This window comes from Mesorhizobium sp. M0040 (genome assembly GCF_040323505.1).
In the GTDB taxonomy this organism is placed as follows: domain Bacteria; phylum Pseudomonadota; class Alphaproteobacteria; order Rhizobiales; family Rhizobiaceae; genus Mesorhizobium.
Map to the genome: position 1 here is coordinate 1 of NZ_JAMYVA010000040.1, position 52,716 is coordinate 52,716.

At 62.8% G+C, this 52,716-nt stretch carries 46 protein-coding genes, 1 tRNA gene, 1 pseudogene and 1 riboswitch; of the genes and pseudogenes, 25 read left to right on the forward strand and 23 right to left on the reverse strand.

Going from position 1 to position 52,716, the window contains the following annotated elements; all coding sequences use genetic code 11:
• Positions 1 to 122 precede the first annotated feature (122 nt).
• Positions 123 to 647 carry a GcrA family cell cycle regulator gene (locus NKJ91_RS25370; RefSeq protein ID WP_023677348.1) on the reverse strand — a complete coding sequence of 175 codons (525 nt, stop codon included), beginning with the start codon at positions 645 to 647 and terminating at the stop codon, positions 123 to 125.
• A 355-nt stretch (positions 648 to 1,002) separates the two neighbouring features.
• Between NKJ91_RS25370 and NKJ91_RS25375 the strand changes: the two genes are divergently transcribed.
• The 3 genes from NKJ91_RS25375 (at position 1,003) to NKJ91_RS25385 (ending at position 4,301) form a co-directional block, all read left to right on the forward strand.
• A complete protein-coding gene (locus NKJ91_RS25375; RefSeq protein ID WP_352457728.1) occupies positions 1,003 to 2,202 on the forward strand; it encodes an aspartate aminotransferase family protein in 1,200 nt (399 codons plus the stop codon).
• 14 nt (positions 2,203 to 2,216) lie between these two features.
• On the forward strand, positions 2,217 to 3,128 hold the full coding sequence (gene argF, locus NKJ91_RS25380; RefSeq protein WP_254816329.1) for an ornithine carbamoyltransferase: 912 nt from the start codon (positions 2,217 to 2,219) through the stop codon (positions 3,126 to 3,128).
• A gap of 162 nt (positions 3,129 to 3,290) precedes the next feature.
• Positions 3,291 to 4,301, forward strand: coding sequence for an Hsp33 family molecular chaperone (locus NKJ91_RS25385; RefSeq protein ID WP_352457729.1), 1,011 nt, complete (start codon positions 3,291 to 3,293; stop codon positions 4,299 to 4,301).
• A 6-nt stretch (positions 4,302 to 4,307) separates the two neighbouring features.
• Here NKJ91_RS25385 and apaG read toward each other — a convergent pair whose 3' ends face one another.
• Positions 4,308 to 4,700 (reverse strand): Co2+/Mg2+ efflux facilitator ApaG/CorD, encoded by a 393-nt coding sequence (gene apaG, locus NKJ91_RS25390; protein WP_352457752.1) that lies wholly within the window; start codon positions 4,698 to 4,700, stop codon positions 4,308 to 4,310.
• 227 nt (positions 4,701 to 4,927) lie between these two features.
• On the opposite strand from apaG, the gene NKJ91_RS25395 reads away from it, so the two are divergent.
• Positions 4,928 to 6,082 carry a glycosyltransferase gene (locus tag NKJ91_RS25395; protein ID WP_352457730.1) on the forward strand — a complete coding sequence of 385 codons (1,155 nt, stop codon included), beginning with the start codon at positions 4,928 to 4,930 and terminating at the stop codon, positions 6,080 to 6,082.
• Between the two features lie 36 nt (positions 6,083 to 6,118).
• Here the strand turns inward: NKJ91_RS25395 and NKJ91_RS25400 are convergent, their stop codons facing one another.
• Positions 6,119 to 7,309 (reverse strand): O-succinylhomoserine sulfhydrylase, encoded by a 1,191-nt coding sequence (locus NKJ91_RS25400; protein WP_352457731.1) that lies wholly within the window; start codon positions 7,307 to 7,309, stop codon positions 6,119 to 6,121.
• A gap of 70 nt (positions 7,310 to 7,379) precedes the next feature.
• A riboswitch (SAM riboswitch) is annotated at positions 7,380 to 7,457 on the reverse strand.
• A gap of 135 nt (positions 7,458 to 7,592) precedes the next feature.
• Between NKJ91_RS25400 and NKJ91_RS25405 the strand changes: the two genes are divergently transcribed.
• Positions 7,593 to 8,687 carry a 2'-deoxycytidine 5'-triphosphate deaminase gene (locus NKJ91_RS25405; RefSeq protein WP_352457732.1) on the forward strand — a complete coding sequence of 365 codons (1,095 nt, stop codon included), beginning with the start codon at positions 7,593 to 7,595 and terminating at the stop codon, positions 8,685 to 8,687.
• Positions 8,688 to 8,717: 30 nt separating this feature from the next.
• Here NKJ91_RS25405 and araD1 read toward each other — a convergent pair whose 3' ends face one another.
• The 4 genes from araD1 to chvE form a co-directional block, all read right to left on the reverse strand.
• Positions 8,718 to 9,710 (reverse strand): AraD1 family protein, encoded by a 993-nt coding sequence (gene araD1 / locus NKJ91_RS25410; RefSeq protein ID WP_352457733.1) that lies wholly within the window; start codon positions 9,708 to 9,710, stop codon positions 8,718 to 8,720.
• 189 nt (positions 9,711 to 9,899) lie between these two features.
• Positions 9,900 to 11,192, reverse strand: coding sequence for a multiple monosaccharide ABC transporter permease (mmsB, locus tag NKJ91_RS25415; RefSeq protein WP_292659525.1), 1,293 nt, complete (start codon positions 11,190 to 11,192; stop codon positions 9,900 to 9,902).
• On the reverse strand, positions 11,189 to 12,721 hold the full coding sequence (mmsA, locus tag NKJ91_RS25420) for a multiple monosaccharide ABC transporter ATP-binding protein (RefSeq protein ID WP_352457734.1): 1,533 nt from the start codon (positions 12,719 to 12,721) through the stop codon (positions 11,189 to 11,191). The genes mmsB and mmsA overlap by 4 nt, the downstream gene beginning before the upstream one ends.
• Positions 12,722 to 12,820: 99 nt before the next feature.
• The gene (gene chvE, locus NKJ91_RS25425) at positions 12,821 to 13,885 is read right to left on the reverse strand and encodes a multiple monosaccharide ABC transporter substrate-binding protein (RefSeq protein ID WP_254816339.1); all 1,065 of its coding nucleotides are present in this window, start codon (positions 13,883 to 13,885) and stop codon (positions 12,821 to 12,823) included.
• 317 nt (positions 13,886 to 14,202) lie between these two features.
• Between chvE and NKJ91_RS25430 the strand changes: the two genes are divergently transcribed.
• Positions 14,203 to 15,192, forward strand: coding sequence for a LysR family transcriptional regulator (locus NKJ91_RS25430; protein ID WP_352448650.1), 990 nt, complete (start codon positions 14,203 to 14,205; stop codon positions 15,190 to 15,192).
• A gap of 314 nt (positions 15,193 to 15,506) precedes the next feature.
• Here the strand turns inward: NKJ91_RS25430 and NKJ91_RS25435 are convergent.
• Positions 15,507 to 15,580, reverse strand: a tRNA-Gly gene (locus NKJ91_RS25435).
• A gap of 131 nt (positions 15,581 to 15,711) precedes the next feature.
• On the opposite strand from NKJ91_RS25435, the gene NKJ91_RS25440 reads away from it, so the two are divergent.
• On the forward strand, positions 15,712 to 15,975 hold the full coding sequence (locus NKJ91_RS25440; protein ID WP_023677362.1) for a DUF6460 domain-containing protein: 264 nt from the start codon (positions 15,712 to 15,714) through the stop codon (positions 15,973 to 15,975).
• Positions 15,976 to 15,979: 4 nt separating this feature from the next.
• Here NKJ91_RS25440 and NKJ91_RS25445 read toward each other — a convergent pair.
• Positions 15,980 to 16,881: pseudogene (locus tag NKJ91_RS25445) on the reverse strand (histone deacetylase family protein).
• 50 nt (positions 16,882 to 16,931) lie between these two features.
• On the opposite strand from NKJ91_RS25445, the gene NKJ91_RS25450 reads away from it, so the two are divergent.
• Complete coding sequence (locus NKJ91_RS25450) at positions 16,932 to 18,356, forward strand: MATE family efflux transporter (RefSeq protein WP_352457753.1); 1,425 nt, start codon at positions 16,932 to 16,934, stop codon at positions 18,354 to 18,356.
• A 3-nt stretch (positions 18,357 to 18,359) separates the two neighbouring features.
• Here NKJ91_RS25450 and NKJ91_RS25455 read toward each other — a convergent pair whose 3' ends face one another.
• Positions 18,360 to 19,436: a quinone-dependent dihydroorotate dehydrogenase gene (locus tag NKJ91_RS25455; RefSeq protein WP_352457735.1), complete on the reverse strand. Its 1,077-nt coding sequence runs from the start codon at positions 19,434 to 19,436 to the stop codon at positions 18,360 to 18,362.
• Positions 19,433 to 19,783 carry a DUF952 domain-containing protein gene (locus NKJ91_RS25460; RefSeq protein ID WP_023677366.1) on the reverse strand — a complete coding sequence of 117 codons (351 nt, stop codon included), beginning with the start codon at positions 19,781 to 19,783 and terminating at the stop codon, positions 19,433 to 19,435. Before NKJ91_RS25460 ends, NKJ91_RS25455 begins: the two co-directional genes overlap by 4 nt.
• Positions 19,784 to 19,909: 126 nt before the next feature.
• Here NKJ91_RS25460 and NKJ91_RS25465 point away from each other — a divergent pair, with 126 nt between their 5' ends.
• Together NKJ91_RS25465 and NKJ91_RS25470 are read left to right on the forward strand one after the other, a co-directional pair.
• Positions 19,910 to 20,341: a hypothetical protein gene (locus NKJ91_RS25465; RefSeq protein WP_352448652.1), complete on the forward strand. Its 432-nt coding sequence runs from the start codon at positions 19,910 to 19,912 to the stop codon at positions 20,339 to 20,341.
• 118 nt (positions 20,342 to 20,459) lie between these two features.
• Positions 20,460 to 21,122: a response regulator gene (locus NKJ91_RS25470; RefSeq protein WP_473556440.1), complete on the forward strand. Its 663-nt coding sequence runs from the start codon at positions 20,460 to 20,462 to the stop codon at positions 21,120 to 21,122.
• A gap of 3 nt (positions 21,123 to 21,125) precedes the next feature.
• On the opposite strand, the gene NKJ91_RS25475 is transcribed toward NKJ91_RS25470, so the two are convergent.
• The gene (locus tag NKJ91_RS25475; protein ID WP_352457736.1) at positions 21,126 to 24,614 is read right to left on the reverse strand and encodes a PAS domain-containing hybrid sensor histidine kinase/response regulator; all 3,489 of its coding nucleotides are present in this window, start codon (positions 24,612 to 24,614) and stop codon (positions 21,126 to 21,128) included.
• Between the two features lie 232 nt (positions 24,615 to 24,846).
• Between NKJ91_RS25475 and mscL the strand changes: the two genes are divergently transcribed.
• On the forward strand, positions 24,847 to 25,269 hold the full coding sequence (gene mscL, locus NKJ91_RS25480; RefSeq protein WP_352457754.1) for a large conductance mechanosensitive channel protein MscL: 423 nt from the start codon (positions 24,847 to 24,849) through the stop codon (positions 25,267 to 25,269).
• 111 nt (positions 25,270 to 25,380) lie between these two features.
• Positions 25,381 to 26,547: a pyridoxal phosphate-dependent aminotransferase gene (locus NKJ91_RS25485; protein WP_352457737.1), complete on the forward strand. Its 1,167-nt coding sequence runs from the start codon at positions 25,381 to 25,383 to the stop codon at positions 26,545 to 26,547.
• A gap of 150 nt (positions 26,548 to 26,697) precedes the next feature.
• Here NKJ91_RS25485 and hemA read toward each other — a convergent pair whose 3' ends face one another.
• Entirely contained in the window at positions 26,698 to 27,975 is a 1,278-nt protein-coding gene (gene hemA, locus NKJ91_RS25490; protein ID WP_352448656.1) for a 5-aminolevulinate synthase, read from the reverse strand.
• A 265-nt stretch (positions 27,976 to 28,240) separates the two neighbouring features.
• On the opposite strand from hemA, the gene galE reads away from it, so the two are divergent.
• Both galE and NKJ91_RS25500 read left to right on the forward strand, forming a co-directional pair.
• Positions 28,241 to 29,236: a UDP-glucose 4-epimerase GalE gene (galE, locus tag NKJ91_RS25495; protein WP_352448657.1), complete on the forward strand. Its 996-nt coding sequence runs from the start codon at positions 28,241 to 28,243 to the stop codon at positions 29,234 to 29,236.
• A 43-nt stretch (positions 29,237 to 29,279) separates the two neighbouring features.
• The gene (locus NKJ91_RS25500; RefSeq protein ID WP_352457738.1) at positions 29,280 to 30,530 is read left to right on the forward strand and encodes a D-amino acid dehydrogenase; all 1,251 of its coding nucleotides are present in this window, start codon (positions 29,280 to 29,282) and stop codon (positions 30,528 to 30,530) included.
• A gap of 36 nt (positions 30,531 to 30,566) precedes the next feature.
• On the opposite strand, the gene NKJ91_RS25505 is transcribed toward NKJ91_RS25500, so the two are convergent.
• From NKJ91_RS25505 to NKJ91_RS25535, 7 genes are all read right to left on the reverse strand, one after another.
• Positions 30,567 to 31,937, reverse strand: a complete 1,371-nt coding sequence (locus NKJ91_RS25505; RefSeq protein ID WP_352457739.1) for an FGGY-family carbohydrate kinase — start codon at positions 31,935 to 31,937, stop codon at positions 30,567 to 30,569.
• Positions 31,934 to 32,251, reverse strand: coding sequence for an L-rhamnose mutarotase (gene rhaM, locus NKJ91_RS25510; protein WP_352448660.1), 318 nt, complete (start codon positions 32,249 to 32,251; stop codon positions 31,934 to 31,936). The genes NKJ91_RS25505 and rhaM overlap by 4 nt, the downstream gene beginning before the upstream one ends.
• Complete coding sequence (locus NKJ91_RS25515; RefSeq protein ID WP_352457740.1) at positions 32,251 to 33,252, reverse strand: ABC transporter permease; 1,002 nt, start codon at positions 33,250 to 33,252, stop codon at positions 32,251 to 32,253. Before NKJ91_RS25515 ends, rhaM begins: the two co-directional genes overlap by 1 nt.
• Entirely contained in the window at positions 33,249 to 34,226 is a 978-nt protein-coding gene (locus NKJ91_RS25520) for an ABC transporter permease (RefSeq protein WP_352457741.1), read from the reverse strand. The genes NKJ91_RS25515 and NKJ91_RS25520 overlap by 4 nt, the downstream gene beginning before the upstream one ends.
• Positions 34,223 to 35,764: a sugar ABC transporter ATP-binding protein gene (locus tag NKJ91_RS25525; protein ID WP_352457742.1), complete on the reverse strand. Its 1,542-nt coding sequence runs from the start codon at positions 35,762 to 35,764 to the stop codon at positions 34,223 to 34,225. Before NKJ91_RS25525 ends, NKJ91_RS25520 begins: the two co-directional genes overlap by 4 nt.
• 83 nt (positions 35,765 to 35,847) lie before the next feature.
• Positions 35,848 to 36,843 (reverse strand): rhamnose ABC transporter substrate-binding protein, encoded by a 996-nt coding sequence (gene rhaS / locus NKJ91_RS25530; protein WP_352448664.1) that lies wholly within the window; start codon positions 36,841 to 36,843, stop codon positions 35,848 to 35,850.
• Positions 36,844 to 36,898: 55 nt separating this feature from the next.
• A complete protein-coding gene (locus tag NKJ91_RS25535) occupies positions 36,899 to 37,708 on the reverse strand; it encodes a DeoR/GlpR family DNA-binding transcription regulator (RefSeq protein WP_023677380.1) in 810 nt (269 codons plus the stop codon).
• Between the two features lie 187 nt (positions 37,709 to 37,895).
• On the opposite strand from NKJ91_RS25535, the gene NKJ91_RS25540 reads away from it, so the two are divergent.
• The 3 genes from NKJ91_RS25540 (at position 37,896) to ggt (NKJ91_RS25550) (ending at position 43,726) form a co-directional block, all read left to right on the forward strand.
• A complete protein-coding gene (locus tag NKJ91_RS25540) occupies positions 37,896 to 39,998 on the forward strand; it encodes a bifunctional rhamnulose-1-phosphate aldolase/short-chain dehydrogenase (protein WP_352457743.1) in 2,103 nt (700 codons plus the stop codon).
• Positions 39,999 to 40,123: 125 nt separating this feature from the next.
• Positions 40,124 to 41,416 (forward strand): L-rhamnose catabolism isomerase, encoded by a 1,293-nt coding sequence (rhaI, locus tag NKJ91_RS25545; protein WP_352457744.1) that lies wholly within the window; start codon positions 40,124 to 40,126, stop codon positions 41,414 to 41,416.
• A 573-nt stretch (positions 41,417 to 41,989) separates the two neighbouring features.
• Positions 41,990 to 43,726: a gamma-glutamyltransferase gene (gene ggt, locus NKJ91_RS25550; protein WP_352457745.1), complete on the forward strand. Its 1,737-nt coding sequence runs from the start codon at positions 41,990 to 41,992 to the stop codon at positions 43,724 to 43,726.
• A gap of 64 nt (positions 43,727 to 43,790) precedes the next feature.
• Here ggt (NKJ91_RS25550) and NKJ91_RS25555 read toward each other — a convergent pair whose 3' ends face one another.
• The 3 genes from NKJ91_RS25555 to NKJ91_RS25565 all read right to left on the reverse strand — a co-directional run bounded on the left by NKJ91_RS25555 (position 43,791) and on the right by NKJ91_RS25565 (position 45,202).
• Positions 43,791 to 44,132, reverse strand: coding sequence for a hypothetical protein (locus tag NKJ91_RS25555; protein WP_292663955.1), 342 nt, complete (start codon positions 44,130 to 44,132; stop codon positions 43,791 to 43,793).
• A 181-nt stretch (positions 44,133 to 44,313) separates the two neighbouring features.
• Complete coding sequence (locus tag NKJ91_RS25560; RefSeq protein ID WP_352457746.1) at positions 44,314 to 44,763, reverse strand: hypothetical protein; 450 nt, start codon at positions 44,761 to 44,763, stop codon at positions 44,314 to 44,316.
• Positions 44,764 to 44,902: 139 nt separating this feature from the next.
• Complete coding sequence (locus NKJ91_RS25565; RefSeq protein ID WP_352457747.1) at positions 44,903 to 45,202, reverse strand: DUF1236 domain-containing protein; 300 nt, start codon at positions 45,200 to 45,202, stop codon at positions 44,903 to 44,905.
• A gap of 424 nt (positions 45,203 to 45,626) precedes the next feature.
• On the opposite strand from NKJ91_RS25565, the gene NKJ91_RS25570 reads away from it, so the two are divergent.
• The 8 genes from NKJ91_RS25570 (at position 45,627) to ggt (NKJ91_RS25605) (ending at position 52,465) form a co-directional block, all read left to right on the forward strand.
• The gene (locus tag NKJ91_RS25570; protein WP_352448668.1) at positions 45,627 to 45,818 is read left to right on the forward strand and encodes a DUF3606 domain-containing protein; all 192 of its coding nucleotides are present in this window, start codon (positions 45,627 to 45,629) and stop codon (positions 45,816 to 45,818) included.
• 102 nt (positions 45,819 to 45,920) lie between these two features.
• The gene (locus tag NKJ91_RS25575; protein ID WP_352448669.1) at positions 45,921 to 46,187 is read left to right on the forward strand and encodes a DUF6894 family protein; all 267 of its coding nucleotides are present in this window, start codon (positions 45,921 to 45,923) and stop codon (positions 46,185 to 46,187) included.
• 654 nt (positions 46,188 to 46,841) lie between these two features.
• Positions 46,842 to 47,219 (forward strand): VanZ family protein, encoded by a 378-nt coding sequence (locus tag NKJ91_RS25580; protein ID WP_352457748.1) that lies wholly within the window; start codon positions 46,842 to 46,844, stop codon positions 47,217 to 47,219.
• A 537-nt stretch (positions 47,220 to 47,756) separates the two neighbouring features.
• Complete coding sequence (locus NKJ91_RS25585; RefSeq protein WP_352457749.1) at positions 47,757 to 48,404, forward strand: GntR family transcriptional regulator; 648 nt, start codon at positions 47,757 to 47,759, stop codon at positions 48,402 to 48,404.
• 86 nt (positions 48,405 to 48,490) lie between these two features.
• Complete coding sequence (locus tag NKJ91_RS25590; protein WP_352457750.1) at positions 48,491 to 49,336, forward strand: transporter substrate-binding domain-containing protein; 846 nt, start codon at positions 48,491 to 48,493, stop codon at positions 49,334 to 49,336.
• A gap of 85 nt (positions 49,337 to 49,421) precedes the next feature.
• Positions 49,422 to 50,135, forward strand: coding sequence for an ABC transporter permease (locus tag NKJ91_RS25595; protein ID WP_352698118.1), 714 nt, complete (start codon positions 49,422 to 49,424; stop codon positions 50,133 to 50,135).
• A complete protein-coding gene (locus NKJ91_RS25600) occupies positions 50,132 to 50,851 on the forward strand; it encodes an ABC transporter permease (protein WP_352457755.1) in 720 nt (239 codons plus the stop codon). Before NKJ91_RS25595 ends, NKJ91_RS25600 begins: the two co-directional genes overlap by 4 nt.
• Before the next feature lie 21 nt (positions 50,852 to 50,872).
• Positions 50,873 to 52,465 carry a gamma-glutamyltransferase gene (gene ggt / locus NKJ91_RS25605; RefSeq protein WP_352457751.1) on the forward strand — a complete coding sequence of 531 codons (1,593 nt, stop codon included), beginning with the start codon at positions 50,873 to 50,875 and terminating at the stop codon, positions 52,463 to 52,465.
• Positions 52,466 to 52,716: the final 251 nt, after the last annotated feature.

The window sequence follows — 52,716 nt, forward strand, 5'->3', positions numbered from 1 at the left end:
GTAGGGCAGTAGGGCAGTAGGGCAGTAGGGCAGTAGGGCAGTAGGGCAGTAGGCTATCGCTTCGGGAGCGTGCTTCTCTACAATTCACCTACTGCCGTAGCCTTGCTCCCCTATTCCCCTAACTATCTGCTCCGCCGCCGCTCCGATGCCGGCTGGAACGCCACGCGGGCGTGGTACTTGCAGTAGGGGCCGGTTTCGGCTGCGTCGTTGCCGCAGAAATGGAAGTCTTCCGAAAGCGGATCGCCGTTCGGCCATTTGCAAGTGCGCTCGTTGAGTTCGACAAGTTGCAGATGCCGCGAGATCGGCACGACGACGTTCTCGACCGGGCGGATATAGTGGCGCGCCACCGGTTCGGCATCGAACTGCGCCTTGAGCGCGGTCGCACCGATCGACATCGAGGTGGTGGCATGGCGCGTGGCGCTTGCTGCCCGGGACACCGATTTCTGGATCGTCGATCCCTGCACCGTCTTCTTCTGGCGTGCCGGTGAGGCGGTCGTGCGTCCGCGACCGGACAGTTTCAGCCGGTGCACTTTGCCGATGACCGCATTGCGGCTGACCCCGCCAAGCTGTGCGGCGATCTGGCTGGCGCTGAGGCCCTCCGACCACAATTTTCTGAGAAGTTCGACTCGCTCGTCAGTCCAGTTCATGAGACCGCGCTCCTGCTGAAACGTGCGGCAATCGGAATCCATTCCCGACCCGGCTTCTGCCGGGCAGACACCACATATATCGGGTGATTAGGTCCGCCGCACGAAATCTAGTTATTTCTCTACTACAATTACCTTATGCGCTGACTCGGTGACAAGAGTCCCAAGGCCAACACGAATCGGTTTTTTCGGTTTTCCCCAACTTGCCCGGTCGCTTATGAGCCGGCGTTATGCTGGGGGACTTGCCGCGCGACCTTGCGCGACCTTTTCGTTGACTTCACGGCCGAAAAACACGATAAGCCACAAGGGCCGCCGCTTTGGCGGCTTTTTGATTTTTCCGGTTCCGGAGACGCATATAATGAGCGGTTCGGCGCTTTTCGAGACCTTTGTTCGCGCACCCCTGGCTTTCGACCACGGTGAAGGCACCTGGCTGGTCACCGACAAGGGCGAGCGATATCTCGATTTCGCCGGCGGCATCGCCGTGAATTCGTTGGGCTACAGCCATCCGCATCTGGTCGCGGCCCTCACCGAGCAGGCCGCCAAGCTCTGGCACGTCTCCAATCTGTACGAGATTCCGGGACAGAGCCGGCTCGGCGAGCGGCTGGCCGACGCAAGCTTCGCCGACAAGGTGTTCTTCACCAATTCCGGCGCAGAGGCGCTCGAATGCGCCATCAAGACGGCGCGGCGCTACCACTTCGTCAAGGGCCATCCCGAGCGTTACCGCACAATCACCTTCGAAGGCGCCTTCCACGGCCGCACCCTGGCGACCATCGCCGCCGGCGGCCAGTACAAGTATCTGGAAGGTTTCGGCCCCAAGGTCGACGGCTTCGACCAGGTCGGTTTCGACGATATGGATGCCGCCGAGAAGGCGATCACGCCTGAAACCGCGGCGATCCTGATCGAGCCGGTGCAAGGCGAGGGCGGCATCAGGCAAGTGCCGACGCAATCGCTGAAGCGGCTCAGGCAGCTCTGCGATCAGCACGGACTGCTCCTGATTTTCGACGAGGTCCAATGCGGCGTCGGCCGCACCGGAAAGCTGTTCGCGCATGAGTGGGCGGGTGTCACACCCGACCTCATGGCGGTGGCCAAAGGCATCGGCGGCGGCTTCCCGATGGGTGCCTGCCTCGCCACCGACGAGGCAGCGGTCGGCATGACCGCCGGCGTGCACGGCACCACCTTCGGCGGCAATCCGCTGGCAATGGCGGTCGGCAACGCCGTGCTCGACGTGGTGCTGGAAGACGGCTTTCTCGAAGACGTCCGGCGCAAGGCACTGCTGTTGAAGCAGGGGCTCGCTGGCGTCGCCGACGAATTTCCGGATGTTATCGAAAGCATCAGGGGTAACGGCCTGATGCTCGGGCTTAAATGCGCGATGCCCAATACCAAGGTCACGGTGGCACTGCGTGACCAGCATCTCTTGACGGTTCCGGCAGGCGACAACGTTATCCGCCTGCTACCGCCTCTCACCGTCACCGACGCCGAGATCCACGAAGCGCTCGAGCGCATTCGTGCCGGCGCCAAGAGCCTGGCAGATGCCATCGTCGCTGCCGCTGCGAAGTAATCCTGGAATTTCTGATGTCCCTTCGCCATTTCACCGATCTTTCCGCCGTTTCCGAAGGCGATCTGCGCTTCATGCTCGACGACGCAGCGGTGCGAAAGGCAAGGCTCAAGGCCGGCGAACGCAGCAAGCCGCTCGAAGGCAAGGTGCTGGCGATGATCTTCGACAAGCCGTCGACGCGCACGCGCGTGTCGTTCGACGTCGGTATGCGGCAGTTGGGTGGCGAGACGATCATGCTGACCGGCACCGAGATGCAGCTTGGCCGTTCGGAGACCATTGCCGACACGGCCAAGGTGCTGTCGCGCTATGTCGATGCCATCATGATCCGCACCACCTCGCATGACCGGCTGCTGGAACTGACGGAAAACGCTACGGTCCCCGTCATCAACGGGCTGACCGACGAGACCCATCCCTGTCAGCTGATGGCCGACATCATGACCTTCGAAGAGCACCGCGGTCCGGTGGCCGGCAAGACGATCGCCTGGACCGGCGACGGCAACAACGTGCTGCATTCGCTGCTGGAGGCATCTGCGCGGTTCCATTTCAAGCTGAACGTCGCCGTGCCCGAGGGCAGCGAACCGGCCCAGAAGCATGTCGACTGGTCGAAAGCCAATGGCGGCAAGCTGAAATTCACCCGTTCGCCCGAGGAGGCCGTTCACGAGGCCGACTGCATCGTCACCGACTGCTGGGTGTCGATGGGCCAGGAGCACCGAGCCCGCGGCCACAATGTCTTCCTGCCCTATCAGGTCAATGCGGCACTGATGGCGAAAGCCAAGCCGGACGCGCTGTTCATGCACTGTCTACCGGCGCATCGCGGTGAGGAGGTTACCGACGAGGTCATCGACGGACCGCATTCGGTGGTGTTCGATGAGGCCGAGAACCGGCTCCATGCCCAGAAGGCGGTCCTGGCCTGGTGCCTGGGCGCTTGATACGAGCCGCGGTGATCCGGGCCGGCCTGATCTGCGCCGCCTTGATCTGGGCCGCCTTGATCCGGGAGTTGGTGGTGCCTATCTCAGGCGCATCACGCAAATCGAGCGCGTCTCGTCGCATGCGCCCCGGAGGGCGGCATCGCCGCGCCCCGGAGCTTTGTCATGTTGGAAACTCATCAATTGGCTGAACATAAACCCAAGCTCGGCGAATTCGGCTACGCCGGCGACGACCATGTCGTGCCGTTCGAGGTCGGCCCGCTCGACGTGCGCGGTCGCACCGTCCAGCTCGGGCCGATGCTCGATGCTATTCTCAGCCGCCACGACTATCCCGAGCCGGTCGCCCGGCTCCTGGCTGAAGCCTGTGTGTTGACGGTATTGCTCGGAACTTCGCTGAAGTTCGAGGGCAAGTTCATTCTGCAGACCCGCACCGACGGGCCGGTCGACATGCTGGTCGCGGATTTCTCCACGCCGCAAGCGCTGCGCGCTTATGCCCGCTTCGATGCCGACCGGCTGCAGGCTTTGACTTCTGCCGGCGAGACGTCACCGCAGACGCTGCTCGGCAGCGGCGTCCTGGCGCTGACCATCGACCAGGGCGCTCACACACAACGCTACCAGGGCATCGTCCAGCTCGACGGCGTCACACTGGAAGATGCCGCACGCACTTATTTCCGCCAGTCGGAGCAGATTCCGACCGACCTCCGGCTTTCGGTTGCCAAGCTTCTGACGCCCGGCGTCGGCGGTGCCCGCGAGCAATGGCGGGCCGGTGGCCTGCTGGCACAATTCCTGCCGCAGTCGGCGGAGCGCATGCGCGTACCCGACCTTCCCGGTGGCGACGGCGATCCGCGTGAGGAAATCCACGACCCGACCGACAATTCCTGGCAGGAGCTGCTGGCGCTGGTTGGTACTATTGAACCGACCGAGCTGATCGATCCGACGATCGGCGCCGAACGGCTGCTTTACCGGCTTTTCCACGAGCATGGCGTCCGCGTGTTCGGCGGGGTGCCGGTCGCCGACCAGTGCTCATGCTCGAGGGAGAAGATCCACGGCATCCTCGAAGGCTTTTCCGCCGAGGAGATCAGGGACAGCACCGAGGATGGCAGCATTCACGTCGCCTGCGAATTCTGCTCGAAGCAATATGACTTCGACCCGGCGGAGTTTGCAGCGGCCGGATGACGGCCGTCAATTGACGGTGCGCCGCATTCCCGGCAAGTCGAGCGAGAAGGCGGGGATGGCGACGTCGAACGTCTCGCCCCGCTTGTTGCGCATGGTGTAGTGCCCGACCATGATGCCGGACGGCGTCGAGAGCGGGCATCCAGACGTATACTGATAGCTGTCGCCGGGGTTGAGTCCGGGTTGCTCGCCGACGACCCCGGGGCCGCGCACTTCCTCGACCTTGCCGGTGCCGTCGGTAATGTGCCAGTAGCGCGACAGAAGCTGCACGAACTCATCCGACTGATTGTCGATGGTCACCTGATATCCCCAGACATAGCGGTTTTGCGACGGGTCGGAGTGATCCTCCAGATAGAACGGCCTGACCTGCACTTCGATGTTGCGGGTGACGGCGCTGTACATAAACTGCTCCAAAGCAATGTAGATGGAACTTTCGACGCTCAGCGCAGTTTGATCAACGATGCGCGTCATCTCCTTGCCCGACTCGAGCGCAGGTGCCGAAAAACAATGTCATTTGAGTGACACATGACAATGATGGTGTGCAGGCTTGTGCCGGGCGACTCAGCGTTCTGTCGAATTGTTGAAAACGGCCATCATGCGGCCGGCACTTCTGGAGTGACCAGATCTCGATGGAACCGACATTCGCAGCCGCCCTCCTTTCCATAGCCCTCCTTCTTTCAAATCTCGCCAGCATCCTGTTAGCTTCGCTGAAGCTGAAGCGACCAGCCAGGATCGCACCGCCCGCGGCCAACGCGCCGCCGGTATCGATCGTCATCCCGGCGCGCGGCGTCGAGCCGTTTGCCGAAGAGACGCTGGAGCGCGCCTTCTCACTCGACTGGCCGCGCTACGAACTCATCTTCTGCGTTGCCCATGCCGACGACCCGGTGGTCAAGCCGATCACCGCCGCAATGGCGCGCTTTCCAGCTATTCGCGCCCGCCTTCTAGTCGGTGACGACCGCATCAGCGGCAATCCAAAACTCAACAATTGCGTGAAGGGTTGGGAAGCGGCGCATTATAGCTGGGTCATCCTTGCCGATTCCAACGTGCTTATGGCGAGCGACTACGTCCAGCACCTGATGGCGGCGTGGCGGCACGACACCGGCCTCGTCTGCTCGACGCCGATCGGCTCGCGGCCGGACGGCTTCTGGGGGGAGGTCGAATGCGCCTTTCTCAACACGCTGCAGGCACGCTGGCAGTACGCCGGAGAGGCGCTCGGCCTCGGCTTCGCGCAGGGCAAGAGCATGTTGTGGAATAAGCCGATGCTCGACGCCAATGGCGGCATCTGCGCGCTTGCTGCCGAGATCGCCGAAGACGCCGCCGCGACCAAGCTGGTCAACGGGTTCGGACTGCGGGTCAATCTTGTCGCCTCGCCCTTCGAACAGCCGCTCGGCCGGCGCACGTTTGGCGAGATCTGGTCGCGGCAGGCGCGCTGGGCGCGGCTGCGCCGCGTCACCTTCGCGCTGTTCTTCGCCCCCGAGATCCTGATCGGCGCAGCGCCGCCGCTGGTGCTTGCGCTGATCGCGGCGGCTGACGCCGGCGGCCGCCTGCCGGCAACCGCCATCGCCGTGCTGGTCGCGGCCTACCTGCCGGAATGCGCCTTGGCCTCGGCCAAGGGATGGCACCTGTCGCTGCGCACCATCCTGGCGATGATGGCGCGAGACCTGATGCTTCCCGCCATTTGGGCGCGCGGATGGCTGAGCGGCGCCGTCGACTGGCGCGGCAATGTGATGACTATCCAGACCAAGGCCGTCGCGGAGCTGGAAGAGACCCCGTCCGGCGCCTGATCGGCGCGTCCCCGCTCGCCTCTATTCGGCCAGCCCTTATCCGGCAACTCTCAGTGCCTGCTCGATGTCTTCGAGCAGGTCGTCGGCGTCCTCAAGGCCAACTGACAGTCTGAGCGTTCCCGGTCCGATGCCGAGCTCGGCGCGGGCCTCATCGGTCAAGTTCTTGTGCGTCGTCGTCGCCGGATGGGTGATCAGGCTCTTGGCGTCGCCGAGATTGTTGGAAATCAGCACGACGTCGAGTGCGTTCTGGAAGGCAAAGGCCGCCTGCTTGCCGCCCTTCACATCGAGGCAAATCAGCGTCGAGCCGCCCGACATCTGCTTCTGGACCACGGCCGCTTGCGGGTGGTCGGCGCGGCCGGGATAGATGACGCGGGCGATTTGCGGGCGCTCGGCGAGGAAATCCGCGATGCGGCCGGCACTTTCCGTCTGCTGGCGTACGCGCAGCGGCAGCGTCTCCAGGCCTTTCAGCAGCGTCCAGGCATTGAAGGGCGAGAGGCTTGGGCCGGTGTGGCGGAAATAGTCATGCAGGTTCTCGTCGATCCATTTCTTGTCCGACAGAACGATGCCGCCAAGACAGCGCCCCTGGCCGTCAATATGCTTCGTGGCCGAATAGACGACGATGTGGGCGCCGAGCTGCAGGGGTTTCTGCTGCAAGGGCGTGGCGAAGACATTGTCGACGATCAACCTGGCGCCGATCGAATTGGCAAGTGCCGCGACGGCGGCAATGTCGACTACCTCCAGCGTCGGATTGGTCGGGCTTTCCAGGAAAAACAGTTTGGTGTTGGGCTTGACCGCCTTTTCCCAATTGGCGATGTCGGTGCCGTCGACCAGCGTTGCCTCAATGCCGTATTTCGGCGCCAGCGTCTCGACCACCCAGCGGCAGGAGCCGAACAGCGCGCGCGCCGCCACGATATGGTCGCCCGCCTTGGCGCTGCACAGCAGTGCTGCCGTCACCGCCGCCATGCCGGATGCCGTGGCGCGCGCGTCCTCGGCTCCTTCCAGCGCGCACATGCGTTTCTCAAACATGTCGACCGTCGGATTGGCATAGCGCGAATAGATGAAGCCCGGCTCCTCGCCCTTGAAGCGCGCTTCCGCCGCTTGCGCCGTCTCGTAGACATAGCCTTGGGTGAGATACATCGCCTCGGAGGTCTCGCCGAAGCCGGAACGCAGCGTTCCGGCATGCACGAGTGCGGTCTGAGGCTTCCAGTCGCGCTTCTTGGTCATCATTCTATCCAAACACCAAAATTGGTCCAAACAACAAAAAACCGGTCGCGAAAGTCGCAACCGGTCCATATGGCCTTGCGGCCCGACGGTCCTTTAGCGACTTGTTTAACGTGGCTGCAAGCCGACCGGCCAAATCACCACGGGATAACGAGCTTTAGACCCGCGCCACGCTTGCGTCAATTGCCGGCATGATTAAGAGGGTTGTACCAAGCAGGTGCCAAAGGCGTCCACGGTCGGACCTGCGACAGAACAAGACCTCGCCCGGCGTTCGAACGGAGCCAGACCCTTGCGGCAGACAGGCATTCTTCCCGATCAGGATATTTCCGCGCTGTTCCAGACGGGCGCGCTGAAATCGCCGCGCACGCTCGATGCCGATCAGATCCAGCCGGCCAGCCTTGACCTCAGGCTCGGCGACAAGGCCTGGCGGGTGCGCGCTTCCTTCTTGCCCGGCCCGGACCACAGGGTTGTCGATAAGCTCGACCGGCTGAAGCTGCACGAGATCAACCTCGCCGAAGGTGCCGTGCTGGAAACCGGCTGCGTCTACATCGTGCCGCTGCTCGAAAGCCTGGCGCTGCCCGCCCATATTTCCGCCTCCGCCAACCCGAAAAGCTCGACCGGACGGCTCGATATCTTCACCCGGGTAATGACCGACCGTGGCCACGAGTTCGACAAGATCGCCGCCGGCTATGAAGGCCCGCTCTATCTGGAGGTCAGCCCGCGCACTTTCCCGATCGTCGTGCGGACCGGCTCGCGGCTGTCGCAGATCAGGTTCCGCACCGGCAATGCGCTCTTGTCGGAAAGCGAGCTGCACGACCTGCACCGCGCCGAGATGCTGGTCGCCACCGAACCGCCCAACATCTCAGGCGGCGGCATCGCGCTGTCGATCGATCTCGACGGCGACAAGGACGGGCTGGTCGGCTATCGCGGCAAGCACCACACCGGCCTGGTCGACGTCGACAAGCGCGCCGCGCAGGATGTCGTCGATTTCTGGGAGCCGCTCTACAAGAGCGGTGCCGGCGAGCTGGTGCTCGATCCGGACGAATTCTATATTCTGGTGTCGCGCGAGGCGGTGCATGTGCCGCCGCTCTACGCGGCCGAAATGACGCCTTTCGACCCGCTGGTCGGCGAGTTCCGCGTCCATTATGCCGGTTTCTTCGACCCGGGTTTCGGCCATTCGGCGTCGGGCGGCACCGGCAGCCGGGCGGTGCTCGAGGTGCGCAGCCATGAAGTGCCGTTCATCCTCGACCACGGCCAGATCGTCGGACGGTTGGTCTACGAGCACATGCTGAAACGGCCGCGGGCGCTCTACGGCACAGATCTAGGCTCGAACTATCAGGCGCAGGGCCTGAAACTGTCCAAGCATTTCCGCGCTGCGCGCTGAGCTTCCTCTCACTTGCGGGCTACGCCCGGCTCAAAGCGCCTTCACCGCCACCTTCACCGGCTGCTCGATTTCAAGCGGGTTGCGCAAAGGCAGGCCGAAATCCTGCGCCTCGATTTCGAATACGTCGCCGGCCTCGGTCCTGATGCCGTCGGCGAAGGACAGCGTCGCCGTGCCGAACATGTGCACATGCACGTCGCCCGGCTGGCGGAAGGCCGAGTATTTGAAGTGGTGATGCTCGAGATTGCCAATGGTGTGCGACATGTTCGCCTCGCCCGACAGGAACGGCTTTTCCCAAAGTAGCTTGCCGTCGCGCAGGATGCGTGAAGCGCCGCGGATATCGGACGGCAGGTCGCCGATCAGGATCTCCGGGCCGAACGAAGCGTTGCGCAGCTTGGAATGGGCGAGGAAGAGATAGTTCACACGCTCGGTGACGTGGTCGGAAAACTCGTTCGACAGGGTGAAGCCGACGCGGAACGGGGCGCCGTCGTCGCCGATCACATAGATCCCGGCGATTTCCGGCTCCTCGCCGGCATCCTGGGCGAAGGCCGGCGACATAAGCGCCGCACCGGGCGCCACCGCCATGGTGCCGTTGCCCTTGTAGAACCATTCCGGCTGCACGCCGATCTGGCCCTTCGCCGGCTTGCCGCCCTCAAGCCCCATGCGGAACATCTTCATGGAATCGGTCAGCTGTTCCTCGCCGTCCGTGCTGAGCTTCTTGTGCATGGAATCGCGGGTCGCGGCGGAGCCGAGATGCGTCAGCCCGGTGCCGGTGAGATGGAGATGCGCCGGATCGGGATGGTTGATCGGCGACAGCAGGCGGCCCTTCTTGTAGGCTGCGTCGAGATCGACGGTTTCGCCGAAGCCCTTGCGCTCGATCAGGGCGACAAGCCCGCTGCCGGTACGCGCGGCTTCCATCGCCAGCGAATAGACGCTGCGGGCGCCGTTGATGACGCGGGTCTTGCCGCCGTTGCGGGCAACGACGCGGATCGTCTCGGCGTCGTCGAGGATTTGTGAGATCAGCATGGTAACCCTCTCTGAATTGTGGGCTGGCCTGCCCTTTCTCGGCAAACCCTACCCTGCGCGGCCCGGACCCTGTCCGCGCCTCGGTTGAAATTCTTCGTCCGGATTGCGCTCGCGGATCAGGTCCCTCGGGGGACTTCTTTGCGCCGCCCGGCAGCTTGCAATGTGACCCGTATGCCTCCTGGTTGCCTCTCAAGCCTTGTTCTTGTTGTAGACGTCGAAGACGACGGCGCCGAGCAGCACCAGGCCTTTGACCACCTGCTGCCAATCGACATTGACGCCCATGATCGACATGCCGTTGTTCATGACGCCCATGATGAAGCCGCCGACCACCGCGCCGATCACCTGGCCGACGCCGCCCATCGCCGAAGCGCCACCGATGAACACCGCGGCGATGACGTCGAGCTCGCTGCCGAGGCCGGCCGCCGGCACAGCCTGCCCCAGGCGCGCTGCGATAATCAGGCCGCCGAGTGCCGACAGCACGCCCATATTGATGAACACCATCAACGTCAGCCGTTCGGTCTTGATGCCCGATAGCTGGGCTGCCTTGGCATTGCCGCCCATCGCATAGATGCGACGGCCGATCGTCATGCGTTTGGTAACGAAGACGAACAACGCGATCAGCACGCCCATCACCATGAGAACGATGGGGAGGCCCCTATAGGTGGCGAATTGGTAGACGAGAAACAGCGCCAGCGCGCTGATCACCAGCGTCTTGACGACGAACAGCGAGAAGGGCTCGGCTTCGTAGCCATGCTTCTCGCGGGTGCGCCGTGCCCTGAGCCCGAAATAGGCATAGGCGAGCACGGCGACGAGGCCGATCACGATCGTCGTCAGGTGCAGCGTCAGGCCGCTGCCGACAATGGTTTTGCCGGCGGCGTTCACGGTTGGCGGTATCAGGGTCAATGGGCCGATCAGGTCCGGAATGAAGCCGGAACTGAGCGCCTTGAAGCCGACGGGAAGCGGCCCTACGGAAGACCCGCCACCCAGCAGCGCCTGGCAGATGCCGCGGAAGATCAGCATGCCCGCCAGCGTGACGATAAAGCTCGGTATTCGGTGATAGGCAATCCAGTAGCCTTGTGCCGCGCCGATCGCACCACCGACGATCAGGCAGATGATCGACACCACCAGCGGATTGCTCAATGGGCCAAGCGGCCAGATGACCATCATCATCGCCGCCAGTGCGCCGATGAAGCCGGCGACGGAGCCGACGCTGAGATCGATGTGACCCGAAACGATCACCAGAAGCATGCCCAGCGCCATCACGATGATGAAGCTGTTCTGCTGCACGAGATTGCTGAGGTTCACCGGCTTGAACAGCGTTCCGGACGTGGTGAACTGGAAGAACACCATGATTGCGATCAACGCCAGCACCAACCCGTATTCGCGCAGGTTGGTGACCAGCGCCGAGACGGCAATGCGAGGTCCCTGTTGTAGATCCTGGGCAACGCCGGTCTGCGGCCCGGGAGCGCTTTCGGTGCTCATGATGCTTTTCCTTCTCCGCGGACGATGGCGCGCATTATCTTTTCCTGGCTGGCGTCGCTTGCCGCCATTTCGCCGACGATGCGTCCTTCGTTCATGACGTAGATGCGGTCGGTGATGCCGAGCAGTTCGGGCATTTCCGACGAGATGACGATGATTGCCTTACCCTCGGAGGCGAGACGCGCGATGATCGTATAGATTTCATACTTGGCGCCGACGTCGATACCGCGTGTCGGCTCGTCGAGGATCAGCACTTCCGGATTGGCGAACAGCCATTTCGATAGCACCACCTTCTGCTGATTGCCGCCAGAAAGGTTGCCGGTCATCTGGTAGACGCTCGAGGCGCGGATATTGGTCCTGCCGCGATAATCGTTGGCGACCGAAAGCTCGCGCAAATCGTCGATCACGCCGTGGCGCGACACGCCGGGCAGGTTGGCGAGTGTGATGTTGTGCTTGATATGATCGATCAGGTTGAGCCCGTAGGTCTTGCGGTCCTCGGTAACGTAGGCGATGCCGTGTTCCACCGCCTTGCTCACCGAGGAGACATCGATCGGCTTGCCGTCAAGGAACACCTCGCCGGTGATGCGGCGGCCATAGGACCGGCCGAACAGGCTCATGGCAAACTCGGTCCGGCCGGCGCCCATCAGCCCGGCAATGCCGACCACCTCGCCCTTCCGAGCGTTGAGGCTGATGCCCTTGATGACCTGCCGCTCGGCATGGAGGGGGTGGTAGACCGACCAGTTCTTCACTTCGAGCACGGTCTCGCCGATCTTCGGCTCGCGCGGCGGATAGCGGTCGTCGAGCGAGCGGCCGACCATCGAGGTGATGATGCGGTCCTCCGAGATGTCCTTCTTGGCCAGCGTCTCGATGGTCCGCCCGTCGCGGATGATGGTTACCTTGTCGGCGACCCGGTTCACCTCGTTGAGCTTGTGCGAGATCAGGATCGAAGTGATGCCCTGCCGCTTGAATTCGAGCAGCAGATCGAGCAGCGCCTGGCTGTCCTTTTCGGACAGGCTCGCCGTCGGCTCGTCGAGAATGAGCAGCTTCACTTCCTTGCTGAGCGCCTTGGCGATCTCGACCAGCTGCTGCTTGCCGACGCCGATATTGGTGATCAGCGTGTTGGGGTCTTCCTTGAGGCCGACCTTCTTGAGCAGGGCGCTGGTGCGCGCCTCATTGGCATTCCAGTCGATGACGCCGTATCTGGCGTGCTCGTTGCCGAGAAAGATGTTTTCGGCGATCGACAGCATCGGCACCAGCGCAAGCTCCTGGTGGATGATGACGATGCCCTTGCGCTCGCTGTCATGGATGCCTTTGAAATGGCACTCATCGCCGCGATAGATGATCTGGCCGTCATAGGTGCCGGACGGATATACACCCGACAGCACCTTCATCAGCGTCGACTTGCCGGCGCCGTTCTCGCCGACCACGGCATGGATCTCGCCTTCCTCGACCATGAGCTTGACGTTCGACAGCGCCTTGACGCCGGGAAACGTCTTGGTGATGTCGCGCATCTCCAAAATCGTCGATGCCATTGAGAATACCACTCCTGCGAGGTCCGCAAACAATACCGGGCTGGCTCGCCAACGAAAAGGGGCCCTGCCTGCGCAGGACCCCAGGCTTTGTAACCGCGATTACTTCAGTTCTTCGGCCTTGATGTAGCCGGAGTCGACCACCAGGGCCTGGTAGTTCGACTTGTCGACGTCATGCGGCGTCAACAGGATCGAGGGAACGACCTTGACGTCGTTGTTGTAGGTCGTGGTGTCGAGGCCTTCCGGCTTGCCGCCCGAGAGCACCTTGTCGACGAGTTCGACCGTCGCCTTGGCGAGTTCGCGGGTGTCCTTGAACACGGTCGAATACTGTTCGCCGGCGATGATCGCCTTGACCGAAGCGGTCTCGGCGTCCTGTCCGGTGACGATCGGCCATGGCTGATCCGCGGTGCCGTAGCCTACGGCGCGCAGCGAAGCGATGATGCCGCGCGACAGGCCGTCATAGGGCGAGAGCACGCCATCGACGCGGCTGCCATCCGAGTAGTTGGCGGAGAGCAGATTGTCCATGCGGGCCTGGGCGGTTGCCGCCAGCCAGCGCAGCGTGCCGACCTTGTCCATGCCCATCTGGCCGGACTTCACAACGAGGGTCTTGTCGTCGATCAGCGGCTGAAGAACCGACATGGCGCCGTTATAGAAGAAGAACGCATTGTTGTCGTCCGGCGAACCGCCGAACAGCTCGATGTTGAACGGGCCCTTCTTCTCGGGATAACCGAGACCCTTGAGCAGCGATTTGGCCTGGATGACGCCGACGCCGAAATTGTCGAAGGTGGTGTAGTAGTCGACATTTGGCGTTTTCTTGATCAGGCGGTCGTAAGCGACGACGACAACGCCGGCGTCATTCGCCTTCTGCAACGCATCGCCCATCGTGGTGCCGTCGATCGAAGCGATGATCAGCGCCTTCGGGCCCTTGGTGATTTCGTTTTCCAGCTGGCTGAGCTGGTTCGGAATGTCGTCCTGCGCGTACTGCAGGTCGACAGTGTAGCCCAGAGCCTCGAGCTGGGACTTGACGGCATCGCCGTCGTTGATCCAGCGCTGCGAGGTCTTGGTGGGCATCAGCACGCCGATCAGGCCTTCGCCAGCCTGCGCCGGCAGCGTCATGGCCGCGATGCCTAGGGCCGCGACGGCGGCCAGTGTCTTGATAATCTTCACATTAACTCTCCCTGGTTGATGGACGCGTACCCTTGGGTTTCGTGGGCCGCGCAATCGTGCAGGAGCGCCAAACGCGCCGCTGCCGTCAATCGATCTCCGGTATCCTCCCAATCGGCCCCGAAACTCTGGTTTCAATCGATACGAGTTTTCCCTCGTCACCGACCGTCAAGCCTCAGGACGCGCGAAGGGTGTGTCGCTTTGCCATAACTGTCAAATGCGATCTTTGATGGTTGCTATATCGAGACTGATATGGCTTAGGCTAGTGATGACGCTGCCGGATCCAGCCAGGGCGCCGGGCGTAAGAGTAGGGAAGAATCATGGCGGCGCTGCGAAATCCTGACGGAATATCAGCCAGTTACGATGAAATCCCGGGTGATGGCGGAACCTTGCTGCGCAGCGGCTTGAGCCTGCGTCACATGCGCATGATCGCAGCCCTCGACGAGCACGGCCGGGTGAGTGCCGCGGCCCAGGTCATGAACATCTCGCAGCCGGCGGCCTCGCGCATGATCGCCGAGATGGAGGCCGTGCTCGACGTCAAGCTCTGCGAAAGGCTGCCGCGCGGCATCACGCTGACACCCTATGGCAAGGCGTTGGCACGGCGCGCGCGATCGATCCTGCTCGAGATGCGCGAGGTCGACCGCGAGATTTTCGAGCTCAAGGCGGGCAAAGGCGGCTCGGTGTTCCTGGGCGCGGTGACAGCACCGGCGATCGAGCTGGCGGTGCCGGCGATCCGCGAGATCCGGCGCCTTTATCCGCGCATCGAAATCACCATGCAGGTCGAGACCTCGAACGTCCTGGCGCGCGAGCTGATCGCCTCGCGCCACGATTTCATCATCGCCCGCATCCCCGACGACCTCAATCCGCGGCTGTTCGAAGCGCGCGTCATCGGCGTCGAGAAAGCCTGCCTGATCGTGCGCCGCGGCCACCCGCTGACCAAGGGCAAGGCGGTGCGACTGGAAGACACCGCCGCCTATGACTGGGTTTTCCAGTCGGGCGGCTCGCCGCTGCGCCAGGCGATGGAGAGTAACTTCCTGAACCGAAACATCGCGCTGCCGGACCGCATCCTCAACACCAGCTCGCTGCTATTGACTCTGGTCATGGTCGCGCAATCCGACGCCATCGCACCGGTGTCGATCCAGGTCGCGAAGTTCATCCAGAACCCCGAAGGCCTGGCCGGCGCTATCGATGTCGTCCAGACTGAATTCGACATCGAGGTCAGGCCCTACAGCCTGATCACGGTGAAGAACCGCGCGCTGTCACCGGCAGCCAAGATGCTGCACGATTTTATTTTGCGAGAGGTGGGCTGAGGGTTGGAGCGGGTAGCGGGCGCATCCCGTGGCCGGCCAGACGACCAGACAGGCCCGCCAGCAGCGGCGCCGATGCACGTCGGCCACTACTGCCTGATGCTCAAAAAAGGCCCGCCAGCAGAAGCCAGCGGACCAAGGGTAGACTTTCCGGTTGGGGTCATTCGAGGCCCCGCCGACCCTCAATGTGAGATATTCCACGAACTGGCACATCGGCCAAACAGATGAAAGACGGCCAGCCCGGGCCGTAAAACTGCCTATAAATCCGCTGGTTTTCAGCTTGGCCAGAACAAGTGCAATGCACCGGGGGCAAAAGCTGGAGCGGGTAGCGGGAATCGAACCCGCGCGTTCAGCTTGGGAAGCTGACAAGCTACCATTACATCATACCCGCGCTGGTTCCTCCGATATCATGGCCCGGCGCCGATGCGCAATCCGGTTTGAGGGCTCGGCTTGATGCAGGGCTATCAACTGCGTATTTCTAGGCATGTGCCCGAATCGCGGCACCCGACTGTGGAGACAGGCTTGTCCGCACTGAACCGCTTTCTCGGCGATACGCCGCTCCGGGTGATCCTGAAGCTGCTTGTGGTGTCGTTCCTCGTCGGGCTGGTCATGAATGCCTTCGGCTGGTCGCCGATGGATGTGCTTTATGGCATTCGCAAATTCTTCATCGACCTGTGGAATTTGGGCTTCCACGCCATCGACCGCTTTCTCGGCTACATCCTGCTCGGTGCCGCGATCGTCGTGCCGGCCTTCATCCTGCTCAGGATCGCCAACTACCGGAAGTGAATTTTCAGGTGTAGCCCGCCGCCACCTCGAACAGGATGCCGTGCCGTGCAGCAAGTGCTGCGACATCCGTCGAATAGCCGCCGCCGATAACGCCACATACCGGTATGCCAAGCGTGCGGAAATGGCGGATCACCATATCGTCGCGGGCGCGCAGCCCGTCATCCGTGAGCGACAACCTGCCGAGCCGGTCCTCGACATGGACATCGACGCCGGCATTGTAGAAGACGAGGTCCCAGCGCCTTCGCGCCGACAACTCCGGCAGGATGGCGTCCAGCCGCTCCAGATAGGCTGCATCGCCGGCGCCGTCGGGCAGGGCGACATCGAGATCGGAGGCGATCTTGCGCGCGGGGTAGTTGCGGTCGCCATGCATGGAGAAGGTAAACACGCGCGGCTCGTCGTTCAGGATATCCGCCGTGCCGTCGCCCTGATGCACGTCGAGGTCGACGACCAGGATGTTTTGGACAGCAGCTTCGGCGAGCAGCACCAGCGCGGCAACGGCTACGTCGTTGAAGGTGCAGAAGCCGGCGCCTTGCGCGGGCCGTGCATGATGGCTGCCGCCGGCGGTGTTGCAGGCGATGCCGTTCGGCAACGCCAGCCGCGCTGCCAGCACCGTGCCGGCCGTTGCGAGCTGCGCCCTCAGCGAAACCCGCTGTCCAATAGGGAAACCGATCTCGCGCTCGATTCTCACCGCACTTCGCAGGCAAGCACCTGGTCGACATAGTCTGCCGCGTGGGCAAGCTTCAGCCATGATGGCCGCGCCGCCTCCGGCATGTTGAGCGCTTCGGGCTGCGCCAGGCCGCGTGCCCGCAAGGCATCCATCAGCAGCGGATATTTGCTCATCGGGAAGCGGTGGTTGACGGCGAAGCCGGCGTCATAGTCGGGATGATGAACGATCTGCAAGGGCATGGGACGGGCGGTGCGCCAGAGGCGGGTTTCGGTTGACCATAACGGGGTGGATGGTTGCGCGAGGTCCGCAAACTGGGGCACATCGGCTGGCCGATCAAGCCGCAACGGGAAGCAACACGCGTTTGGAGCAGGCTTTACCCACCGAAGCCCACGCCACCGAAGCCAGGGCCTTTGTCGTCACCAACCGCTCGGTGCTCGCCATCGCCGTGCCGATGACGCTTGCCTATCTGACGACGCCGTTGCTCGGAATTGTCGACACGGCGGTGGTTGGGCAGTTCGGCGACGCCGCCCTTCTCGGCGGCCTGGCGGCCGGCGCCCTGATCTTCGATGTCGTCTTCACCACCTTCAATTTCCTGCGCTTCGGCACCACCGGCCTCGTCGCCCAGGCCTTCGGGCGCGGCGATGCGCTGGAGGAGCAGGCGGTGTTCTGGCGCGCCGTGCTGATCGCGGTCGTCGCCGGCGTCGTGCTTGCCGCGCTTGCGCCGCTGGTCTCCACCGCCGGGCAATGGTTCATAGGCGCCGAACCGCGCGTCAGCGCGGCGATGGATGTCTATATCCGCATCAGGATGCTCGCAGCACCGTTCTCGCTGATCAATTACGCCATCCTCGGTTACGTGCTTGGGCGCGGCGAGGGCGGGCTCGGGCTGATGCTGCAGTTGATACTGAACGGCATCAACATCGCCCTCTGCTTCCTGCTTGGCCTGGAGCTCGGCTGGGGCGTTGCCGGCGTTGCCTGGGCAACGGTCACCGGCGAATTCGTCGCCATGCTGCTTGGTCTCGCCATTGTCGGCCGGCGCTTTTGGGCGGCGCCCAGGCTGCCGCGCCACCGCGTCCTCGATCTGCCGGCATTCCTGCGCATGATGTCGCTCAATCGCGATATCATGATCCGCTCCTTTTCGCTGCTCGCCGCCTTCGCGCTGTTCACGCGCCAGGGCGCACAATTCGGCACTCTGACGCTGGCCGCCAACGCCGTGCTGATGAACCTCTTCCTGGTTGCCGGCTATTTCCTCGATGGTTTCGCCACCGCTGCCGAACAGCTCGCCGGGCGCGCCATCGGCGCCCGTGCCGCCACGGCGTTTGATCAGGCGGTGCGGCTGACGCTGCTTTGGGGGCTCGGGCTGGCGGGCGCGGCGACGCTCTTCTTCCTGATGGAGGGCACCGATCTCGTCGCCCTGATCACGACCGCGACGGACGTCCGCGCCATTGCCGACATCTACCTGCCCTGGGCGGCGTTCACCGCGCTCAGCGGCGCGCTGGCTTTCCAGATGGACGGGGTTTTCATTGGCGCGACGTGGTCGCGCGACATGCGCAACATGATGCTGGTGTCGTTCCTGGCGTTCAGCGCCGCGCTGCTGATTCTGGCGCCGGCCTTCGGTAATCACGGCTTGTGGGCGGCGTTGCATGTCTTCCTGCTGGTACGCGGCTTCAGTCTGCTCGCCATATTGCGGCTGCGGGTGCGCACAGCCTTTAACTGAACGCTAAAGCGGTTTCGCCGCCCAGTGATCGAGGCGGCTGTCGCGAAGCTCGCACAGCGACTTCAGCCCTTGATTGTCCATGAAACGGGCCATGCCGGAAAGAATGCGCCCCGGCAGCGCGGGCCCGGCATAGATCATGCCGGTATAGAGCTGGACGAGATCGGCGCCGGCACGGATCTTTTCCAGCGCCGTCTCGGCGGAATCGACGCCGCCGACGCCGATAATAGTGGGATCCGGGCCAAGCAGTTTTCGCATCCTTGCCAGCACGATAGTCGAGCGCTCGAACAAGGGTTTCCCCGAAAGCCCGCCGGTCTCGCCGGCAAGGCCGGCGCTGCTCAGGCCGGCTCGCGCGATCGTTGTGTTGGAGACGATGACGCCGTCCATTTGCTTGTCGCTGATCTCGGCAGCGATGTCCTCAAGCTCGGCCTCGACCAGATCCGGCGCGATCTTGAGGAACACGGGCGGTTTTGCCGGTGCCGCCGCACGCGCGGCCATGACCCGCGACAGGAGCTCGCCAAGCTGTTCGCGCGCCTGCATGTTGCGCAGGCCCGGCGTGTTCGGCGAGGAGATATTGATTGTCAGATAGCCGGCGTATCGCGCGAACCGGATCACGCCGCGCTCATAATCACTGACGCGGTCGGCGCTGTCCTTGTTGGCGCCGATGTTGATGCCGACGATGCCGGGGCGGCCTTTTCGGGCGGCAAGACGCTTCTCTGCGGCGGCGTGGCCTTCATTGTTGAAGCCCAGCCGGTTGATCACTGCCCCGTCCGAAGGCAGCCGGAAGATGCGCGGCTTCGGATTGCCCGTCTGCGGCAGCGGCGTGATCGTGCCGACCTCGGCGAAGCCGAAGCCGAGGCCGAGCAGCGCGTCCGGCACTTCGGCATTCTTGTCGTAACCCGCGGCCATGCCGAGCGGGTTCGGGAAATCGAGCCCGCAACGGCTGACCTTTAACCTGTTGTCCTGCGGCGGACGACCGGCGACCGGCAGCCCGCATCTCAGCGCGGCAATCGACAGCCCATGCGCGGTTTCCGGATCGAGCGTGAACAGCAGTTTCTGGCCGATCCGGTCGAACGCGCTCATTCGGCCTCCAGCGCCGGGAATTCATGCCGGCCGTCAGCGCCGAGCGGCAATGCCTGCACCGAAACGACCGCATCGAGGCCGAGCCCGCCATAGAGATGCGGGAACAGGGCGCCGCCGCGCGAGACCTCATATTTCAGCGCATCGCCGAGGCGCGCGCTATCGACGGCGACCAGCAGCAACCGGCTTTGGCCGGCGAAATGTTTGGCCGCCGTTTCCCGAACCTGCCCGGCGGTAGAAAAATGGATGAAGCCGTCGGCGACGTCGATCGGCGCGCCGGTGAAGCCGCCTTCTCTTTCAGCCTCGCGCCACAGCGCCTCGGGAACTATCTTGTAGATGATCTCGGACATCGTTGCGCTATAGTCCGAACCGACCACGCGGGGAAGGGCAGGCCCGTGTTCTTCCCCATTTCAGGTTCATCCCCATTTCAGGCGCAAACTGTGATAGATTGCGCTGACTGGCTCATGGAGGAAAACATGCGTCTGAAACACGTCTTGATCCCCGCAGCACTGGTGTCGCTTGTCGCGGCGTCGGCCTTTTCCGAGGAAGCCGATCGCTACCGGTTGGAGAAATCGGCCAATGGCTATGTCCGCATGGATACGCAAACCGGCGCCATGTCGCTCTGCGAGGAACGCTCCGGCCAACTCGTCTGCAAGACGGCGGCCGACGAACGTGCCGCCCTACAAGATGAGGTCGACCGGCTGCAAAATTCGGTGAAGGCGCTCGACGAACGCGTCGCCAAGCTCGAAAATTCGCTTGCCGCGCGTTTCGAATCGACTTTGCCCAGCGAGGAGGATTTCAACAAGACGATGGGCTACATGGAGCGCTTCCTGCGCAGCTTCATGGACATCGTCAAGGACATGGACAAGGACGAAGACAGCGCCAAGCCCAATTCGCAAAAGACCTAGGCAATTCGCAAAAAGACCTGGGGCGGGAATAGCAAGCCGCCCACCCGAACAGCAGGCGTAGTGTTATGATCGTTCAGATCCTGCAAGGCGGAAAATCGCCAACGGGATTCGGGGAGGGATATCACCGTTGGGCTACACATTCGTCATTGCCGATGATCACCCGCTTTTTCGCGGTGCATTGAGGGAGGCTCTCGCGGGCATCGGAGACGTTGCCGCCATTCATGAGGCCGGCGATTTCGAAAGCGCCAAGGCGCTGGTCCTGGCCAATGAGGATGTCGATCTGGTGCTGCTCGATCTCTCGATGCCGGGGGCAAGCGGTCTTTCCGGCCTGATTTCGCTGCGCGGCATCCATCCGGCGGTGCCGATGATGGTGGTCTCGGCGCATGACGATCCGGTGACGATCCGGCGCGCGCTCGATCTCGGCGCCTCCGGCTTCATCTCCAAATCGGCCAGCATGGAGGAGATCCGCAATGCGGTGCAGTCGGTGCTCGCAGGTGATATCGCGGCACCCGCCGGGGTCGATCTCGGTGTCGAGCGCGATCCCGAGATTTCCGACCTGATCAAGCGGCTGCAGGCGCTGACCCCACAGCAGACGCGCGTGCTCGGCATGCTGGCTGAGGGACTGCTCAACAAGCAGATCGCCTATGAGCTCGGGGTCTCCGAAGCAACGATCAAAGCGCATGTCTCGGCCATCCTGCAGAAGCTCGGCGTCGACAGCCGCACTCAGGCGGTGATCCTTTTGTCCAAAATCGGCAGCGACCCGCTGCAGACGGCCGGCTGATTCCTATTCGGCCGCCGGCGCCAGCGGCCTGACCCTGGCCATCATCGAGCGCAGCATCGCCGGTTTCAGTGGTTTGCTGATCACCGGCACGTCCAGCCTGCCGGCAGCGGCGCGAACCTCGCTGGAGCGGTCGGCGGTGACCAGCACGGCCGGCAGGTCCTCGCCATGGATCGCACGCAACTGGGCGATCAATTCGAGGCCGGTCTTGTCGTCGAGATGATAGTCGGCAAGCACGATGTCCGGCCGATGCATGCCGGACCTCTCGAGATCCTCCGCGCCGGAAAGCGTGTCGACGCTGCAGCCCCAGCCCTCGAGCAGCAGCCGCATGCCGTCGAGGATGCGGGCGTCGTTGTCGATGCAGAGCACATGGAGCCCGGCAAGCGAGGCCGCGGCACGGGCAGGCGGCTTCGCCTCGGCCTCGCGCCGCGGTGCCTGCACGGCCACCACCGGCAGCAACACGGAAAAGCGTGTGCCCTTGCCTGGGTTGGAGAAGATCCGGATTTCGAGGCGCAGGACGCGGGCGATGCGGTCGACAATGGAGAGCCCAAGGCCGAGGCCTTCCGCCTCGCGTGCGCCCTCGTCCAGCCGGGTGAATTCGCGAAACACGGTGTTGAGCTTGTCGCCGGCAATGCCGATGCCGGTGTCGATAACCTGGATCTCGGCCAGTTCGCCGCGCCGCCGCGCGCCGACCAGGATGCGGCCACGGCGCGTATACTTGATGGCGTTGGAAACCAGGTTCTGGATCAGCCGGCGCAGCAGATTGCGGTCCGTCATGACGCTGAGCGACGACGGCATGATCGAGAGTTCGAGCTTCTTTTCGGCGGCAAGCGGCCGGAAGTCGTTGCCGATCTGGCGCAGCAGCCCGTCGAGGCCGAAGCTCGTATCGTCCGGCTTCATCGCGCCGGCATCGAGGCGCGAAATGTCGAGCACCGCACCGAGGATGGTCTCGACCGATTCCAGCGACGATTCGATGTTCATCGCCGCCTTGCCGGCAGGTCCCTTGCCGGTCTTCTCGATCAGCGACGAGCAATAGAGGCGGGCGGCGTTCAGCGGCTGCAGGATGTCGTGGCCGGCGGCAGCGAGGAAGCGGGTCTTGCCGAGATTGGCCTCCTCGGCCAGCATCTGCGCCTGCGCCAGCTCCTCGTTGACGCGGGTGAGCTCGGCGGTGCGGCTCTTCACCCGCTGTTCCAGGGATTCGTTGGCGCGCTTAAGCGCCAGATCCTGCTCGACACGTCCGGAAATGTCGGCGTAGGTGGCGACGATGCCGCCGTCCGGCATCGGATTGGAGCGCAATTCCAGGATGCGCCCGCTTGTCTTCAGCTCCATCTGCCATGGGCTGACGAAGCTGGTCAGGCGGTTGAGCATGGTGACGCGCTGGTCTGCCGGTATGTCACCGCGCTCGGCAAGGTGGCGCAGGATACGATCGAGTGAGACGCCGACCTGGCCCATCTCGTCGGGCAGGTCGAACAGCGCCCGGTACTGGCGGTTCCAGCAAATCAACCGGAAATCGCGGTCGAAGACAGTGATGCCCTGTTCCATCTGGTCGAGTGCGATCTGCAGCAGATCGCGATTGTGCTGCAGCGCCTCGGTGGCGTCGTCGAGCAGGCGGAAGGCGTCCTTGGATTCGCGGTCGTTGCGGCGCAGCAGCAGCGACAGGATCAGCCGCGCCGAGGATGAGCCGACGGCACTGGCCAGAAGCTGTTCGGAGAAGCGGATGACGTCCATGCTGGCCTGTTCGTTGCCGAGCAGGGAAGTGCCGCTGCTCTTTTCGAACGACTGAAAGGACCGCTCGGTCCGTTCGACACCGAGATAGCGCGCGATCGTGTCCTTGAGGTCGTTGACGGTAATGGTGGTGCGGAAGCGGCGCAGGCTGGGCAGCGGACCCGCTTCGCGCGGCACGAAGATCGACGCCTGGATGCGTTCCAGCGGCACCGACGCCCGCGACAGCGAGCCGAACACAAAAAACAGCGTGTTGATCGAGAGGCTCCACAGCACGCCATGGTTCAGCGGCTCGGCGACGGTGCCGAAAAGCGCTTGCGGCCGCAACGCATCTAAGCCGAACAGGCCGTGGACGAGGATGCCGGTATCGGGCGCGACGAGCGAGGGAAGCAGCAGCGTGTAGCTCCAGACGACGATGCCGGCGACCATGCCAAGTGCGGCACCCCGGCCGTTGGCGCCGCGCCAGACCAGGCCGCCGATCAACGCCGGCGCGAACTGCGCGATCGCGGCGAACGACATCAGGCCGATCGAGGACAGCCGCGCGCTGTTGGTGCTCTCGCGGTAGTAGAGGAAGGCGATAAACAGCATGATGAAGATCGCCGCCCGCCGTACATTGAGGATGAGCGTCGACCAGTCCTCGTTCTCGGAGGTCGTGGTCCGCAGCAATCGCCTCACGAACAGCGGAATGACCAGGTCGTTGGAGATCATGATCGACAGCGCGACGCTTTCGACGATCACCATTGCGGTCGCCGCCGACAGCCCGCCGATGAAGGCGGCCATGGCCAGCACGTCGTGGCCGCTGAACAGCGGCAGCGACAGCACGTAAAGGTCGCTGCTGGTCTTGGGGCCGACCAGTTCCAGGCCGGCCAATGCGATCGGCAGCACGAACAGGTTGATTGCCACCAGATAGAGCGGAAACACCCATGTCGCGGTGCGCAGCTCGGCCTCGCTGCGGTTTTCGACGATGGTGACGTAGAACTGGCGCGGCAGCATGAGGATGGCAAAGCCGCTCAGGCATGTCAGCACCAGCCAGGTAGCGAGCGAGGTGTTGTAGCCCATCGCCTGGCGCACCTTCGTGTTTTCGGCGAGCTGGTCGAACATATCGCCTGGCCCGCCGAAGATCAGGAACGTGACCATCAGGCCGATCGCCAGGAAGGCGGCGAGCTTGACCACGGTCTCGACCGCCACAGCCAGCACCAGCCCGTCCTGGTGCTCGGTGGCATCGGCATGGCGCGTGCCGAACAGCACCGCAAACAGCGCCAGCAGCATGGCCACGACCAGCGAGATGTCACTGACGAACGGATCGAACGACGGCGGCGAGCCGGTATAGTGCTCGACCATCAGGCTGACCGAGCCCGAGATCGCCTTCAATTGCAGCGCGATATACGGCACGGCGCCGATGGTCGCGATCAGTGTGGCGATCGCCGCGACAGCGAAGCTCTTGCCGTAGCGGGCACCGAGAAAGTCGGCGATCGAGGTGATCTTCTCGGTCTTGGCCAGCCTGACGATGCGCTGCAGCAGCGGAAAGCCGAACACGAACACCAGCACCGGTCCGATATAGATGCCGAGGAACTCGAGGCCGCGCTCGGAGGACAGGCCGACCGAGCCGAAGAAGGTCCAGGAGGTGCAGTAGATGGCGAGGCTGAGCGCATAGATAAAGGGCCGGGCGCGGCCAGGCCCGGATGAAGTCGAGCGCCGGTCGCCCAGGCTGGCGATGGCAAACAGCAACGTCACATAGGCGATCGCGATGATGACGATGAACCAGCCCTGCACGGCTCGAACTTCCTCCCTGCGCCGATTTTTTCATCCGGCCTTGCAGACGCAATCACAGCTTGGCCACCGAGTCCATCGCGGCTTTCGGCGCATTATGGCCGCGGCTTCGCGCAATCCAGGCCGGGGAAACACGTCTTTGCGCCTGTCGCAACCGCAGGTTTTTGCTATTCTGCCCGCCGGTCGATGCCGAGGCGTGGACGGCAGCACGGCCGGTCAGGACAAGGAGGGTCGAATGCTGAAAGAATTTCAGGAATTCATTTCCAGGGGCAATGTGATGGATCTGGCCGTCGCCGTCATCATTGGCGCTGCCTTCGGCAAGATCGTCACCTCGCTGGTCGACGACATCATCATGCCGGTCATCGGGGCGATTTTGGGCGGATTGGACTTCAACAACTACTTTCTGCCCTTGTCCTCGGCCGTTAACGCCACATCGCTGGCTGAGGCAAAGAAACAGGGCGCGGTCTTCGCCTATGGCAGCTTCATCACCGTGGCGCTGAACTTCCTTATCCTCGCCTTCATCATCTTCGTGATGGTCAAGGCGGTGAACAATCTGCGCCAGCGGCTGGAGCGTGAAAAACCGGCCGCCCCGGCCGCTCCGCCGCCGGCCGACGTCGCGCTGCTCACCGAAATTCGCGATCTCCTCGCCAGAAAGTAGCGCCTGCGGTAACTTTCTGGACCAAAACCCCGGTCGCTTGCCGCCGGGGTTTTCTGTTTTCGTCCGCCCTGAAACACGCTAGCAGTCGAGCAAACGAAAACGGACCCATCCATGACCCTGATCGATACTCTGCGCGCCGAAGCGCGGGCGGCGCCTGAAAGCGGCATTGTCGCCGTCATGAACCGTGGCCGCGGCCGCGACGGCATGATCCCGCTCTGGGCCGGCGAGGGCGACCTGCCGACGCCTGCCTTCATCACCGATGCAGCCGCCAAGGCACTCGCCGGCGGCGAGACCTTCTACACCTGGCAGCGGGGCATTCCCGAACTCAGGCAGGCGCTCGCCCGCTACTATACCAGGCATTTCGGCAAGACTTTCGCCAACGAGGAATTCATCGTCACCGGCTCCGGCATGCACGCCATCCAGATGGCCATCGATGCGGTGGCCGGCAAGGGCGACGAACTCGTCTACCTGTCGCCGGCATGGCCGAACTTCGCCGCCGCCGCCGGCGTCGCCGGCGCCGTGCCGGTCGCGGTCACGCTCGACCAGTCGGGCAATGGCTGGTCTTGCGATGCCGACAAGATCGCAGCGGCGATCACGCCACGGACCAAGGCGCTGTTCGTCAACACGCCGTCCAACCCGACCGGCTGGACCGCCGACAAGGAGACGCTGCAGGCGATCCTCGACCTTGCCCGTGAAAGGGGCCTGTGGATCATCGCCGACGAGATCTACTCGCTGTTTCATTACGGCCATGGCCGCGCGCCGTCCTTCATCGACATCATGGCCGATGAGGATCGCATCCTGTTCGTCAATTCCTTTTCCAAGAACTGGGCGATGACCGGCTGGCGCATCGGCTGGATCAAGATCCATCCCGCCTTGCAGCAGGTGTTCGAGAACCTGGTCCAGTATTCGACGTCCGGCGTTGCGCAGTTCATGCAGCGCGGCGCCGTCGTTGCCCTCGATGAGGGCGACGCCTTCATCGTCGAGCAGGTGGAGCGGGCGAGGGCGGCGCGCGACCTGGTGTGCGGCATTCTCGCCGAAACCGGCAGGGCGCGGTTCACCGTGCCGCAGGGCGCATTCTATCTGTTCTTCGCGGTCGACGGCATCTCCGATTCCCGCGCTGCCGCCTTCGACATGGTCGACCGCGCCAATGTCGGCCTGGCTCCCGGCACCGCCTTCGGCCCCGGCGGCGAAGCCTTCCTCAGGCTGTGCTTCCACCGCCGCCTCGACCAGCTCGAGGAAGCCGCACACCGGCTGGCGAAATGGATGAAGAGTGTGTGAGCTGCCTCGAAGCCCGAGTTGAAACTCGCTCCGGCGAGTCAGCTGGAGTGGGTTTCGAGAACCGGAGCGCAGCGGACATTTGGGTCCGTGAGCACCGGAAGCGCAGAAAGCCGCGTCAGATGGCCGCCGGAGTAGAGTTTCAAACGGGCTTCACCCGCCCGACTTCGGCACCAGCAACGGAATGACGCGGTCGCTCTTGGCGACCGACGGTCGGCCCGCCGAACCGTAGGGAATCCCCAACGCATCCCATGTCTCGACCAGCGCGTCCTGCAGGGACGCAATCAACGCGTCCGAATGGAACGGTGTAGGCGTGATGCGCAGCCGCTCGGTGCCGCGCGGCACCGTCGGGTAGTTGATCGGCTGGATGTAGATGCCGTGCACACCGAGCAGGCGGTCGCTGGCCATCTTGCAGAGCTCGGGATCGCCGACCAGAAGGGGCACGATGTGGGTAGGCGACTCCATCACCGGCAGGCCGGCCGCGGCCAGCACTTGCTTGGTCCGTGTCGCCTGACGCAGCTGCGCATCGCGCTCGGCCTGCGAGCGCTTGAGATGGCGGATCGAGGTGGTTGCCGCGGCAGCGATCGCCGGCGGCAACGCCGTGGTGAAGATGAAGCCCGGCGCATAGGAGCGCACCGCGTCGATCACCGCAGTGTTGCCGGCGATGTAGCCGCCAAGCGTGCCGAACGCCTTGGCCAGTGTGCCCTCGATGATGTCGATGCGGTCGGCCAGCCCTTCGCGCTCGGTGATGCCGCCGCCGCGCGGCCCGTACATGCCGACGGCGTGGACCTCGTCGATGTAGGTCATGGCGTTGTAGCGCTCGGCGAGATCGACGATCTGCTTGATCGGCGCGATGTCGCCGTCCATCGAATAGACGCTCTCGAAGACAATCAGCTTGGCGCGCTCGCGGCCGGCCGTCTGCAGCAGGCTTTCGAGATGCGCGACGTCGTTATGGCGGAAGATCTTCTTCTCGGCGCCCGAGCGCCGCACGCCCTCGATCATCGAAGCGTGGTTGAGCTCGTCCGAGATGATCAGGCAATTGGGAAGCAGCTTTGCGATGGTCGAGATCGACGCCTCGTTGGAAACAAAGCCGGAGGTGAAAACCAGTGCGGCTTCCTTGTCGTGCAGGTCGGCCAGCTCCAGTTCGAGCTCGACCAGCGGGTTGCTGGTGCCGGAAATGTTGCGGGTGCCGCCGGCCCCCGACCCCATCTTGCCTGCCGCCTTCTGGAACGCGGCAATGACGTCGGGATGCTGGCCCATGCCGAGATAGTCGTTGGAGCACCAGACGGTGATTTCCTCGGCGCGGCCATTGGCGCGCCAGATGGCGCGCGGGAATTTCCCGACGATACGCTCAAGGTCGGCGAAGACGCGGTAGCGACGCTCCGCATGGAGCTGGTCGATCGCTTCCTCGAAGAACCGCTGATAGTTCATGTCGCCTTCCCAGTTTTGCGCGGGATCATAGTCATTGGCCTTTTCGGCGTCCACCTGGCCTTTTTGGTCAAAATGCCACGCCCCGTGCCTGTTCCTAACGACCACGGAACGTGGCCTATTCCCTTGATGTGGATCAATCTTGTTTCAGGACAATGCCACGCGCCGATGAGACTGGTTACCGCAGGTTTTAATGGCCTGGCGGCAGATTTTCCAGTACGGCGACGATTGAGACAGTTCCGATAAATCATGAATAGCGAGGATGCGGATGACGGTTTTGGTGACAGGCGGGGCCGGCTATATCGGTAGCCATATGGTCTGGGAATTGCTGGACACGGGCGACAACGTCGTCGTCCTCGACCGGCTTTCCACCGGCTTTGAATGGGCGGTGGCCCCGGAAGCAAAGCTCGTCGTCGGCGACGTCGCCGACAGGGAACTGGTCGCCTCGATCATTCGCGACAATAAGGTCGACGCGATCATCCATTTCGCCGGCTCGATCGTGGTCCCCGAATCGGTTGCCGACCCGCTTGCCTATTACGAGAACAACACCTGCAAGACGCGCACCTTGATCGAGACCGCGGTGCGCGAAGGCGTGCCCAATTTCATCTTTTCCTCGACCGCCGCCGTCTATGGCGGCGCCGGCCTGGAGCCGGTGCGCGAGGATGCCCGGCTTGCGCCGGAATCGCCCTATGGCCTGTCCAAGCTGATGAGCGAATGGATGCTGCGCGACGCGGCGATTGCCCATGGGTTGCGCTATACGGCGCTGCGCTATTTCAACGTCGCCGGCGCCGATCCGAAGGGCCGCACCGGCCAATCGACGCCCGGTGCCACGCATCTGATCAAGGTCGCTTGCGAGACGGCGCTCGGCAAGCGCCCCTTCATGCAGGTGTTCGGCACCGACTATCCGACACCGGACGGTACCTGCATGCGCGACTACATCCACGTCAGCGACCTGGCGGCGGCGCATCGGCTGGCGCTTCAGCGGCTGCGTGCCGGCGGATCGAGCCTGGTCGCCAATTGTGGTTACAGCCACGGCTATTCGGTGCTCGAGGTCATCGACAGCGTCCGCCGCGTCTTCGGCCATGATTTCGACGTGCGGATGGGCGATCGCCGCGCCGGCGACGCCGCCGCGGTCGTCGCCAATTCGGAGCTGGCGCGCGGCGAGCTCGGCTGGACCCCGCAGCGCGACAACCTCGACCAGATAGTTGCCGATGCGCTTGCCTGGGAGCGCATCCTGACCAGCAAGAATTCGGCTCTGGGGTGAAGTGGGCTCTCCGCAAAGGTTGGTTCAGCGCGCTGGGGGCGGAATGAAAATCCTGGTGCTTGGGGCCGGCGTCGTCGGTACGGCGGCGGCCTATTATCTGGCCAGCGACGGCCATGAGGTGACGGTGATCGAGCGCCATCCGGCGGCAGCACGCGGCACCAGCCGGTCGAATGCCGGCCTGGTGTCGCCCGGAGACGCCACCGCCTGGGCCTCGCCCGCCGCGCTGAAGACGTTCCTGCGCGGCCTCTACAACCACGATCTCGGCATCAAGGTGCGGCTGCGCTTCGATCCGTATTTTTTCGCCTGGAGCCTGCGCTTCCTGCGCCAATGCACGCATAAGCGCATGCGCGCCAACACCGACGTCAAGCTGCGTCTGGCGCTCTATTCGCGCGACTGCATCAACGCCGTCTCCGCCGAAACCGGCATCCACTACGACGAGCGCAAGAAAGGCATTCTCTATTTCTTCCGCTCGCAGCAGAGCTTCGATACCGGCACCGACAATTATCGCTATCTCGGCGAACACGGCCTGCCGATCGAGATCGTCGGCCGCGAACGGCTGGTCGAGCTCGAGCCCGGCCTTGCCGGCGCCAAGGACAAGATAGCCGGCGGCGTCTATTCGCCGATCGACCAGACCGGCGACTCCAGCCAATTCACGCAGCGCCTCGCTGCCTATGCCGCCGAGAAACTCGGCGTCCAATTCCTCTACGGCACCACTGTCGAAGGCCTCGACATCGACGGTGGCCGAGTGCGCGCGGTGATGACCTCGGCCGGCCCGATAATCGGCGACGCGGTGGTCATTTCCATGGGGCCGGAGAGCGGTCTGCTCGGCCGCCGGTACGGCATCGACCTGCCCGTCTATCCCGTGAAGGGCTATACCGTGACTGTTCCACTGGAAGATGGAAGCAAGGGGCCGATCATGGGCGGCGCCGACGAGGACCGGCTGATCGGCTATTCCAGGCTGGGAAATCGGCTGCGGATGTCCTCGACGGCGGAGTTCACCGGGTTCGACCGCACGTTCAAGCCACGTGATTTCAACTCGATCCTGAACACCGGCAAGGACCTGTTCCCCGGCGCTTTCGACGAGAGCAAGGCTGAGCTCTGGGCTGGACTTCGCCCGATGATGCCGAACTCCGTGCCGGTCATCGGCCGGGCGCGGTACGACAATCTCTACCTCGACACCGGCCACGGCCATCTCGGCTGGACCATGGCCTGCGGTTCGGGAAAATTCCTTGCTGACGTGGTCGCCGGCCGCAAGCCGGAGATCGATCCGCAAGGATTGCTCTACAGGAACTAGGCATCTCCAGACATCAGGGCGCCATGAGCTCGGCGGTCAGGTTCGTTCGTCGACCGCCGAACGCCAGGAGCGTACGTAACTTGTCCAGAGTGGATCGGCCGACGGTTCGGTCCTTTCGCCTCTGCCTTGCGGTGTCCCCTGGTCCGACGCCAGCAAGGCGGCGCCGATGCTGGTGCCTGTCGCAGCCTCGGAGGCAATGACGGCGCGCGCCGCCGCCGCAGCCAGCATGCGGGTGAACAGCCGGTTGCGGGCGAAGGGTCCTTCGACGATGGTGGGACCGTCCGCGCCGATCAGGTCGAGGCAGGTCGCGGTCATCAGCGCCAGGTAGAACGAGATGGCGACAAAGCGCTGGCCGACGCTCATACCGTCCGCGTTAAGCCATGATGCGGTATGATGCGGAAACGGCCCCGAACCCTGTTGGGTCGAGGGCAATAGGGACGTCTTGCGCGCTAGCACCGTGGCAACATCGTCTTCCGTCCAGTTCTCCGATTGGCCCTCGGTCAGCACGGAAAACTCGCGGCCACCCATGAAGCGCGCCGAGGGCACGGGATCGCCGAGCGCGTTGACATTGACCAGCGTATCGCGTGCCGGGTCGAGCGCGATCTTGTTGCCGCCGACTGCCATCGACACCACCCAGGTGCCGGTCGAGACCACGGAGAAAGGCGGTCTGTCGGACAGGAGATGCGGCAGCAGCGAGGCGTTGGAATCGTGCAGGCCGCAAAACACCGGCGTTTGCGGGTCGAGGCCGGTTTGCCGCGCGAGAGCGGGCAGGATCGGGCCCAAGCGGTCCTTGGCCTGCCGCACCGGCGCCATTAGCCGGCGCCATTGCAGCCGGTCGACCAGCGACGAAAAATCCGCTTTCCACGGGTTCCACAGATCGGTGTGGCAGCCGAGCGAAGTCACCTCGCTGGCGGCGACGCCGGTCAGGCGCAAGGCCCAGTATTGCGGATACGTCAGGATCGCGGCGGTTCTGGCGAAATCCGCCGGAAAGCGCTTCTGCTGCCAGAACAGCTGCGCGCCGAGATTGAGGCCGGCCGGCAGGCGCGGCGTGCCGGTCTCGGAGAACGCCGGACGGATCGTGTCATAGTCCCCGGCAAGGGCATCCGGCCCGTCGAATTCGTAGTCGAGCACCGGCAGCGCCAGTTCGCCTGATGCGTCGACCAGCACGCCCGTAGCGCCATGGGTGGTGATCGATATCGCATCGATGCGCTGCTCGCGATCGATCTCGGCCAGGCTGCCAAGGATAAACGCCCATAACCGCTCGACGTCATGGTGCGGGTACGGGCCTTGCCGAACCGGCTCGTTCACCATCCTGCGCAGCGCGACTTCGCTTGCCGCGGCAAGATCGACCAGCGCCACCTTGGCGTTGGTCTTGCCGATATCGATGACGGCGACGTGGCGGGTCATTCCATATGGAACATTGTTTCCAGCGGCACCGCCACCGGCTCGTTGTTCGGCTTGGTCTCCATGATGTCCGCCATCTCGGCCCACCAACGCTGCATCACCGGATGCTTCGGCAATTCGTCCATGCCATGGTCGTCACGGCGCCACAGCACGCCGAACAAGGTGTTGGTCTCTTCGTCGAGATGGATCGAGTAATCGGAGATACCGGCCTGCTTGAGCAGCGCGACCAGCGACGGCCAGATGTCGTCGTGGCGCCTCTTGTATTCGGCCTTCATGCCCGGATTGAGCTTCATCTTGAACGCGTATTTCTCCGGCATCAGGCAAAGCGCTCCCGCCGTACTCGCCGCCACAGGATCGGCAGCGCGATGACGATGATCAGCAGCAGGCCGATGAAGATCGACATAACGATCCCCGGCACGTTGAGCAGGCCGAGGCCGAAGGTCACCAGTCCCATGATGAAGGCGGCCAGCACCACACCCAGAATGCTGCCGGCGCCGCCCAGGATGCTGACGCCGCCGAGCACCACCATGGTGATGACTTCCAGCTCGTAGCCCTGTGCGATGGACGGCCGGGTCGAGCCGAGCCGCGATGTGATCAGCACCGAGGCGATGCCCGCCATCAGGCCGGTCAGGCAAAACAGGATGAATTTGATACGGCCGACGCGTACGCCGGAAAACTGCGCCGCGACCGGGTTGTTGCCGATGGCAAAGACCCGGCGGCCGAAGCTCGTCCGGTGCAGAAGGAACCAGTAGACGACTGCCGCGATCAGGAAAAGCGTCAGTTCGAACGACACCACCCACCAGACATAGCCCTGGCCGAAGAAGGCGAAGCTCGCGGGATAGCCCTTGTAGGCCTGGTCGCCCAGGATGATGAAGGCAATGCCGCGAAACAGGCTCATCGTGCCGATGGTGACGACGATCGACGGCAAGCCGAGCCTGGTGACGAGCAGTCCGTTGAAGGCGCCGCAGCCGAGCCCGACGACGAGGCCGATTGCCACCAGTTCAGGCATGCCGGCGCCGGCCTGCACCGCCATGCCCATCATTGTTGACGCCAGCGCGATGATGGCGGCCACCGACAGGTCGATTTCGCCGGAGATGATCAGCAGCGCCATGGCCAGCGCGATCAGCGCCTTTTCCGTGAAGTTGTAGGTCAGGTCCGACAGCGACCACGCGTCGAGGAAATAGGGCGAGGCAAAGCTGTTGACGGCAAAGATGGCAACCGCCACGACGACCAGCAGCGCCTCCCATGAGAAGATCGCCGACGTCAGCGGCTTGTCGAGCCGGTCGGGAATATGGCGTGGGGCAGGGGTGTCGGTCATGCCGCTTCCGCCTTCTTGAGGATGATGCGGCCTTGCCGGCGTTCGCCGCGCGCGTTGAGCACCACGGCCAGGATGATGGCGCTGCCTGAAATCGCCATCTGCCAGAAGGGTGAGATGTTGATCACCGGCAGCGCGTTGGAGATGATGCCGAGGAACAGCGCGCCGAGCACCGCGCCGCCGACCGAGCCGATGCCGCCGGCGATCGAGATGCCGCCGATGACGCAGGCGGCGATGATGTTGAGCTCATAGCCGTTGGCGACCTCGACCGAGGCGATGACGTAGCGCGAAATCCATAGATAGCCGCAGAGGCCGCCGATCATCCCCGAAATGCAGAAGACGATGAATTTCGTCCGGCCGACATCGATGCCGGCATAGACCGATGCGGTCGGGTTGACGCCGATGGCATAGATCGAGCGGCCGAGCGCGGTGCGCGTCATCACCAGGAAAAACAGCGCAATAACCAGCAGGGCGATCCACGACAGTACCGGAATGCCGAGGAAAGCCGCGCGCTGCAACCCGATGAAATCAGCGCCCATCTGGTCGGCGTTGACCCAGGCGCCGCCTGAAATGACGAACGTGGCGCCGCGGTAGATGGTGAGGGTGCCGAGCGTTACCACGATCGAGGGAATGTTCAGCCGCCATACCAGCAGGCCGTTGATGGCGCCGAGCACCAGGCCGACCAGCAGTGCGATGACGATCAGCAGCGGGATCGGGATCGCCGGATGCGCGGCGTTCAGCATTGCCACCACCATGCCGGTGAAGCAGAGATTTGAAGCCATCGACAGGTCGATCGAGCGGGTCAGGATGACGACCATTTGGCCGAGCGCCAGGATCATCAGGATCGACGTGTCGTTGAACACCTGGCGCAGGTTGGCCGGATCGGCAAAACCTGGAAACCGCGTGGAGATCAGCCCGATCAGCACGACGATTGCCGCCAGCAGCCAGACCTCGCGATGTTTGAGAAGAGCCTTCATGCCGCGATCCCCGCTGCCGTCCTGACCAAAGTTTCGGCGTCGAGCCCTTTATTGTCGTAGACCGCGGCAATGCGGCCCTCGCGCATAACCACGACGCGGTCCGACATGCCGAGAATTTCCGGCAATTCGGACGACACCATGATCACCGACAGGCCTTGCTCGACGAGCTCGGCCATGAAGCCGTGCACGGCCGCCTTCGAGCCGATGTCGATGCCCTTGGTCGGCTCGTCCAGGATGATCACCTTGGGCGCGGTCGCCAGCCATTTGGCGATGACGATCTTCTGCTGGTTGCCGCCCGACAGCGTGCCGACGTCCTGGCTGAGCGAGGAGGCGCGCAGATCGAGCCGCTCGGTGTAGGAGCGGGCCAGCGCGAACTCTTCGGCCAGCCGCAATATGCCGGATTTGGATGTCCGTTTGAGCGAGGGCAGCGAGACATTCTGGAAGATCGGCAGGCCGATCACCACGCCTTGCTTGCCGCGCTCCTCCGGCACATAGACGATGCCGGCGTCGATCGAATCCGCCGCCGATTTCGGCGCGATTGCCTTACCCTCCAGCGTGATCGTGCCGCCGCTGGTGCGGGTGATGCCTGATATCGCCTGCATCACCTCGCTGCGCCCGGCGCCGACAAGGCCGTAGAAGCCGAGGATTTCGCCCCTGTGCAGCTCGAAGCCTATGTCGTCGAACTCGGTCGGGTGCGACAGGCCGGAGACGGCCAGCACCGGCGCGCCGATCTCGGCCTTGCGCTGCGGAAAGATGTGATCGACCGAGCGGCCGACCATCATGCGTACGATCTGGCTCTGGCCGGCGTCCTTGATCAGGCCTTCGCCGACCATCTCGCCGTCGCGGAACACGGTATAGCGGTCGGCGATGCGGTAGATCTCATCGAATTTGTGGCTGATGAACAGGATCGCCTTGCCGTCGCTCTTGAGGAATTCGATCAGCAGGAAAAGCTCTTCGATCTCCTTCATCGAAAGCGCTGCCGTCGGCTCGTCCATGATGACGATCCGCGCGTCGATGGACATGGCGCGGGCAACCGCGACTAGGTGCTTGTTGGCAATGCCGAGATCCTTCAGCCTGGCGTCGGCGTCGATATGGCCGGCGCCCATCGTGTCGAGCACCTCGCGGGCATTCTTGCGCATGGTGCGCCAGTCGATGGTTTTGAAACGCGTGCGCGGCGCATGGCCGAGGAAGATGTTTTCGGCCACCGTCAGGTCGTCGAACAGCACGGTTTCCTGGTGGATGGCGGTGATGCCATGCCCGAACGCGGCGTGGGCGCTGGGCAGTGTGACCGCCTGGCCGTCGATGCTGATCGTGCCAGCATCCGGCTGGTAGATGCCGGTCATGATCTTGACCAGCGTCGACTTGCCGGCACCGTTTTCGCCGATCAGCGCGGTTACGTGGCCGGGATAGAGCGACAGGCCGACATTGTGCAGCGCCCGCACGCCGGGAAAGCTTTTCGAGATGCCGGACAGCGTCAGGCGCGGTCCGGATGACAAAGGCGCTTCATTTGCCACTTCGTGCTGGGCTGTCGTGTCCATAATCGTATCAAGCCCTGTAGCAAGGTTCGTTTGAAAGCGCGGCGGAACCTGAGCCCCGCCGCACCGTTTCGAAGATTCCAGGATCAATAGATCTTGGAGAACTTTTCGATGTTCGACTTGTCGAACTGGAAGGGCGGAGCCATTGCAGCCGAGTTGGTGTCGTCGAGCGTGACCTTGCCGACGCGGCCGATCGACAGCGTAGCACCGGGCTTGGCCTCTTCCTTCTTCACCGCCAGATCGTGGGCGAGGTAGACGGCGGAGTAGCCGAGATCGATCGGGTTCCACAGCGCAACCGCCTGGCTGGCGCCATTGTCGATGAACTTCTTGAACTCCGACGGCAGCGCCAGGCCGGTGACGTTGACCTTGCCGATCAGGCCTTCATCGGTTACCACCTGCGCGGCGGCAACGACGCCGACCGTGGTCGGTGCGATGATCGCCTTGAGGTTCGGATAGGACTTCAGCAGGCCCTTGGCTTCGTCCGTGCTCTTGGCCGAGTCGTCGTCGCCATAGACGGTGGCGACGAGCTTGATCTTGGGGAACTTCTCCGGCAGCACCTTCTTGGCCGCGTCGATCCAGGCATTCTGGTTGGTCGCGGTCGAAGAAGCCGACAGGATGGCGACATCGCCGCCTTCCGGCAGGTAGTCGGCGGCCAGCTTGATGATGGTCTCACCGATCAGGTTGGTATCGGAGGGGTTGAGGTGAAGCTGGCGTCCTTCCGGCGCGACGCCTGAATCCCACGAGATGACGGTAATGCCGCGCTGCATCGCCTTCTTCAGCACTGGCACCAGCGCGTCGGCGTCGTTCGCCGAAATGGCGATGGCATTGACCTTCTGGGCGATCAGCGAATTGACCACTTCGATCTGCGCTTCGGCGGTCGCCTTGGTCGGGCCGGTGTAGATGATATCGACATCGCCGAGCTCCTTGGCCGCCTCTTCGGCGCCCTTGTTGGCGGCGTCGAAGAAGCCGTTGCCGAGCGACTTCACCACCAGCGCGATCTTGACGTTTTCGGCGTAGGCGGCATTCACGAACATGGCGGCGGAGAACGCCGCCGTAACCATCAATTTCTTCAGAAAGCTCATCGAATATCCTCCCTTGAGCGTTGCATTCCATCGCCGCTGCGGGCGTGAGTGGTTCTCAGGCCTGCAGCGAAGATTCTTCCTTGTTGGTTGCCGTTGTGCGGGCGATGATCAGCGTCACGCCGGCGGTCTCCAGCATCTTGGCTTCGCGATCCTCGATGGCGTCGTCGGTGATCACCGTGGCGATGCGCGACAGGCCGCACAGGATCAGGCTCGAGCGTTTGCGGAACTTCGAGGAATCGACCAGCACCACCAATTCGTCTGCCTGGTCGATCAGTTTCTGCTCGGCCTGGATCAGCAGCGGGTCGCCTTCCATAAGACCGAGCGGCCCCAGCCCTTGCGCGCCCATGAACATGCGGCGCGCGTAGAAATTGCGCGTCACGTCATTGTCGAACGGCGACAGGATGATGTTCTGCTCGCGGTAGATGGTGCCGCCCGACAGCATCACCGTGTTCTTGGAGTGCCTGAGCAAGTGCTCCGCGATCGGGAAGGAATTGGTGAAGATCGGCATGCGGCGGCCGGTCAGGAAATGCACCATCTGGAAGGTGGTGGTGCCGCCATTGATGATGATCGGCTCGCCGTCCTTGCACAGATCCACGGCTTCCCGCGCGATTGCCCGCTTCTGCGAAGCGTTGATGGTCTCGTTGACGGAAAAGGGCCGGCCGGCAAGGCCGATGAACTGCGGCGGCGAAAGCGCCTCGGCGCCGCCGCGCACCCGGCGCAGCCGTTTTTGCACATGCAATGCCGCGATGTCGCGCCGGATCGTCGCCTCCGACGACTCCGTCAGGTCGACCATCTCCTGCACCGTCACCACAGGCTTTTCCTGGACGGCGGACAGAATGATCCTGTGGCGCTCTTTCTCGTGCATGGTTCCTCCCTGCCGGAGCATCTAGTCACCCAAAGCGCGCAGTGTCAATCATTTCCGATCAGATAATTTCATTGTGCAATGCAATATGACTGATATTGATCGTTTGTGATTGACAAGGCCGCCGCTTGCGTAGAAATTCGTACAAAAGGGACGCGCGCCGTTTGCGTGTCCCAAAGGGAGGATACCTATGCTCGACAAGCGCTCCGGCACGCGCCTCGCCAATCGTTGGGATGACGCAAAAGCGCAAGCAATGAGCGAGCCCGAACGTCTGGTCTATCGCTCGAATGTTCTTGGCTCCGACAAGCGCGTCACCAATTATGGCGGCGGGAACACCTCCTCCAAAATCTGGCAAAACGATCCGCTCACCGGCGAGAGCGTGGAAGTGCTGTGGGTCAAGGGCTCGGGCGGCGACAGCGCCTCGATCAAGCTCGACGGCTTCGCCACGCTCTACATGGACAAATTGCGGGCGCTGAAAGGTCTCTATCGCGGCCTCGAACATGAAGACGAGATGGTCGGCTATCTGCCCCATTGCACCTTCAACCTCAACCCGCGCGCGGCTTCCATCGACACGCCGCTGCATGCCTTCGTGCCGAAGCCTTATGTCGACCATATGCATCCCGATGCCATCATCGCCATTGCCGCCGCCAAGGATTCGCAGGCGCTGACCAAGGAGATCTTCGGCGACACGATCGGCTGGCTGCCATGGAAACGTCCGGGCTTCGAGCTCGGCCTGTGGCTGGAGAAATTCTGCCGCGAAAACCCCGAAGCCAAGGGTGTCGTATTGGCCAGTCATGGCCTGTTCAGCTGGGGCGACACGCCGAAGGAATGCTACGAGACGACGATCTCGGTGATCAACCAGGCGATCGACTGGTTCGAGCGCAAGAGCCAGGGCAAGCCGATTTTCGGCGGCGAAGTCGTCAAATCCCTCGATGCGCCTGCGCGTCGCGTCGTGGCCGCAAAACTGATGCCGAGGATCCGTGGCCTGATCTCGGAGAACAGCCACAAGCTCGGCCATTTCGACGATTCCCCTGCCGTGCTCGAATTCGTCAATTCCAGGGATTTGCGGCCGCTGGCGGCACTCGGCACGTCCTGCCCGGACCACTTCCTGCGCACCAAGATCCGGCCGCTGGTCATCGAGTTCGACCCCCAAAATCCCGACGTCGATGCCGTCATTGCCCGTCTTGCCGATGATGTGGCGGAGTATCGCGTCGGCTATCAGGCCTATTATGACCGCTGCAAGCACGCGGATTCGCCACCGGTGCGCGATCCGAACGCCGTCGTCTATCTGATGCCCGGCGTTGGCATGTTCACCTTCGCCGGCGACAAGGCGACGGCGCGCATATCGGGCGAATTCTACGTCAACGCCGTCAACGTCATGCGCGGTGCCTCGACGGTCTCGACCTATGTCGGCCTGCCCGACCAGGAAGCCTTCGACATCGAATACTGGCTGCTCGAAGAGGCAAAGCTGCAGCGCCTGCCGAAACCAAAGGCTCTTGCCGGCCAGATTGCGCTGGTCACCGGCGGCGCCGGCGGCATCGGCCGGGCCACCGCCAGCCGGCTGCTGCGCGAGGGCGCGTGCGTCGTGCTGGCCGATATCGACGAAGCAGCGCTTGCCAGCGCCAATGACGAGCTTGCCAAGGCCTATGGCAAGGATTTCGTGCGGCCCGTAGTCATCAACGTCACGTCCGAGGATCAGGTGATCTCCGGCTTTGCCGAAACGGCGGTCGAATTCGGCGGCATCGATATTCTGGTCTCCAATGCCGGCCTGGCCTCCTCGGCGCCGATCGAGGACACCACGCTGACGCTGTGGAACAAGAACATGGACATCCTGTCGACCGGCTATTTCCTGGTTTCGCGGGAGGCGTTCCGGCTGTTTCGGGCGCAGAAGATCGGCGGCAACGTCGTCTTCGTCGCCTCCAAGAATGGGCTTGCCGCATCGCCAAACGCCGCCGCCTATTGCACTGCCAAGGCCGCCGAAATCCATCTGGCACGCTGCCTGGCGCTGGAAGGCGCGGAAGCGCAGATCAGGGTCAATGTCGTCAACCCCGACGCTGTGCTGCGCGGCTCGAAGATCTGGACCGGCGAATGGAAGGAACAGCGCGCCGCCGCCTACAAGATGTCGACCGACGATCTCGAGGAGCACTACCGCTCGCGTTCGATGCTGAAGCGGTCGGTGTTCCCCGAAGACATCGCCGAGGCGATCTATTTCTTCGCCTCCGATATGTCGGCCAAATCGACCGGCAACATCATCAACGTCGACGCCGGCAACGCACAGAGCTTTACGCGATAAGCAGTCGTTTGAGGGTTGGCGCCGACGCCGGAGCTTTACCCTTCTCCCGGTCACCATACGGGGAGAAGGTGCCGGCAGGCGGCTGAGGGGCAGCGCCAACCGAACGCATTTGGGAGGAAACTTTAGTGTCCGAAACCATCATCTCCGCCGATGTTGTCGAGAAAGACAATGCCGCGCGCAACGCCAATCTCAAGCGCGACTACGAGTCTCTCGGCGAGCGCCTCGACCGCCGCGGCATCGCCATCGACGCCATCCGCGACAAGGTCGAGAAATTCGCCGTCGCCATCCCGTCCTGGGGCGTCGGCACCGGCGGCACCCGCTTTGCCCGCTTTCCCGGCGCCGGAGAGCCGCGTGACATTTTCGACAAGATCGAGGACTGCGCCGTCATCCGGCAATTGACGCAGGCGACGCCGACCGTCTCGCTGCATATTCCCTGGGACAAGGCCGATCCGAACCGGCTGAAGCAGGCGGCATCCCGCTTCGGCCTCGGCTTCGACGCCATCAACTCCAACACCTTCTCCGACGCCAGGGACCAAAAACTTTCCTATAAATTCGGCTCGCTGTCACATGCCGATGCAGCAACACGCCGGCAGGCGGTCGAGCACAATCTCGAATGCATCGAGATCGGCAGGACGCTGGGCTCCAAAGCGCTGACGGTATGGATCGGTGACGGCTCGAACTTTCCCGGCCAGGTCAATTTCGCCAAGGCATTCGAGCGCTATCTCGACGCGATGAAGGAGATCTATGCCGGACTGCCGGACGGCTGGAAACTGTTCACCGAGCACAAGATGTACGAGCCGGCCTTCTATTCGACCGTCGTGCAGGATTGGGGCACCAACTACATCATCGCCAAAGAGCTTGGCGACAAGGCGTTCTGTCTGGTCGACCTCGGCCATCACGCCCCCAACGTCAACATCGAGATGATCGTGTCGCGACTGATCCAGTTCAAGAAACTTGGCGGCTTCCATTTCAACGATTCGAAATATGGCGACGACGATCTCGACGCCGGGTCGATCGATCCCTACCGGCTGTTCCTCGTCTTCAATGAACTGGTCGATGCCGAGCTTTCAGGTGCAGAAGGGTTCGATCCGGCTCACATGCTCGACCAGAGCCATAACGTCACCGATCCGATAGAAAGCCTGATGTTGTCGGCGGTCGAGGTGCAGCGCGCCTATGCCCAGGCGCTGCTGGTCGACCGCAAGGCGCTCGAAGGCTTCCAGGACGCCAATGACGCGCTGATGGCGACGCAGACGCTGAAGACAGCCTATCGCACCGACGTCGAGCCGATCCTTGCCATGGCGCGGCTGAAGACCGGCGGCGCCATCGATCCGGTCGCCGCCTACCGCGCCGCCGGCTACCGAGCGAAGGTCGCAGCCGAACGGCCGGCGGTGGCGAGCGTCGGCGGCGGGATTGTTTGATGTTGGGGTGAAAATGAAAAACCCGCCACGAAGGGCGGGTCGTTGGAGCCAATTAGCACCACACTCAAATTAGTAGCATAGCTGTCGGCACAAAGCAAGAACAAAATTGCTGTAACGTGAAAATTCTGGGAGCCGCGATGAAGCGTGGCCTTGTTTCCAACGCTGCGGCGCTCAGAAGTAACGGCATGGATCCTAGGGTCTCCGCGACGTCGCTTCGCTCCTGCTCCGCCCTAGGATGACGAAGGCGTGAGGGCCTACAGCTAATCGCAGATGTTGGGGATTGGCGGCTGATGGCAATGGCAAACGTTGCAGGCTGGCGGCTGCTGGCAAATCGCAAACTTTCGGGATTAGCCGATCCCTCCCTCCCTTCGTCATCCTAGGGCGGAGCAGGAGCGAAGCGACGTAGCGAAGACCCTAGGATCCATGCCGTTGCAGTCGCCGAAGATTGCAACGGCGGTTGCGAGGCGAACCGGCACAGGCGTGCGAACCCTCCCGATTCTTTCGATCTTCGCAGTAGACTCAACCGCTCCAAGCGCGTTTCCTAGGCACACCCCCACGCCTCGGAGAACGGCCATGCACAACACCCGCCGAACGCTGATCGCCGTCAGCCTTTCCCTCACCTTGAGCTTCGTACCCTTCCTCGCCTATGCCGCCTCGCCGCAGCCGGCGAAGGGCGAGCACGGCATGGTGGTGACCGCCCAGCACCTTGCGTCTGAGGTCGGCGTCGAGGTGCTGAAGAAGGGCGGCAATGCCGTCGATGCCGCGGTCGCCGTCGGCTATGCGCTGGCCGTGGTCTACCCGACCGCCGGCAATATCGGCGGCGGCGGCTTCATGACCATCCGCTTCAAGGACGGCCGTTCGACATTCCTCGATTTTCGCGAGCGCGCGCCGCTGGCCGCGACCAAAACCATGTATCTCGATAAGGACGGCAAGCCGGTAAAAGGCGCCAGTCTCGACGGCTATCTGGCGGTCGGCGTGCCGGGCTCGGTCGCCGGTTTCGAGATGGCGCGGGAGAAATACGGCACGCTGTCGCGGCAGGACTTGCTTGCGCCGGCCATCCGCTTTGCCAAAGAAGGCTTCGTGCTGGAGCAGGGCGATGCGGCCTCGCTCCAGGGCGGCGCGGAGCGGTTGGCCAGGGACCCAGCGGCGGCGGCCATTTTCCTCAAGCCGGATGGCAAGCCTTATGCTGTCGGCGAGCGCCTTGTTCAGCCCGATCTCGCGGCTTCGCTTGCCGCCATTTCCGAACGCGGGGCGGATGCCTTCTACAAAGGCGCGACCGCCGACGCCATCGTCAAGGCGAGTGGCGAGAAGGGCGGCATTCTGGCCAGGGCTGATTTCGAAAACTATGCGGTGCGCGAGCTCAAGCCGGCAACCTGCAATTATCGCGGCTACGAGATCATTTCCTCGCCGCCGCCGAGCTCCGGCGGCGTCATCATCTGCGAGATCCTCAACGTGCTTGAGTTCTATCCGTTGTCCTATCTCGGCGCCGGTTCGGCCGAGACGGTTCACGTCATGGTCGAGGCGATGCGCCACGCCTATGTCGACCGCAATTCGGCGCTCGGCGATCCCGGCTTCATCGACAATCCGGTCGCAAAACTGCTCGACAAGAACTACGCCAGGGAAATTCGCGAAAAGATCGATCCGTTCCGGGCCGGCGTCTCGCAGGAATTGATGCCGAAGGGCTTTGGCGAGAGCAACGAGACGACGCATTTTTCGATCATCGACAATGACGGCAATGCCGTCGCGGTAACCTACACGCTGAACGGCTCTTTCGGCGCCGGCGTTGTCGCCGCCGGCACCGGCATCCTGCTCAACAACGAGATGGACGATTTCACCCAGAAACCCGGCGTGCCCAATCTCTATGGCCTGGTCCAGGGCGAGGCGAATGCGATCGCGCCGAAAAAGACGCCGCTGTCGTCGATGAGCCCCACCATCCTCGCCAAAGACGGCAAGCCGTTCATGGTCATCGGCAGCCCCGGCGGTTCACGCATCATCACCATCACGCTGGAGGCGATCGTCAACGTCGTCGACCACGGCATGAACATCCAGGAGGCCATCGACGCACCGCGCATCCATCACCAATGGTTGCCCGACACGGTCTATATCGAACCTTTCGGCCTGTCGCCCGATACCGAAAAGCTGCTCACCGGCATGGGCTACCGTCTCGATCTTGCCGACACGACCTGGGGCCAGGCGGCCGGCATCCTGGTCGGCGGCAAGAGCCTGGCGGAAATCGAGAAGGGTGGCGGCGCCCGCTACAATGGCGCCATCGACAGCCGCGCCGCAGCCGGCAAGGCTATCGGGTATTAAACCCCAAAAAGTGGGAACCGGTTTTCGGATAAGATCATGGTCAACAAGAAGATTGCGCCTTGCTTCAGGTGACCAGCGCGATTGTCGACGCAATCAGCATCAGCGCCGCGATGCCGACGAACAGCGCGTAGATGCGCGGCCGGTCGAGCAGAAGCGCATTGCCGGATATCCATGCTGCAGTGGCGCCACCAAGCGCGAAAAAGAAGGTGCTGCGGCGCCCGAAGCTCAAGCCGGCAGCCATCAGGCCACCGATGATCAGGGCGCCGAACACGATGATCACGGCGACTGCGTATTTTTCGAAATCGTTGCTGCCGGCGCTCGGGCCGATTGCGTTCAACCTCGACAGATCGTCCGGATCGAACGGGCTGGTCGACCCATATTCGTCTTGACCGACAGGCTCATGCATTATTCGTTCTCCGCAAACCGACAGCAAATCATCAAGCCTCGCCGAGCGCAACCGCTCGCCGAATGTGATCGGCACGGTGTTCAACACTTTCTGGCGACGGCTTGCCAGAGATTTTTGAATTCGCGCTTGGATCGCCGCCCCGCTGCGCGGCCTGGTCAAGCGCTTTGCCCGAGCTGAATCTTCATGCCGCCCTGGCCAAAGACTGCGTTGCCTGAACGGAAGCCCCAAGCACCGCCTGTGCGGTGTCGGCCTGCCTTTCATCGACATGCGCCAGCACCAGGATCACACCTTGTGCGGCATCCGGCTTGCCTGGCTGCTTGCCGGTACCGGACGATGTCCCGAAAAGCCTGCCGGCAACGCCGCCCAGGACTGCACCGACGAGGGCCGAGGCCAGCCATCCCGCGCCGAGGGGATCGATGCCGGGGATATCGAACGCGCCGAGGCCGGCCAACAAACCGGCCGCCGCGCCAAGGGCGGCACCGGTGCCTGGACCGCGCAAGACGGCGCCGATTTCGTCATCATAGGGTCCGATGACACTGATTTCGTGGCGGGCGATCCCTGCCGCCTGAAGCGCTTCGACGGCACGCGCCGCCTGGTCATGGGAATCAAAAAGTCTGCTGATTGTTCGCATTGAAACTGCCTGTGAGGTCCCCCGGCCCTCGACGGTACGGCGGGTTCCTGCTGAGCGACGACGCCGAGGAACCGCCTAACGCATACGTCGCCCGCCCCTCATTTGCGGGCGGCGGCCGACGACTGCCCGAGCTTTCACGTCACTCGATGATCTTGACGATCTTGCGCGTGCCTGGGTCGACCACGACGGTGCGATTGTCGACGATGACATAGCGGTATTTGACGCTGGGGACTTCATGAAGCTCGACAGTATCGGGGAGCGTCGAGCCAATGTTGAGCTCCACCCCAGGGATTTTCACCGAGGCCAGCGGCTGCTTTTTCACATACTCCTTGATGACCGTTTCCTGCTGCGGTTCGATGACAACGTCTTGCGCCGCAGCGGCGCCGATGCCTGCCAGCAGCAAAAAACCCGCCACCGCGGTGGAAAGATGCATTCTCATGGTCGTCTCCTTTGCGAACTCGGTCCGCTCTTCGCGCCAAGGCTCATTCGAACGGAAGGCAGCTGAAAACGTTCCGTCGACGGGGCTTCGGTCCCGCCCGGGAGGGACCAACCGACGTGTTGCCGCAGGACCTAAGTCTGATCCTTGCGCGCAAAGGGTGGGTTTGCCGCGTGACCCGGAACCGCCGCGGCACCTAGCCGTTGCTGGCTGCACATTCCGGGAGGATTCCATGGAAAAGGTCGACGGTTGCTCGCACCGGTCCTGGCTGTTTCCATTCCGATCGAACCCGGCATCTGCGCAGCCCTGTCCCTTCCTGCGCCGATAAGGGTTCGCGCGTCACTTTGTGGCGGGCGAACCCTCAAATTGCTGTGTGCACCAAAGTTGACCCCCCCTGAAGCGAAGAGAAGGGGCGAGGAGAGCGGAAATGGCCGATGACAAGAGCAAGCGAGACTTCAGCGACCGCAATCGCGTTTCGGCGGATGAATATTATGAGGTCGAACATTTCGCGCGGGAAAATGGTGTTTCGCCCAGCCAGGTGAGCAAGCTGATCAAAAGGACCGGTGGCGACCGGATGATCCTCTCGCAGGCGGTGAAGGCATTGCGCGAGCGCAAGTGAGCTGGCGGCGAAGCCAACGGTGGAGAGGCACTGATCGCGATCGGCCGAGATCCGGCCAGCTATCGACAACGTGCCCGGATGCCGCCGCTTCGGCCAAGCGCAATGCCCCGCTACTTCTTCGATTCCGATGAAGACGGAATCGTCTATTCCGACGATCAGGGAACGTTATATGACGATCTCCCGCTGGTCAGGAAAGAAGCCCTTCGCACATTGGCCGAGATGGCCAGGGATGGCCTTCCTCATCGCAGGATTGCAGTCAAGGTCCGGGACGACCGTGGCGGTCTGGTCCTTGAAGTGGCTTTGACCTTTGCCGTTGAAACGCGGCACTTCGACGAGCGGATTTTCCAGATCGACTTGCGCACGAACTGACGGCTCGATCATCATCGCGCCGACCATCATCAGATTTCTGGTGCAGCGGCATCTTCCCCTAGCGCGGAACATTAGAAGTCTCTAATTGTTATCTTAAGCAGCGGGAACCTCCCAGGATTCTGCTGCAGATCGGGTGCAACCCGATCGGCCCGCGCCCTCCGCCAGAGGCGCGGGCTTCGTTTGTTTAGCCGATGCGCAACGCCATGCGGCGGAAGCATATTGGAGACCTGCGGGAGCACTAGTAACATCAGTCGCTACCGTGGCGCCCTGGCGCCCAGGCAACGGAGCCCGTCGTCCGACAGGGCGGCGGGCTTTTTTGACGCGGGTCGGTCATCACGCAATCGATGGAATTCTGGCCGGCGCCGATTCGTGTGGCATGGGGTAAGGTGCCCTGACGCAGCGCCGGCCAAGCGGAAATCAGGTCCGCCGCAGCCAGATTGTAGCCGCGCTGGCGCAGCAGGTAATTGCGTGATCGCGGAAGCTACACCATGCAGAGCCCTCCCCAGCAGTTCGGCCTGCCAGCGGCTGACCCGAGGCATTCATTCATTCTGACGATGCACCGGACGCCCCGACGGCGGAAATTGGACACCGCGCTCGCTCTCGATTCAGCGGCCGGTGTTCCCTGCAGATTTCGGACGAAAGGCCATTCTATCCTTGTTGCGCCTGGATTCTTATCAGATCGTGGCAAGGATTGCCTTTCCGGCCGCGTTTGCCGGCGTTCTGCTGTTCGCCCTTCTGCCGGAGCAACTCCTGCAGGGCCTTGGCCTGGCTTTCACGTTTGATCACGACAAGCTCAATCACGCCGCCGCCTTCGTCATCCTGGCGGCTCTCGGAAGTCTCGGCTGGCCGGAACGCAAGGCGAAGCTGATCGTACTCCTCGTTCTCACGGGTGCGGCGATCGAGGGGCTTCAGGCCGTGCAACTGATAGGGCGCGACCCGGATTTATTCGACTGGGTGGCCGACTGCGCGGGAATCGCGTGCGGACTTATGGTTGCAGGCTGGACAAAGCGGCTCGCCGGCGGATTGCCATAGCTCGAAACCGCATAACGGAATCGGCGCGCCCGTGCCCCAACAGGGGAAAATGGCCGGCGCCACTTGGGGGGCGCGTTGGGGTAAGTTGCCTGATGGGGCGCCGGCCAGGCGGAAAAATTACGTCCGCCGCAAAGTAACATAGCAGGAATGGCAAAGCGCGGCAGTAGCGTGATCGCGGAAGGTCCGCGTTGGCGCCTCCGGTGCGGTGACCCGTTTTGGATCAACAAATCTGGCACCTGAATTGCACTGCAGGCAATGCCGGGGAATCCCGGCAATCGTCCCCGAATATGGGGCCTCGCCGCTTCGCAAATGGAGCGGCGGGCCTTTTTGCCGGACGTTGAAAAGCAGGCCGATCAGCGGCTTAGCTGATCACAGTGTGCTTAGCCCGATTTCCCCTACCAAGTGCTTATTCTCACAAGAGAAATTCTAAAGCGCCCAAGCATCGGTGCTTGACACAGGGTTTCGAAAATTGGATAAGTGGATACACAGATACGCTCTGATCGGACCAGGGACATGGCAGCTGACGCAATCGAGCCGTTGGGCATCACGACCGCCGAGGAGGAAGCTTATCGCCACATTCAGCGGGCCCTGAGGATGGGGCGTTATCGGGCCGGGGACCGGCTGATCCCGGAAGAGATCGCGACGGAAATCGGCATGAGCCGCATGCCGGTTCGCGAAGCATTCCGCCAACTGGCCGCGGAAGGTCTTGTGGTCATTCGCCCGAACCGTGGCTGCATCGTCGCCGGGCTTACCCTCGATGAGATCTACGAAACATTTGAAATACGCTCGGTGCTCGAAGGGCTGGCGGTGAGGCTTGCCATGCCGCACATCGATGTCGAAGTGCTTGAAGAACTGGAACGCCAGCTCGACCGGATGGAGCGCGCCAGCCAGACCGGCAGCAGCGACTGGGTCGTGCGCCATCAGGCCTTCCATTTGCAGATTTGCCAATTGAGCAACAGACCCAAGCTGGTTCGGCAGATTGTCAGCCTGCACGTCGTGATCGAGCCCTACCTGCGCATCTGGTTCGACTATGTCGACAAACCCGCCAGCGCGCGTGCCGAGCACGAGATCCTGATCGACGTGCTGCGGTCAGGTGATGCCGGCAAGGCTGAGATCGTCATGCGGGATCATATCGTCGAGACGGCGCCGCTTCTGGCCAACTTCGCAAGTCCCGGCCGCCGCTAGGGAATACCATCTAACTCGTTGAAGCCGGAAGATAATCCGGCACGACGAAAGGGAACTGCCATACCGGCAAAAAAGAGGAGAATGATATGAAAATTAGCCGCATCGCAGCCATTGCGTCGGTCCTGTTCGGCCTGGTCCAGGCCGCCGTTGCACAAGAAACACCAAAGGCAATTACCATTGCCACCGAAGGAGCCTACGCGCCCTGGAATTTCACAACAGCCGACGGCAAGCTGGACGGCTTCGAAGTCGATCTCGCCAATGATCTGTGCGGGCGAATGAAGATCGAGTGCAAGATCGTCGCACAGGACTGGGACGGCATGATCCCCGCGCTGACCGTCGGCAAGTTCGACGTGATCATGGCGAGCATGTTCATCACTGAAAAACGTCTGAAGATCATTGACTTTACCCAGCCATATGCGGTGGATCCCTCAGGTTTCGCGGTCGCCAAGGATAGCGAACTGGGCAAGCTCGGCATCTCCAACGAGCGGTTGAAGCTGGACAGTGAAGCCTCTGCGCAGGCGGCAATCGACAAGCTCAAGCCATTGCTGAAGGGAAAGATCATTGGAGTTCAGGCTGCAACGGCGAACCTGGAATTTGTGAAAAAATACTTCTCGGACGTCGCCGAGATTCGCGAATACAAGACCACCGAGCAACACGATCTCGATCTTGCCGCGGGTCGCATCGACGCGCTCTTCGCGCAACAGACAGCGCTGGCCGCCACGCTGAGCAAGCCGGAGTTCAGCGACTATGCGCTTGCAGGACCAGGATTTGTCGGGGGTCTCTTCGGTCTTGGCTCCGGGGCCGGTATCCGCAAAGAAGACACCAAGCTGAAAGACATGCTCAACGGCGCCATCGACGCCGCGACCGCCGACGGCACGATCAAAACCCTGTCGCTTAAATGGCTCAAGAGCGACGTCACTCCAGTCAAGTAAGCGCTTGCCGGCGAACGGCCATTCCTGACCACGTTCCGGAGCTGAGCCGTTCGTCCTGCCGGGGGTATCAATGCCGGGGGTATCAATGGTTGACGCATTCCGGCTGCTTGGTTTCCAGCACGGAGGTTGGGGGGCTGCTCTTCTCATGGCGGCCTCGGTCACAGTGCTCCTGTCTGTGCTGGGCTTTGCGCTTGGCGCTGTCTTTGGCGGGCTGGCAGCGGCCGGGCGTCTCCGCAACTCCAAAATATTGAGGTTCTTGGCCCTTGGCTATTGCACGGTTTTCAGGGGCGTGCCCGACCTTCTGACCATTTATCTGCTTTACTATGGAGGTAGTGTCGCCCTGACCTCGCTTGGTCATAGCCTGGGCGGGTCCGGATTCGTCGGCGTTCCGGCCTTTGCCACTGGAACCTTGGCTATCGCGATCATCTCGGGCGCCTATCAAGCCGAGGTCTATCGAGGGGCTTACCTCGCCATCGACCAGGGACAGCACGATGCCGCTTGCGCGCTTGGTCTCAACCGGCTGCAGCGGCTGCGACAGGTTATTTTTCCCCAGCTCCTGAGATACGCGCTGCCAGGTCTCGGCAATGTGTGGCAGTTGGTTCTGAAGGACTCGTCGCTGATATCGGTAATCGGCCTCGTTGAACTGATGCGCCAGGCGCAGATCGCTGCAGGTTCGACCCGTGAACCGTTCATCTTCTACATTGCTGCAGCCTTGCTCTATCTGGCTATCGCTTCCGTCACGGGCCACGCCTTTTACCGTCTGGAACGCAAGGCGCCGTGGCGCGTCCGGTCGGCATGATAGATTTCAGTTTTTTCCTCGAAATCCTGCCGAAGCTACTCGCCGGCCTGCCGCTCACGATGGAACTGGCCCTGACTTCCATCGTTGCCGGCTTCGTTCTTGCCGTCACATTGGCGCTTGCCCAGCAATCGGAATCGCCCTTCGTCGTCTTGCCGATCCGTGGCTTCGTTGCCGTGTTCAGGGGCACGCCTCTGCTGGTGCAGATTTTTCTGACCTATTATGGCCTTGGTCAATTCCGGCACCAACTGTCGGCAATTGGATTATGGGCCGTTTTCCGCGAACCCTACTGGTGCGCAATCATCGCGCTGACACTCAACACCACCGCCTATGGCAGCGAAATCCTCCGCGGCGCGATTCAATCGGTGCCACGCGGCCTTGTCGAGGCGGCCCGGTCTGTCGGCCTGTCCACCTATTTGACCTATCGGCACGTTATCCTGCCGCTGGCCTTTCGCCAGGCGCTGCCGAGTTACGGCAATGAAATCATCCTGATGATCAAGGGCACGTCTCTGGCTTCCATCGTGACCTTGATGGAGGTGACTGGAATTGCCCAGGGATTGATCTCCCAGACCTACCGCGCCTTTGAAGTCTTCATCTGCGCGGGCGCCATTTATCTCACTTTGAACTTCGCGATCATCCGTGCCTTGGCGGCACTCGAATACTGGATGTCGCGGCATCTGCGGCACCGCCCCTCGACGATGAGCGACGCCGCCTCTTGAGCACGATCAGAAGGGCATAGCATGCGAAATTTTGAGAAACCAACGCGCTCGGTCGTCGTTTCACGCGAGGCCATGGCCGCCACCTCTCATCCGTCGGCGACCCTGACGGCGGTGGAGATCATGGCGGCCGGCGGCAACGCCATGGATGCCGCCATCGCAGCCTGCGCGGTGCAATGTGTCGTCGAGCCAGCCTCGACCGGCATTGGAGGCGACTGCTTCGCTCTTCTGTCGCGAAACGGATCCGGCGAGGTCATCGCCTACAACGGATCGGGCAGGACACCCGCCGCCCTCACAATTGACTGGTTCCTCGAACGTGGCATGGCGGAGGTGGCCCGCAATTCTCCTGGCTCCGTCACCATCCCGGGAGCCATCGATGCCTGGACCAGATTGCACACTGATCATGGACATATGCCCTTCGATCAAATCCTGGCCCCCGCTATACGTTTCGCCGAGGAAGGGTACGCCATTTCACCGCGGGTCCATCGTGACTGGGCGTTGGAAGAAGAACTTCTGGCCTCCGATGTAGCCGCGAAACGGATTTTCCTGCCAAACGGCCGCGCGCCAGGCGTTGGCGAAGTGCATCGCCAGCCTGAGTTGGCTGCAACGCTGCGGCTGATCGCCAAGAAGGGACGAGAGGCCTTCTACACTGGCCCTGTGGCCGACGACATGGTCGTCTATCTTCGTGGGCTCGGCGGATTGCACACACTCGAAGATTTCGCCTCGGCAACAGGCGAATACGTGACCCCGATCAGCACCGCGTTTCGAGGCTGCGATGTGTTCGAATGTCCGCCGAATGGCCAAGGTGTGATCGCGCTGCTGATTCTAAATATCCTCTCGCGCTTCGAAGCGCACGGCGACCCGCAATCCGCGGACCGGCTTCACCTGGAAATCGAAGCAACACGCCTCGCTTACGCCGCGCGTGACCTGCTCGTCGCCGATCCTGATGCGTCCGAGGTCCCGGTGGCCGACATGTTGTCGAATGCCTGGGCCGATCGTCTGGCCGGCATGATTGACCTAAAGCGCGCCCGCGCGGACCTGCCGGCGTTCGATATGCCGCTGCACAGCGACACGGTCTATATTTCCGTTGTCGATAAGGATCGCAATGCGGTCAGTTTCATCAACTCGGTCTTCGACAGCTTTGGCTCGGGCCTGGTCTCGCCACGCTCCGGTGTCGTCTTGCACAATCGCGGGCAAAGCTTTTCGCTTGACCCCAAGCACCCCAATGCAGTGGCGCCGAACAAGCGACCTTTGCATACCATCATACCCGGGATGCTTGCGAGAGACGGCCGGGCAGAAATGCCTTTCGGCGTTATGGGTGGCTACTACCAGGCAATGGGCCATGCGCACCTGCTGACGAAGGTGCTCGACTTCGGGATGGATCTGCAGGAGGCGATTGATCTGCCGCGGGTCGCCCCCGTCAGCGGCACCATGAACGTCCAGGCCGAACACGGGCTCGCTGGCGAAACCGTAGCTGAACTTAGCCGACGCGGTTTCGAAATCATTCCGGCCACGGACCCGATCGGCGGTGCGCAGGCCATTCGCATCGATTGGGCAAACGGGACCCTGCTGGGCGGTTCTGAACCGCGCAAGGACGGCTGCGCCCTCGGTCTGTAGAGCGGTTATGGCCAGAGCGGGATCCAAGATGCCGAAGATGCTCTTCATCGTCATTTGGCCGGCGAGCAGGAGCCGCTGGCGCCATGGTCCAGATAATTTTTGCACGCCATCGACAATCCGATCGGCGCGAGGGTGTCACCCATGTCTTAGAGCCTGAATCAAAAAGAGTGTTTTGATATCAACTTCTTGCGAGCCTGCGGGTGAGCAGGCGAATGTGAGCGACGTATATCCAGGCTTCTGCGGAAGCGAGG

What these genes read in the sequence shown, in the direction of transcription:
- NKJ91_RS25540 (WP_352457743.1), top strand. Translation starts at nt 37,896, where the DNA reads ATGCTCGACAAGCGCTCCGGCACGCGCCTCGCCAATCGTTGGGATGAC.
- NKJ91_RS25460 (WP_023677366.1), bottom strand. Translation starts at nt 19,783, where the DNA reads ATGTCCGAGATCATCTACAAGATAGTTCCCGAGGCGCTGTGGCGCGAG.
- NKJ91_RS25565 (WP_352457747.1), bottom strand. Translation starts at nt 45,202, where the DNA reads ATGAGAATGCATCTTTCCACCGCGGTGGCGGGTTTTTTGCTGCTGGCA.
- NKJ91_RS25600 (WP_352457755.1), top strand. Translation starts at nt 50,132, where the DNA reads ATGATAGATTTCAGTTTTTTCCTCGAAATCCTGCCGAAGCTACTCGCC.
- NKJ91_RS25395 (WP_352457730.1), top strand. Translation starts at nt 4,928, where the DNA reads ATGGAACCGACATTCGCAGCCGCCCTCCTTTCCATAGCCCTCCTTCTT.
- rhaM (WP_352448660.1), bottom strand. Translation starts at nt 32,251, where the DNA reads ATGCCGGAGAAATACGCGTTCAAGATGAAGCTCAATCCGGGCATGAAG.
- NKJ91_RS25525 (WP_352457742.1), bottom strand. Translation starts at nt 35,764, where the DNA reads ATGGACACGACAGCCCAGCACGAAGTGGCAAATGAAGCGCCTTTGTCA.
- galE (WP_352448657.1), top strand. Translation starts at nt 28,241, where the DNA reads ATGACGGTTTTGGTGACAGGCGGGGCCGGCTATATCGGTAGCCATATG.
- ggt (WP_352457745.1), top strand. Translation starts at nt 41,990, where the DNA reads ATGCACAACACCCGCCGAACGCTGATCGCCGTCAGCCTTTCCCTCACC.
- mmsB (WP_292659525.1), bottom strand. Translation starts at nt 11,192, where the DNA reads ATGAGCACCGAAAGCGCTCCCGGGCCGCAGACCGGCGTTGCCCAGGAT.
- NKJ91_RS25520 (WP_352457741.1), bottom strand. Translation starts at nt 34,226, where the DNA reads ATGAAGGCTCTTCTCAAACATCGCGAGGTCTGGCTGCTGGCGGCAATC.
- NKJ91_RS25595 (WP_352698118.1), top strand. Translation starts at nt 49,422, where the DNA reads ATGGTTGACGCATTCCGGCTGCTTGGTTTCCAGCACGGAGGTTGGGGG.
- NKJ91_RS25465 (WP_352448652.1), top strand. Translation starts at nt 19,910, where the DNA reads ATGCGTCTGAAACACGTCTTGATCCCCGCAGCACTGGTGTCGCTTGTC.
- NKJ91_RS25560 (WP_352457746.1), bottom strand. Translation starts at nt 44,763, where the DNA reads ATGCGAACAATCAGCAGACTTTTTGATTCCCATGACCAGGCGGCGCGT.
- NKJ91_RS25455 (WP_352457735.1), bottom strand. Translation starts at nt 19,436, where the DNA reads ATGAGCGCGTTCGACCGGATCGGCCAGAAACTGCTGTTCACGCTCGAT.
- NKJ91_RS25500 (WP_352457738.1), top strand. Translation starts at nt 29,280, where the DNA reads ATGAAAATCCTGGTGCTTGGGGCCGGCGTCGTCGGTACGGCGGCGGCC.
- araD1 (WP_352457733.1), bottom strand. Translation starts at nt 9,710, where the DNA reads ATGCTGATCTCACAAATCCTCGACGACGCCGAGACGATCCGCGTCGTT.
- hemA (WP_352448656.1), bottom strand. Translation starts at nt 27,975, where the DNA reads ATGAACTATCAGCGGTTCTTCGAGGAAGCGATCGACCAGCTCCATGCG.
- NKJ91_RS25370 (WP_023677348.1), bottom strand. Translation starts at nt 647, where the DNA reads ATGAACTGGACTGACGAGCGAGTCGAACTTCTCAGAAAATTGTGGTCG.
- NKJ91_RS25450 (WP_352457753.1), top strand. Translation starts at nt 16,932, where the DNA reads ATGGTTGCGCGAGGTCCGCAAACTGGGGCACATCGGCTGGCCGATCAA.
- NKJ91_RS25575 (WP_352448669.1), top strand. Translation starts at nt 45,921, where the DNA reads ATGCCCCGCTACTTCTTCGATTCCGATGAAGACGGAATCGTCTATTCC.
- NKJ91_RS25590 (WP_352457750.1), top strand. Translation starts at nt 48,491, where the DNA reads ATGAAAATTAGCCGCATCGCAGCCATTGCGTCGGTCCTGTTCGGCCTG.
- apaG (WP_352457752.1), bottom strand. Translation starts at nt 4,700, where the DNA reads ATGTACAGCGCCGTCACCCGCAACATCGAAGTGCAGGTCAGGCCGTTC.
- NKJ91_RS25505 (WP_352457739.1), bottom strand. Translation starts at nt 31,937, where the DNA reads ATGACCCGCCACGTCGCCGTCATCGATATCGGCAAGACCAACGCCAAG.
- mscL (WP_352457754.1), top strand. Translation starts at nt 24,847, where the DNA reads ATGCTGAAAGAATTTCAGGAATTCATTTCCAGGGGCAATGTGATGGAT.
- mmsA (WP_352457734.1), bottom strand. Translation starts at nt 12,721, where the DNA reads ATGGCATCGACGATTTTGGAGATGCGCGACATCACCAAGACGTTTCCC.
- argF (WP_254816329.1), top strand. Translation starts at nt 2,217, where the DNA reads ATGTCCCTTCGCCATTTCACCGATCTTTCCGCCGTTTCCGAAGGCGAT.
- ggt (WP_352457751.1), top strand. Translation starts at nt 50,873, where the DNA reads ATGCGAAATTTTGAGAAACCAACGCGCTCGGTCGTCGTTTCACGCGAG.
- NKJ91_RS25375 (WP_352457728.1), top strand. Translation starts at nt 1,003, where the DNA reads ATGAGCGGTTCGGCGCTTTTCGAGACCTTTGTTCGCGCACCCCTGGCT.
- NKJ91_RS25535 (WP_023677380.1), bottom strand. Translation starts at nt 37,708, where the DNA reads ATGCACGAGAAAGAGCGCCACAGGATCATTCTGTCCGCCGTCCAGGAA.
- NKJ91_RS25515 (WP_352457740.1), bottom strand. Translation starts at nt 33,252, where the DNA reads ATGACCGACACCCCTGCCCCACGCCATATTCCCGACCGGCTCGACAAG.
- NKJ91_RS25555 (WP_292663955.1), bottom strand. Translation starts at nt 44,132, where the DNA reads ATGCATGAGCCTGTCGGTCAAGACGAATATGGGTCGACCAGCCCGTTC.
- NKJ91_RS25570 (WP_352448668.1), top strand. Translation starts at nt 45,627, where the DNA reads ATGGCCGATGACAAGAGCAAGCGAGACTTCAGCGACCGCAATCGCGTT.
- NKJ91_RS25385 (WP_352457729.1), top strand. Translation starts at nt 3,291, where the DNA reads ATGTTGGAAACTCATCAATTGGCTGAACATAAACCCAAGCTCGGCGAA.
- NKJ91_RS25430 (WP_352448650.1), top strand. Translation starts at nt 14,203, where the DNA reads ATGGCGGCGCTGCGAAATCCTGACGGAATATCAGCCAGTTACGATGAA.
- NKJ91_RS25485 (WP_352457737.1), top strand. Translation starts at nt 25,381, where the DNA reads ATGACCCTGATCGATACTCTGCGCGCCGAAGCGCGGGCGGCGCCTGAA.
- NKJ91_RS25400 (WP_352457731.1), bottom strand. Translation starts at nt 7,309, where the DNA reads ATGATGACCAAGAAGCGCGACTGGAAGCCTCAGACCGCACTCGTGCAT.
- rhaS (WP_352448664.1), bottom strand. Translation starts at nt 36,843, where the DNA reads ATGAGCTTTCTGAAGAAATTGATGGTTACGGCGGCGTTCTCCGCCGCC.